58 protein-coding genes and 1 pseudogene (1 of these 59 running past the window's edge) are annotated in these 57,028 nt (G+C 53.7%); 31 read left to right on the plus strand and 28 right to left on the minus strand.

Going from position 1 to position 57,028, the window contains the following annotated elements:
- The 4 genes from TX82_RS10855 to TX82_RS10870 form a co-directional block, all read right to left on the minus strand.
- Positions 1-831, minus strand: an 831-nt coding sequence (locus TX82_RS10855) for a PhzF family phenazine biosynthesis protein (RefSeq protein WP_052338258.1), incomplete at its 3' end; no start/stop codon positions are given.
- Between the two features lie 188 nt (positions 832-1,019).
- Positions 1,020-1,961: a transketolase family protein gene (locus tag TX82_RS10860; protein ID WP_042251096.1), complete on the minus strand. Its 942-nt coding sequence runs from the start codon at positions 1,959-1,961 to the stop codon at positions 1,020-1,022.
- On the minus strand, positions 1,958-2,782 hold the full coding sequence (locus TX82_RS10865; RefSeq protein WP_237100736.1) for a transketolase: 825 nt from the start codon (positions 2,780-2,782) through the stop codon (positions 1,958-1,960). Before TX82_RS10865 ends, TX82_RS10860 begins: the two co-directional genes overlap by 4 nt.
- 148 nt (positions 2,783-2,930) lie before the next feature.
- A complete protein-coding gene (locus TX82_RS10870; RefSeq protein WP_005010373.1) occupies positions 2,931-3,578 on the minus strand; it encodes a response regulator transcription factor in 648 nt (215 codons plus the stop codon).
- Between the two features lie 398 nt (positions 3,579-3,976).
- On the opposite strand from TX82_RS10870, the gene TX82_RS10875 reads away from it, so the two are divergent.
- Genes TX82_RS10875 through TX82_RS10905 form a run of 7 tightly spaced genes read left to right on the plus strand, consistent with a single transcriptional unit; the run spans position 3,977 to position 11,806 of the window.
- Positions 3,977-5,677, plus strand: a complete 1,701-nt coding sequence (locus tag TX82_RS10875) for a TolC family protein (protein WP_187291956.1) — start codon at positions 3,977-3,979, stop codon at positions 5,675-5,677.
- Positions 5,674-7,002, plus strand: coding sequence for an HlyD family secretion protein (locus TX82_RS10880; protein WP_005010379.1), 1,329 nt, complete (start codon positions 5,674-5,676; stop codon positions 7,000-7,002). Before TX82_RS10875 ends, TX82_RS10880 begins: the two co-directional genes overlap by 4 nt.
- Entirely contained in the window at positions 6,999-7,721 is a 723-nt protein-coding gene (locus TX82_RS10885; RefSeq protein ID WP_005010381.1) for an ABC transporter ATP-binding protein, read from the plus strand. The genes TX82_RS10880 and TX82_RS10885 overlap by 4 nt, the downstream gene beginning before the upstream one ends.
- Positions 7,708-8,916: an ABC transporter permease gene (locus TX82_RS10890; RefSeq protein ID WP_005010383.1), complete on the plus strand. Its 1,209-nt coding sequence runs from the start codon at positions 7,708-7,710 to the stop codon at positions 8,914-8,916. The genes TX82_RS10885 and TX82_RS10890 overlap by 14 nt, the downstream gene beginning before the upstream one ends.
- Before the next feature lie 56 nt (positions 8,917-8,972).
- Positions 8,973-10,463, plus strand: coding sequence for an anthranilate synthase component I family protein (locus TX82_RS10895; RefSeq protein ID WP_005010384.1), 1,491 nt, complete (start codon positions 8,973-8,975; stop codon positions 10,461-10,463).
- On the plus strand, positions 10,397-11,317 hold the full coding sequence (locus TX82_RS10900; protein ID WP_084604065.1) for an aminotransferase class IV: 921 nt from the start codon (positions 10,397-10,399) through the stop codon (positions 11,315-11,317). The genes TX82_RS10895 and TX82_RS10900 overlap by 67 nt, the downstream gene beginning before the upstream one ends.
- Before the next feature lie 51 nt (positions 11,318-11,368).
- Positions 11,369-11,806 carry an Lcl C-terminal domain-containing protein gene (locus TX82_RS10905; protein ID WP_005010387.1) on the plus strand — a complete coding sequence of 146 codons (438 nt, stop codon included), beginning with the start codon at positions 11,369-11,371 and terminating at the stop codon, positions 11,804-11,806.
- Positions 11,807-11,809: 3 nt separating this feature from the next.
- Here TX82_RS10905 and TX82_RS10910 read toward each other — a convergent pair whose 3' ends face one another.
- Positions 11,810-12,199, minus strand: a complete 390-nt coding sequence (locus TX82_RS10910; protein ID WP_005010389.1) for a hypothetical protein — start codon at positions 12,197-12,199, stop codon at positions 11,810-11,812.
- A 91-nt stretch (positions 12,200-12,290) separates the two neighbouring features.
- Here TX82_RS10910 and TX82_RS17050 point away from each other — a divergent pair, with 91 nt between their 5' ends.
- The 5 genes from TX82_RS17050 to TX82_RS16040 all read left to right on the plus strand — a co-directional run bounded on the left by TX82_RS17050 (position 12,291) and on the right by TX82_RS16040 (position 15,450).
- Positions 12,291-12,830, plus strand: a complete 540-nt coding sequence (locus TX82_RS17050) for a PLP-dependent aminotransferase family protein (RefSeq protein ID WP_275450586.1) — start codon at positions 12,291-12,293, stop codon at positions 12,828-12,830.
- On the plus strand, positions 12,776-13,432 hold the full coding sequence (locus tag TX82_RS17055) for an aminotransferase class I/II-fold pyridoxal phosphate-dependent enzyme (RefSeq protein ID WP_275450587.1): 657 nt from the start codon (positions 12,776-12,778) through the stop codon (positions 13,430-13,432). Before TX82_RS17050 ends, TX82_RS17055 begins: the two co-directional genes overlap by 55 nt.
- On the plus strand, positions 13,417-14,097 hold the full coding sequence (locus TX82_RS10920) for an alpha/beta fold hydrolase (protein WP_005010390.1): 681 nt from the start codon (positions 13,417-13,419) through the stop codon (positions 14,095-14,097). The genes TX82_RS17055 and TX82_RS10920 overlap by 16 nt, the downstream gene beginning before the upstream one ends.
- A gap of 39 nt (positions 14,098-14,136) precedes the next feature.
- On the plus strand, positions 14,137-14,940 hold the full coding sequence (locus TX82_RS10925; protein ID WP_005010393.1) for a methyltransferase domain-containing protein: 804 nt from the start codon (positions 14,137-14,139) through the stop codon (positions 14,938-14,940).
- Between the two features lie 87 nt (positions 14,941-15,027).
- The gene (locus tag TX82_RS16040; protein WP_144079156.1) at positions 15,028-15,450 is read left to right on the plus strand and encodes a hypothetical protein; all 423 of its coding nucleotides are present in this window, start codon (positions 15,028-15,030) and stop codon (positions 15,448-15,450) included.
- Here TX82_RS16040 and TX82_RS10935 read toward each other — a convergent pair.
- The 3 genes from TX82_RS10935 to TX82_RS10945 are packed head-to-tail and all read right to left on the minus strand — an operon-like array spanning position 15,437 to position 17,796.
- Complete coding sequence (locus TX82_RS10935) at positions 15,437-16,423, minus strand: methyltransferase (protein WP_005010396.1); 987 nt, start codon at positions 16,421-16,423, stop codon at positions 15,437-15,439. The two genes, TX82_RS16040 and TX82_RS10935, sit on opposite strands and share 14 nt — an antisense overlap.
- Positions 16,424-16,436: 13 nt before the next feature.
- Positions 16,437-17,093 (minus strand): peroxiredoxin family protein, encoded by a 657-nt coding sequence (locus TX82_RS10940; protein WP_005010398.1) that lies wholly within the window; start codon positions 17,091-17,093, stop codon positions 16,437-16,439.
- Positions 17,080-17,796 (minus strand): tetratricopeptide repeat protein, encoded by a 717-nt coding sequence (locus TX82_RS10945; protein ID WP_005010400.1) that lies wholly within the window; start codon positions 17,794-17,796, stop codon positions 17,080-17,082. The genes TX82_RS10940 and TX82_RS10945 overlap by 14 nt, the downstream gene beginning before the upstream one ends.
- A gap of 203 nt (positions 17,797-17,999) precedes the next feature.
- Between TX82_RS10945 and TX82_RS17060 the strand changes: the two genes are divergently transcribed.
- The gene (locus TX82_RS17060) at positions 18,000-18,908 is read left to right on the plus strand and encodes a DnaJ C-terminal domain-containing protein (RefSeq protein WP_005010401.1); all 909 of its coding nucleotides are present in this window, start codon (positions 18,000-18,002) and stop codon (positions 18,906-18,908) included.
- A 102-nt stretch (positions 18,909-19,010) separates the two neighbouring features.
- Positions 19,011-19,307: a 2Fe-2S iron-sulfur cluster-binding protein gene (locus tag TX82_RS10955; RefSeq protein WP_005010411.1), complete on the plus strand. Its 297-nt coding sequence runs from the start codon at positions 19,011-19,013 to the stop codon at positions 19,305-19,307.
- Between the two features lie 6 nt (positions 19,308-19,313).
- Here the strand turns inward: TX82_RS10955 and TX82_RS10960 are convergent, their stop codons facing one another.
- Entirely contained in the window at positions 19,314-19,916 is a 603-nt protein-coding gene (locus TX82_RS10960; protein ID WP_005010413.1) for a cob(I)yrinic acid a,c-diamide adenosyltransferase, read from the minus strand.
- A gap of 219 nt (positions 19,917-20,135) precedes the next feature.
- Between TX82_RS10960 and pyrR the strand changes: the two genes are divergently transcribed.
- Genes pyrR through carB form a run of 7 tightly spaced genes read left to right on the plus strand, consistent with a single transcriptional unit; the run spans position 20,136 to position 28,159 of the window.
- Complete coding sequence (gene pyrR / locus TX82_RS10965) at positions 20,136-20,669, plus strand: bifunctional pyr operon transcriptional regulator/uracil phosphoribosyltransferase PyrR (protein ID WP_005010416.1); 534 nt, start codon at positions 20,136-20,138, stop codon at positions 20,667-20,669.
- Between the two features lie 4 nt (positions 20,670-20,673).
- A complete protein-coding gene (locus tag TX82_RS10970; RefSeq protein ID WP_005010418.1) occupies positions 20,674-21,612 on the plus strand; it encodes an aspartate carbamoyltransferase catalytic subunit in 939 nt (312 codons plus the stop codon).
- Positions 21,596-22,888, plus strand: a complete 1,293-nt coding sequence (locus TX82_RS10975; protein WP_005010420.1) for a dihydroorotase — start codon at positions 21,596-21,598, stop codon at positions 22,886-22,888. The genes TX82_RS10970 and TX82_RS10975 overlap by 17 nt, the downstream gene beginning before the upstream one ends.
- Positions 22,889-22,909: 21 nt before the next feature.
- Positions 22,910-24,037 (plus strand): glutamine-hydrolyzing carbamoyl-phosphate synthase small subunit, encoded by a 1,128-nt coding sequence (gene carA, locus TX82_RS10980; protein WP_005010422.1) that lies wholly within the window; start codon positions 22,910-22,912, stop codon positions 24,035-24,037.
- The gene (locus TX82_RS10985; RefSeq protein WP_005010425.1) at positions 24,034-24,696 is read left to right on the plus strand and encodes a DUF7986 domain-containing protein; all 663 of its coding nucleotides are present in this window, start codon (positions 24,034-24,036) and stop codon (positions 24,694-24,696) included. Before carA ends, TX82_RS10985 begins: the two co-directional genes overlap by 4 nt.
- Before the next feature lie 38 nt (positions 24,697-24,734).
- Positions 24,735-24,905, plus strand: coding sequence for a hypothetical protein (locus TX82_RS16330; RefSeq protein WP_005010426.1), 171 nt, complete (start codon positions 24,735-24,737; stop codon positions 24,903-24,905).
- The gene (gene carB / locus TX82_RS10990) at positions 24,905-28,159 is read left to right on the plus strand and encodes a carbamoyl-phosphate synthase large subunit (RefSeq protein WP_005010427.1); all 3,255 of its coding nucleotides are present in this window, start codon (positions 24,905-24,907) and stop codon (positions 28,157-28,159) included. Before TX82_RS16330 ends, carB begins: the two co-directional genes overlap by 1 nt.
- Here the strand turns inward: carB and TX82_RS10995 are convergent.
- Positions 28,153-29,244, minus strand: coding sequence for a FlgT C-terminal domain-containing protein (locus TX82_RS10995; protein ID WP_005010428.1), 1,092 nt, complete (start codon positions 29,242-29,244; stop codon positions 28,153-28,155). The genes carB and TX82_RS10995 overlap by 7 nt on opposite strands.
- 115 nt (positions 29,245-29,359) lie before the next feature.
- Between TX82_RS10995 and TX82_RS11000 the strand changes: the two genes are divergently transcribed.
- From TX82_RS11000 to TX82_RS11010, 3 genes are all read left to right on the plus strand, one after another.
- On the plus strand, positions 29,360-30,115 hold the full coding sequence (locus TX82_RS11000) for a formylglycine-generating enzyme family protein (protein ID WP_005010430.1): 756 nt from the start codon (positions 29,360-29,362) through the stop codon (positions 30,113-30,115).
- A 67-nt stretch (positions 30,116-30,182) separates the two neighbouring features.
- A complete protein-coding gene (gene nth, locus TX82_RS11005) occupies positions 30,183-30,845 on the plus strand; it encodes an endonuclease III (RefSeq protein ID WP_005010432.1) in 663 nt (220 codons plus the stop codon).
- The gene (locus TX82_RS11010; RefSeq protein WP_005010434.1) at positions 30,842-31,615 is read left to right on the plus strand and encodes a M14 family metallopeptidase; all 774 of its coding nucleotides are present in this window, start codon (positions 30,842-30,844) and stop codon (positions 31,613-31,615) included. The genes nth and TX82_RS11010 overlap by 4 nt, the downstream gene beginning before the upstream one ends.
- A gap of 13 nt (positions 31,616-31,628) precedes the next feature.
- Here TX82_RS11010 and TX82_RS11015 read toward each other — a convergent pair whose 3' ends face one another.
- From TX82_RS11015 to fliK, 3 genes are all read right to left on the minus strand, one after another.
- Positions 31,629-33,803: a LysM peptidoglycan-binding domain-containing protein gene (locus tag TX82_RS11015; protein ID WP_005010437.1), complete on the minus strand. Its 2,175-nt coding sequence runs from the start codon at positions 33,801-33,803 to the stop codon at positions 31,629-31,631.
- Between the two features lie 239 nt (positions 33,804-34,042).
- Positions 34,043-34,333, minus strand: coding sequence for an EscU/YscU/HrcU family type III secretion system export apparatus switch protein (locus TX82_RS11020; RefSeq protein ID WP_005010444.1), 291 nt, complete (start codon positions 34,331-34,333; stop codon positions 34,043-34,045).
- Entirely contained in the window at positions 34,330-35,163 is an 834-nt protein-coding gene (gene fliK, locus TX82_RS16335; protein ID WP_187291957.1) for a flagellar hook-length control protein FliK, read from the minus strand. The genes TX82_RS11020 and fliK overlap by 4 nt, the downstream gene beginning before the upstream one ends.
- 436 nt (positions 35,164-35,599) lie before the next feature.
- On the opposite strand from fliK, the gene TX82_RS16340 reads away from it, so the two are divergent.
- Positions 35,600-35,929, plus strand: a complete 330-nt coding sequence (locus TX82_RS16340; RefSeq protein ID WP_042251106.1) for a hypothetical protein — start codon at positions 35,600-35,602, stop codon at positions 35,927-35,929.
- Here TX82_RS16340 and TX82_RS17305 read toward each other — a convergent pair.
- From TX82_RS17305 to TX82_RS11095, 15 genes and pseudogenes are all read right to left on the minus strand, one after another.
- Positions 35,893-36,102, minus strand: a pseudogene (locus TX82_RS17305) (hypothetical protein); the annotation flags it as partial. The gene TX82_RS16340 and the pseudogene TX82_RS17305 sit on opposite strands and share 37 nt — an antisense overlap.
- Positions 36,103-36,122: 20 nt before the next feature.
- The gene (locus TX82_RS11035) at positions 36,123-36,467 is read right to left on the minus strand and encodes a hypothetical protein (RefSeq protein WP_005010448.1); all 345 of its coding nucleotides are present in this window, start codon (positions 36,465-36,467) and stop codon (positions 36,123-36,125) included.
- Between the two features lie 75 nt (positions 36,468-36,542).
- Positions 36,543-37,184: a flagellar basal body-associated FliL family protein gene (locus tag TX82_RS11040; RefSeq protein WP_005010450.1), complete on the minus strand. Its 642-nt coding sequence runs from the start codon at positions 37,182-37,184 to the stop codon at positions 36,543-36,545.
- Positions 37,185-37,187: 3 nt separating this feature from the next.
- On the minus strand, positions 37,188-37,796 hold the full coding sequence (gene coaE, locus TX82_RS11045) for a dephospho-CoA kinase (RefSeq protein WP_005010453.1): 609 nt from the start codon (positions 37,794-37,796) through the stop codon (positions 37,188-37,190).
- Positions 37,797-37,821: 25 nt separating this feature from the next.
- A complete protein-coding gene (locus TX82_RS11050; RefSeq protein WP_005010455.1) occupies positions 37,822-38,682 on the minus strand; it encodes an aminotransferase class IV in 861 nt (286 codons plus the stop codon).
- Positions 38,683-38,708: 26 nt separating this feature from the next.
- Entirely contained in the window at positions 38,709-39,404 is a 696-nt protein-coding gene (locus TX82_RS11055) for a CvpA family protein (protein WP_005010457.1), read from the minus strand.
- A gap of 3 nt (positions 39,405-39,407) precedes the next feature.
- Positions 39,408-41,855, minus strand: a complete 2,448-nt coding sequence (locus TX82_RS11060; RefSeq protein WP_005010459.1) for a lytic transglycosylase domain-containing protein — start codon at positions 41,853-41,855, stop codon at positions 39,408-39,410.
- A 193-nt stretch (positions 41,856-42,048) separates the two neighbouring features.
- On the minus strand, positions 42,049-42,558 hold the full coding sequence (locus tag TX82_RS11065) for an NUDIX hydrolase (RefSeq protein ID WP_005010461.1): 510 nt from the start codon (positions 42,556-42,558) through the stop codon (positions 42,049-42,051).
- Between the two features lie 45 nt (positions 42,559-42,603).
- Positions 42,604-43,815, minus strand: coding sequence for an HPr family phosphocarrier protein (locus tag TX82_RS11070; protein ID WP_005010463.1), 1,212 nt, complete (start codon positions 43,813-43,815; stop codon positions 42,604-42,606).
- A gap of 158 nt (positions 43,816-43,973) precedes the next feature.
- Positions 43,974-44,516: an HNH endonuclease gene (locus TX82_RS11075; protein ID WP_005010467.1), complete on the minus strand. Its 543-nt coding sequence runs from the start codon at positions 44,514-44,516 to the stop codon at positions 43,974-43,976.
- Positions 44,517-44,644: 128 nt separating this feature from the next.
- On the minus strand, positions 44,645-46,063 hold the full coding sequence (locus tag TX82_RS11080; protein ID WP_005010469.1) for an FAD-binding oxidoreductase: 1,419 nt from the start codon (positions 46,061-46,063) through the stop codon (positions 44,645-44,647).
- Positions 46,064-46,102: 39 nt separating this feature from the next.
- A complete protein-coding gene (locus tag TX82_RS11085; protein WP_005010472.1) occupies positions 46,103-46,696 on the minus strand; it encodes a VOC family protein in 594 nt (197 codons plus the stop codon).
- Positions 46,697-46,704: 8 nt separating this feature from the next.
- Positions 46,705-46,878 carry a hypothetical protein gene (locus TX82_RS16345; protein WP_005010474.1) on the minus strand — a complete coding sequence of 58 codons (174 nt, stop codon included), beginning with the start codon at positions 46,876-46,878 and terminating at the stop codon, positions 46,705-46,707.
- A gap of 68 nt (positions 46,879-46,946) precedes the next feature.
- Positions 46,947-47,615, minus strand: a complete 669-nt coding sequence (locus tag TX82_RS11090) for a precorrin-2 dehydrogenase/sirohydrochlorin ferrochelatase family protein (protein WP_005010477.1) — start codon at positions 47,613-47,615, stop codon at positions 46,947-46,949.
- Entirely contained in the window at positions 47,605-49,119 is a 1,515-nt protein-coding gene (locus tag TX82_RS11095; RefSeq protein WP_187291958.1) for an SGNH/GDSL hydrolase family protein, read from the minus strand. Before TX82_RS11095 ends, TX82_RS11090 begins: the two co-directional genes overlap by 11 nt.
- Before the next feature lie 207 nt (positions 49,120-49,326).
- Here TX82_RS11095 and TX82_RS11100 point away from each other — a divergent pair, with 207 nt between their 5' ends.
- The 6 genes from TX82_RS11100 to TX82_RS11125 form a co-directional block, all read left to right on the plus strand.
- Positions 49,327-49,596, plus strand: coding sequence for a hypothetical protein (locus TX82_RS11100; RefSeq protein WP_005010481.1), 270 nt, complete (start codon positions 49,327-49,329; stop codon positions 49,594-49,596).
- A 92-nt stretch (positions 49,597-49,688) separates the two neighbouring features.
- Positions 49,689-50,984, plus strand: coding sequence for a TolC family protein (locus tag TX82_RS11105; protein WP_005010483.1), 1,296 nt, complete (start codon positions 49,689-49,691; stop codon positions 50,982-50,984).
- 4 nt (positions 50,985-50,988) lie between these two features.
- Entirely contained in the window at positions 50,989-52,650 is a 1,662-nt protein-coding gene (locus tag TX82_RS11110; protein WP_005010493.1) for an efflux RND transporter periplasmic adaptor subunit, read from the plus strand.
- 45 nt (positions 52,651-52,695) lie between these two features.
- Positions 52,696-55,899 (plus strand): efflux RND transporter permease subunit, encoded by a 3,204-nt coding sequence (locus TX82_RS11115; RefSeq protein ID WP_005010495.1) that lies wholly within the window; start codon positions 52,696-52,698, stop codon positions 55,897-55,899.
- Positions 55,835-56,416 carry a hypothetical protein gene (locus TX82_RS11120; protein ID WP_144079158.1) on the plus strand — a complete coding sequence of 194 codons (582 nt, stop codon included), beginning with the start codon at positions 55,835-55,837 and terminating at the stop codon, positions 56,414-56,416. Before TX82_RS11115 ends, TX82_RS11120 begins: the two co-directional genes overlap by 65 nt.
- A 76-nt stretch (positions 56,417-56,492) precedes the next feature.
- On the plus strand, positions 56,493-57,028 hold the 5' portion of the coding sequence (locus TX82_RS11125; RefSeq protein ID WP_005010500.1) for an AAA family ATPase. It continues 430 nt past the right edge of the window; only the first 536 of its 966 coding nucleotides appear in the window; its start codon is at positions 56,493-56,495; the stop codon falls past the right edge of the window.

Here is a 57,028-nt window from a genome sequence, read left to right on the forward strand (position 1 = left end):
GCGGATAGAACCAATCTTCCCCCCCGCCATTTCCACAGAGACCTTGATTTCCGAGGGTCTATTTATTTCCAACCCCTGTTCGAGGGTCAGATCCGAAAGGCGGGTGGCGTCCAGAACGTGGTGATGCGCAAGGTAAGCTCCCATTGCCCCGGCCACGCTACCCGTCGCCGGGTCTTCCGGGATGCCGATGAACGGCGCGAAGCCGCGCGTGTGGACCTGCGCTTCGGGGTTCACCGCTTCCAGACAGAATGGGTAAATCATGTCGACTTTCCCCAGAATATCACGCAGGCGTGTGAGGTTGAGGGCGGTTCTGCCGGTTGCATCCAACGATTTTAGGGGAACGAACAGGGCCGGAAAGCCGGTGGAAACCACCTGTGCGGGAAGATTGGGATGAAGATCCTTTGCGTCCAGACCCAATGCCTGCGCGATGGCCTGGCGATCGGTTCGCGGACTCTGGAATTCCGGCTGAGGCTGAACCATCATGAAGGTGCTGCCTTCGCGCTCGACGTCAATCGGGCCGATACCCATCTCAAACCGGCATGCATCGCGGTCTGAGCCCAATAAACCCTGCTGGAATAGAACGTGAGCCGTTCCCAGTGTGGGGTGGCCGGCAAAAGGGATTTCTTTTCCGGGAGTGAATATTCGGACCTGAAAATCGCAGTCGGTCTGGCTGGGAGGAAACAGAAATGTTGTTTCAGACAGGTTCATTTCCCGCGCGACGGCCAGCATTTGGTCGGCATCCATGCCTTCCGCATCAACGAAAACCGCAAGAGGGTTTCCCGCCAGCGGTTGATCGGTAAACACATCGACCTGGTAAAAGATTAGCTCCATAAACCATTAAAATAAATAAGTTAAAAAAGAGGGGGGCTAAACCGCCAAACCCGACCCTAATTTCAGGTTCCCATAACATATATTATGTCAACTTGAAATCAGGATAAAATGGGGGTCCCCAGAGAGCCCTGTTCTCGTTATGATTGGGATGGAGTTGATGGCGGTTCGTGCCGCCTGTTGTGGAAACGTCAGGCCGGCTGCGCATCGCAAAGAGCCAGGGCGGCCTTCGCGATGTGGTTGTGTGAGAGACCGTATTTTTCATACAGCTCTTTCTTCGATCCAGTTTCCGCAAAATGGTCCCGCACGCCGATCCGTTTGACCGGCACCTGCACGGCATGGTCGGCCAGGACTTCCAGCACCGCGTCACCCAGACCGCCGATAAGGTTGTGATCTTCAGCGGTCATCACGCGGCCATGTTTTTTGGCCTGTTCCACGATCAATTCCTGGTCGATGGGTTTGATGGTCGAAATATTGACCAGCGTGGCTTTCAGTCCTTCCTTTTCCATCTGTTCCATGGCGAACAGGCTTTCCTCAACCATGCCGCCAGTGGCGAAAATCACGAGATCCTTTCCTTCCTGCACCACATGACCCTTGCCCAGCTGGAACTGGAAATTCTCGTCGTAAATCCCTTTTACCTTGGCGCGGCCGAGGCGCATGTAAACCGGGCCCTCATGGTCGATCAGAAACTTGGTCGCCGCAAAGGCTTCCTGGTAATCCGCCGGCTGGATGACAGTGAGGTTGGGCATGGCACGGGTGTAGGCAATGTCCACCACCATCTGAGCGGTCGGCCCGTCTTCACCTACGGCGAGTCCGGAATGAGTCCCTACGAGTTTCACATTGGTATTGGAGTAAGCGATGCTGACCAGCACCTGATCCATGGTCCGACCCAACAGAAAGCAGGCGAATCCGGTTGCAAAAGCCACCTTTCCTGTGGTGGCGAGCCCCGCCGCCGTACACACCATGTCTCCTTCGCTGATTCCCATATTGAAGAACCGTTCCGGGTATTTGTCACCGAACTTTTTACTGCGTGTGCTGTCACTCACGCCGGCATCCAGCACGACCACTTTGGGGTTGCTGCCGAATTCCACCAACGCGGCTCCGTAGCCGTCCCGTGTTGCTCCGTCGATCATTCCAGCTCCTTCATGGCTTTTTCGTAATCTTCATCCGAAGGCGCCACGCCGTGCCAGGCGGTTTTGCCTTCCATAAAACTGACCCCTTTGCCCTTCACCGTATCGGCAATGATCACCCGCGGTTTTTCCGCATGGAGCGGCAAATTGAGCGCCTTGTGCACCTGTGTCATGTCGTGCCCGTCGATGCGATGCACATCCCAGCCAAACGACTCCCATTTGTCCTCAATCGGTTCCAGGTCCTTCAGGTCCTTGGTGATGTTGTCCTGAGCCACTTTGTTGTAATCAACAATGGCGATGAGGTTGTTGGTCTTGAACTTGACGGCGGACATGGCCGCTTCCCAGACCTGCCCTTCCTGCAACTCGCCGTCACCCATCAGCACATAAACCCGGTAGTCGAGATTGTCGAGGCGAGCCGCCAGGGCCATCCCGTGTCCCGCACTCAGCCCCTGTCCGAGGCTGCCCGTGGCGATTTCCACGCCCGGTGTTTTCGGGTGCGGGTGACCGGAAAGGTTACGCTTGCTGTTGATCTTGCGGTAATCGACCAGCTCCTCCTGGGCAATGAACCCTGCCTGGGCCAAAGTGGCATAAAGAAGGCCCGTGGCATGCCCCTTGCTGAGGATAAAACGGTCGCGCTTCGGGTCGCGGGGGTTTTTCGGATCAAAACGCATAACGTCGAAAAACAGGGCCGCCGCGATGTCCGCCCCGGAAAGACTGCCTCCCGGGTGACCGGATCCGGCGCGATGGATGATCTCCAGACTTTTGCGCCGCAGTTCGCGAGCGATGCTTTCCAACTCCCCTATTTTCGGATCGGTTGACTGCATGGTGTCATTCATATGGACGAAATGGATTCAGGTCAGAAAATTGATTTGTGTCAGCATATTCCAAATTTTCCTAATTTTACAGAGGTAAATTGAGAAAAACCGAATTCAAATGGATTTTCAGGGAATCGGGGGTGGTTGCCGGGAAAAACTATTCAGCAACTACGTTATCAGATAGGATGGCATTGCATTTTTCGAGCAGATCCTCGAGGTCCACCGGTTTTTTAATAAACAGGTCGCCGCCCGCCTCCTGAACCTGTTTTTCCGTATATTGTGGACTTGCGGAGATCACAATGATGGTCATGAAACTGGTTTTCGGGTTATTCTTGAGATTGACGCACACTTCCAGTCCATTGAGGCCCGGAAGATTGATATCCAGAAGAATGATGGAAGGTAGAAAGTCGGCAGCCTTCAGACCTGCGTCCAGACCGTTGCCCGCAACTTCAACCAGGTACCCTTCCTTTTCCAGAAACTTTTTGACGAGGCTTGTGAATTTTTTCTCATCGTCCACAACGAGTATTTTTTTTGATGACTTGTCCTCGGTCTCTTTTTTAAGGATTTCCTTGATCATGGCAATGGTGTAACCGCTTTTCTGCAACTCGTACACCCGCTTGCACCGGTCTTTAACCCATGCCGGATAGTACCCGACAATGCCCTTGCCTCCCGGGTGGGCTTCTTTGGTGGGATCTGGAAAGAAGTTGTACTTTTTCTGCCATAGCCACAGGGTTTTACGAATTATTGGAATGACTTTCAATATATCTGCGGCGGTAACACGGGAAGCCGAGGCAGGATTATTCATGGGTTTGGTCACATTTTAGAATTGAATAAGACAGGCAATTCGGGCGGCCTGAAAGCATAGTGATTTATACTATACAGTTACTGTAAAAATTACAAGAAATTTTTCATTTTTACAGGAGGTCCTATAAAGGCCCTCGTCAGATCCGAATTATTTGGAATCGTGTTTTTCAGAAAGCAATGCCCTTCAACGGCCTGAAAAATGACCGGTTTGGGGGCGTCCCGCGGCCGGAACCGCGTGGCGGGAAATCAGGACGGCAGTTTCATGAAAGTGGGAACTCGGACCAATTTCCCTTTTAATGCGGTAAGTTATTATATTAAAATCGTTTTTCCCTTTAACCATTGGAGAATTCAGGGGCTATGCTTATGTTGATGAGGGGTGTGTACTCAGTTCGAGTAGTGATGATGGCCATCCAAATTCTTATTTTTCTTCCGGCGATTGTGCAGGCGGAATCCAGCCTGCTGGGCTCGGAGAACCGGTTTCGCCTGCAGGCAGGACTCCATCTTTCGGAAACGCAGGAAATTCAGGGGACGAATGCCGGAGACAGTGGGAACATCGAAGGTTCCCCCCAACCTGCGACCGAAGATTCGGCGACCAAGAAACCGGACATCGTGCTGAGCAATGTCCTGCAATTGTCACTGACCGATGTCATCCAAACCACCCTCACAAACAATGTTGCCATAGCGGTTCAAGAGTACAATTCCCGCATCCAGCGGCAGAACATCATCAATAATGAAGCCACTTTCGACCCCAGCGTCAATGCTGAAGTGCGGGCCCAGGACGACACGGTTCCCATCGCCTCTGCATTTGCCAATCCGCCTATCTCGAAAACCGATCAGCAACGGTGGAAAGTCGGCCTCAATCAGAAACTCACTTTCGGCACGGAGTACGAATTTTTTTATGAAGGTATCCGCGACGGTACGAACTCGCTGTTTGCCGGATTGAACCCCCAGTACACCACCCGGTTCGAGGTCAATTTGACCCAGCCCCTGCTCAAAAATTTTGGGCAGGATGTGAACAAAAGTAACATCTATATCGCGCGGAACAATCTCTCCATCTCCCAATATGATTTCAAAAACCAGGTCATCGACATCCTCACTTCGGCGGAAAATGTTTACTGGGACCTTGTATTCAGCCAGGAGGACTTGAAGGTCAAGCAGCAATCCGTCCAGCGTGCCCGTGACCTTGAACAGCGTGTCAAAGCCCAGGTGGAGGTGGGCACCATGGCGCCCCTGGAAATACTTCAGGCCCAGGCCGAGGTGGCGTCGCGTGAAGAGGCCGTCATCAACGCGGAGAAACTGATTAAGGATAATGAAGACAATCTGAAAAACATTCTGAATATCGCATTCGACTCGGAAAAAGGTACGAAAAATATCCAGCCCCTCGACGCGCCCCAGTACGACCCTCAAGCAAAGATCGACCTCAATCATGCGATCAGCCAGGCACTGAGACAACGCCCGGATTACCTGTCCAAGAAAAAAGAACTGGATACACGTAACATCCAGGTAGAGTTCAATGAAAACCAGACCTACCCTACTCTGGATCTGGTGGCCAGCTACGGTCTCAACGGCATCACCGGTGACGCCCGGCCTGTCGGTCTTGGGGGTGCTCCCCGTATCAGCCAGTTCGGGGGGACCTTTGGGCGCGGTATGGAACGGGCTTTGTCCACGGATTTCGACAGTTGGACGGCGGGAGTGGTGTTCAGTTATCCACTCGGCAACCGGGCGGCGGAGAGTCAGTTGACGGCCGCCAAACTGGAAGTCGCCAAGCTCCTTCTGGATATCAAGGACCTGGAAAAGACCATCATTATTGAAGTGCGGGAAGCGGTCCGCCAGCTTGAAACGGACATCAAACGGGTACAGGCGGCGCGAGTGGCCCGGCACCTTGCAGAAGAAACATTGAACGCCGAATTGAAAAAATTTGAAGTTGGCCTGTCCACCAGTTTTCAGGTGCTGGAGTTTCAAACCGATCTGGCCGAAGAGCAAAGCAAGGAACTCCTGGCCATCATCGATTTCAATAAATCGCGAATCAATTTCCGCAAGGTCATTGCCTCCACGCTGGATCATCACAGGATCGAGCTGGCGGAAGAACAGAAACCATGAAAAAACTCCTTATTGCATTAGGGGTGGTCGTTCTTGCGGCCGGCGCGTTCTTTCTGGTCCAGAGCGATGGGAAAGAAAATGAACGCCCCAAAAAACATCCCTTCCGCACGGCCAAGGTCGAGCGCGGCACCATGGTGGTAAAGATTTCCGCAACGGGTATCGTCGAACCCAACTTCCAGGTGGAGGTCAAGTCCAAAGCCAGCGGCGAAGTGCTCAGTTTTCCCTACGAAGAGGGTGATGCCATCCGGAAAGGCAAGTTTCTGCTGAGACTGGACAAGTCGGACGAGGTGCGCAACGTCAAGCGGGCCGAAGCGAACCTCGCCAGTGCGAAAGCACAACTCGACAAAGCCAAAACGTCTCTCAAACTCCAGATCACGCGTTACGAAACCGATCTGCAGGGGGCCAAATCCCAGGTGGAGGAAGCCCGGGCCAACCTGGTGGACGCGCGCGACAAGCTGAGGCGGCAGGAAGACCTGTTTCAGAAAAAATTCACTTCCCGCGAATCGCTAGATACCGCACAAACCGCTTACAAGGTGCGGGAAGAACTTCTGGAGCAGGCCAAGGCCAACCTGCGTGCGGCCGAGGACAGCGTGCATGACATCGAGGTAAAAAAGCAGGACATCGAACTGGCTAAAGCCGATGTCAAACGGGCCGAACTGGAACTGGCTGAGGCCAAGGAACGCCTGGCCGAAACGGAAATCTACGCTCCCATCACCGGCGTGTTGATTGAAAAACTGGTCGAACAGGGCCAGATCATCGCCTCCGGCATCACCAACGTCTCTGGCGGTACGGCGCTCGCTAAAATCGCCGATATGTCCAAACTGTTCATCGTGGCCGACGTGGACGAAACCGACATCGGCAAGGTGGAGGTTGGGCAGAAGGTGAAGATCACAACCGACGCCTACCCGAACGAGGAGTTTGAAGGTGTGGTGACCCGCATCGCCCCCAAGGGGCTGGTCGAGGACAGCATCACCATCTTCAAAGTCAAAATTGAAATCCAGGGCAAGGGCCGTGATATTCTGAAACCGATGATGACGGCGAACGTGGACATTATCAGCCGGGAGCTGGAGGATGTCACCTTTCTTCCCCGAGAAGCCATCCACCGCGAGGAAGGAACAACCTTCGTCGCCGTACTCGAGAACAATCAACCCCAGGCGCGGCCGGTGGAACTGGGTGTGAAGAACCCGATTGAAATCCAGGTGGATGGCGTGAATGAAAACATGGAAGTGCTGATCGGGGACTGGGAAGAAATCAAGGATCACTTCAAAACGGATGAAGACAGCATGTCCACCATCCGCAAGATGCTGTTCATTCTCCGGCGTTGACCGTGGCTCTCATCGAAATTCAAAAACTATCCAAAACCTACGACCTTGGCGCCGAAAAAGTGTTCGCCCTGCGTGACGTCAGTTTTTCCATGGAGGCGTCGGAGTTCGCCTCCATCATGGGGCCGTCGGGAAGCGGCAAATCGACCCTGATGAACCTGCTCGGATGCCTGGATCTCCCCTCTTCCGGCACCTACCGGCTGGACGGCATTGACGTGCAGAACCAGTCTGCGGACGAGTTGGCCGAAGTGCGAAACAAAAAAATCGGTTTTGTCTTCCAGAGTTTCAACCTGCTTCCCCGCGCCACGGCGCTGGAAAACGTGGAGTTGCCCCTGTTGTACGGACGGGTGAAGGAGCCCGCCAAAAAGGCAATGGACGCGTTACAGAGGGTGGGACTCGGCCACCGCGCCAAACACAAGCCGAATGAGCTGTCCGGCGGTGAAAAACAGCGCGCCGCCATCGCCCGGGCGCTGGTGATCAATCCGCGCATCATTCTGGCGGACGAACCGACCGGCAACCTGGATTCCAAAACGAGTGCGGATATCATGAAACTGTTCACCCGGCTGAATGAGGAAGGCGTCACCATCATCCTTGTCACGCACGAACAGGATATTGCCGCCTACTCCAGAAGAATCTTTCAGATGCAGGACGGAAAATTGGTTAAGGATAGCGGATCGGCGCCGCGTGTTTTGATGAAGGAAGAAGCCCATGCTGATATTTGACCTTATTCGGATGGCGCTTCGCAGCCTGGTGGCCAACAAACTGCGTACGTTTTTGACTGCGCTCGGCATCATCATCGGCGTCGGTTCGGTGATTTCCATGATCTCGCTGGGTGAAGGGGCGCGTAAACAGACGCTGGAAACCATCGCCAAGTTCGGGACCAACATCATTTCCGTAAAACCCGGCCAGAAAAGCCGCCGCCATGTACGGAGCGGCAAGGTGGAAACGCTTGTGCTCGAAGACGCCCGTGCCATCCGTGAGCATATCGACCGCATCACCGGCGTCTCGGCGGAGGTGTACCAGAGTGCGCAATTGAAATTCGGTAACAAGAACCGCAATGCCACCGTGCGCGGAACGGAAGAAGATTATTACTGGATGTCCAATTTCCAGTTGGATAAAGGGCGCTACTTTGCGGACACGGAGGTGCGCACCGCCCGCCGTGTCGCCGTATTGGGAGCCACGGTCACCAAAAATCTGTTCGACAATGTCGATCCTATCGGCAAGACGCTCAAAGTGGACGGGCAGAATTTTCTCATTATCGGGACGATGGTTGCCAAGGGGGCGCTGTCCTGGTTCGATCCGGACGACCAGATTTTCATTCCCGTCACCACCGCGCAGAAACGCCTTTTCGGCATCAACTACCTGCAATCGATCGACGTGCAGGCCAGGCGTATTCAGGACATTGATGTCATCAAGCAGGATATCGAATCCCTTCTCAAGCGGCGGCACAATATCCGGGAAGGACAGGACAATGATTTCCACGTGCAGAATTCGGCGGAATGGCTGAACAGCTGGGGCAATGCGGCCAAAACTTTTCAATATCTACTGGGCGGCATTGCATTCATTTCGCTCATGGTGGGCGGAATCGGCATCATGAACATCATGCTGGTGTCGGTCACCGAACGCACGCGGGAAATCGGCATCCGCATCGCCATCGGCGCAAAAAAGCGGGAGATCCGCCAGCAGTTTTTGATTGAATCCATATTCATCAGCTTCCTTGGCGGATTCATCGGCATCCTGATGGGAGCCGGTGTTTCCATGGGCGTGTCGAAGCTGGGGGGGTGGGATATGATCGTCTCCGTTCCCTCTATCCTTCTGGCGTTTGGGTTCTCCGTGATCGTAGGTGTGTTCTTCGGTTTGTACCCTGCCAACAAAGCCGCAAACCTGAACCCCATCGATGCCCTCCGCTACGAGTGAGCAAATCGGTCCCATCCTGATATAATCGACTCCAACAATCACCTGCATCTGAAGCCATGAAAGTCTGCCCCGATAGATCGCGTTTTATTGAACTCGCCGCCACTTGCCCGCGCGTGCCCGTGGTCGGAGAGCGGAGTGTTGATTCATTCAACCCTGCCGAGGCATATCACCGGTTGTACGGTGAAGCCGAGCGGTCCTTCCTTTTCGAAAGCGGCAAGGGACCCGACGAGACGGCGCGCTATTCGTTTTTTGGCCGAGCCAATGAAAAAGCCATCTCCCTGCGCAACAACCAGTTCCAGATTCACAACAACGGGGACCGGGAAACGGTTTCTCTCCCGGCCTCGGACGCGCTCAAACGGTTGAACTTCGAGCCGGGTCTGGATGCGATCGACCACGTCGATCATTTCTGGGGTGGATGGGTGGGTTGCCTCAGCTACGAGATGGCTCACTGGTTCGAAAATATTGAACCGCGGGTCAAGGACGGACTCGACCTGCCTCTTCTGTTTTTCTTCCAGGTGGAAAGCCTGTGGGTGTACGACCACCGGCAGGCGATCCTAAAATACATCGTCGCATTGAAAATAGAGAACGATCCCGAATCGATTCATTCGCAGGTCAAGGAAGAACTGGAATCCGGGTGGCGGGAGATGGATCGCTTCATTGAGGAAGTTTCAAATTCCGCACAAAACGAAATCATGCCTGCCCCTTCCCTGCACTCCGCATCTCTGGAATCCAACATCACGCAGGAAGAGTACGAACGCATGGTGGAACGGGCCAAAACGTACATCGAGGAAGGTGACATCTACCAGGCCAACCTGGCGCAACGGTTATCCGTAAAGTATGAGAGCGATCCGTTTCCATTGTACCAGCGCCTGCGCAAAGTGAACCCGTCCCCGTTTTCCGGCTATCTGAAGTTCGACGGACTGGTGCTGGCAAGTTCATCTCCCGAACGGCTGGTAAAGGTGGTGCGGGACCGGGTCGAGACGCGGCCCATCGCCGGCACGCGTCCCCGCGGCAAAAGCGAAGAGGAAGACGTGCGCCTGTCTGCCGAACTCCTGCTCAACGAAAAGGAAAAAGCCGAGCATTTGATGCTGGTCGACCTGGAACGCAATGACCTCGGTCGCATCTGCGAGCACGGCAGTGTCCATGTGACCGACCTCATGTTCCTCGAACAGTACTCGCACGTCTGCCACATCGTCTCCAACATCGAGGGACGTCTCAAACCCGGCGTGGATGTGGTCGACATCCTTGCCGCCGTGTTTCCCGGCGGCACCATCACCGGCTGTCCCAAGATCCGGTGCATGGAAATCATCGACGAGTTGGAGCCTTCCCTGCGCGGCCCCTACAGCGGTTCGTTCGGCTACATCGGGTTCGACCGCCACCTCGATCTCAACATCATCATCCGCACCATCCTGGTTCAAAGCGGACGGGCGCATTTTCATGTCGGGGCGGGAATCGTCGCCGACTCCATTCCGGAGAAAGAATGGCAGGAGACACTGGACAAGGCGGCGGCGATGATCCAGGCATTGAGCGGGGAGCCGGTGGGATGACGCCGGTGGTGTATATCAACGGCCGTTTCGTGCCCCAGGAAGAAGCGCGCGTGTCGGTGTTCGACCGGGGGTTCCTCTATGGCGACGTCGTGTTCGAAACCCTGCGCGCTTACCGGGGACGCATCTTCCGCCTCGCCGATCATCTGGACCGACTGCACCAGTCCGCCGGACAAATTCACCTCACCGTGCCGAAAGCGGCGGACAAGCTGGAAAGCCTGCTGTACGAGGTTCTTCAACGCAATGAACTCTACGACGCCATCCTGCGCCTCACCCTGAGCCGGGGCGAGAGTACCGGTTTCGACATCGTGCCGGACGCCCCGCCAACGCTCGTCATCACCGCCCGCCCGGTAGAGCCTCTGCCGGACTCCCGGTACCGCGAGGGTGTGTCGATACTTCTTGTTTCCGACAGCGCCCCACGCCTCCCGGGAGTAACCCGGCAGGCGAAGTCGGGAAACTTTCTGCCATACATACTTGCCAGGCATATGGCGCTCGAGGCGGGTCACTGGGACGCCATCCTGCTCAACCACCGAGGGGAAGTGTGCGACGCTTCGACCAGCAATGTGTTTATTGTCCGGGGCGGCGTGCTGAAAACCCCACCCGTCGGGGAATCGGTACTGGCGGGCATCACACGCAAGGTGGTGCTGGAACTGGCACAACAACCGGTTGTCGCCGCGTGTGAGGAAACGCTTCAGGCGGCCGACCTGCACCAGGCCGATGAAGTCTTCCTCACCAATACGGGAATCGAATTGCTGCCGGTCACTCGCGTAGATGATACGGTCATCGGGAATGGCCGGCGGGGTCCGATTACAGCACGTTTGCACGCGGCATTTTTAAAATCGATTGAGTCTTTGTGAAGGTGCATTATAATTGCACGCATTTGAATCGAACTGGAATGGATACAGATTATGGATGCAAAGGATTTGTACGAAGACACTCCGCGCGGGGTGATCGTTGATAAGAAAATGAACCTGGAATGGCTGCCCAAGGACGCCCGTGGTGACCTGGGCAAGTGGGTGACCTGGGACGAGGCCAACTACTACATTCAGACCATGCGCAACGTCTATGCCGGCGGTCACGCCGACTGGCGCCTGCCTACCAAAGAGGAGGCGCTCAGCCTGTACAATGAAGACCTGTCGCTCGTGGACTGGGAGGGAGAGACCATCCACATCCACCCGGCGTTCGTGCCCAAATGCGGCCGCGTCATCTGGACTTCTGAAGCCAATGAGGAAGGTCAGGCCTGTGCGGTGAATTTGCAGGACGGCACCGCCGAGTTCGTGGACAAGTTGAACCGCGACGAGTACACCACCCGCCTGGTGAGAAGTCCAAACTCTAAAGGCAAATAAACTTCACTTCGGTGCGGCGCTCTGCCAGAAGGCGTGCGCATCCAGCGAACCGGCGTTCGCCTCCCGGTACGCGTCTCCCTGCACCGTCGTTTCCAGCACGCCGTCGTCGGTGGGCATCACCACCTTGGTATCGCAGTGCTTGGTGCGGGTGAAGCCGTTGAACAGGGACGCCATCGTCTCCGGCTTGAGGTTCAATGGAAACCGCCGCGCGATGCGCGTCTCGTTTTTGGCATCGTGCAGATCGACGCACAGCGCGCCGTCTTCCAGCCAGTACTCGATGTCCTGCCCTTCTTCCTGCCCCGGCACGAACACCGTGTCGTCCACCTTGATGGCGAACGCCGTGCTGACGCGGCCCTTGATCCAGACTTTTCCCGTATCTTTTATCTCCGCCATGACTCGAAATATAAGTTGGAGTGGCTTTTGACTTGAAGAGGCTTTTATACCATAATTTTTGTTTTCAAAAGCCTTGGGAGTGGAAAAATCCTTGGACTCGCCCCTGGAACGTCGCCTGCAAAAAGAACTTGAACAACGCCGCAAAGACAACCTTCTGCGCACGCTGAAGGTGGCCGGGTCCTGCCGCCTGAACCTGTCGAGCAACGACTACCTGCAACTGCGCACCGACCCGGGCGTCGTAGCCGGGGCGCGCCAAGCGCTGGAACGATACGGAGCCGGAAGCGGTGCCTCTCCCCTGCTCTACGGCTACCTGCCCTGCCACGAGCAACTCCTCGACGCGTTACTGCAATGGAAACGCAAACCGGCGGGCCTGGTGTTCAACACAGGATTCATGGCCAACCAGGCGGTGCTCAAACACCTGCCGGGGCCAAAAGACCTCGTGCTGGTGGACAAACTCATCCACCACTCGGTCATTCAGGCCATCCTGCAAGGCAAGGCCGACTACAAACGTTACTCGCACCTTGACTTGGGTCACCTGGAAGAACTGCTGGAAAAAATAAAAGTGCGTACGAAACTGTGTTCGTCGTCACTGAAAGCGTGTTCAGCATGGACGGCGATTACCCGGACCTGAAAGCCCTCGTGGAATTGAAACAGCGTTTTGGCTTCGTGCTGGTGCTGGACGAGGCCCACGGCACCGGGGTGTTCGGTCCCACTGGCGGTGGGCTGGCCGAGGAGACGGGCGTGCTGGATCATGTGGACATCCTGGTCGGCACGCTGGGCAAGGCGCTGGCCAGCATGGGCGCGTACGTGCTGACCGCATCGCAGACGGTGATCGATCACCTCGTCAACCACGCGGGCGAGCTCATTTACTCCACTTACCTCGCCCCGGCCTGTGCCGGAGCCGCGTCCGCGGCCATCGGCAGGGTGCAGTCCCTGCACACCGAGCGGCAGCGTCTGCGCAAAAACGCCGCGTGGTTCCGCGACGAACTGGTCAAGGGCGGATGGACGACGAACGCGTTCGACTCGCAGATCGTGCCGGTGATCGTGGGCGACCCTGACCGCGCGCTGGCCCTGCGCGACCGTCTGCTGGAGAAAGGCCTGCTGGCGGGGGCGGTGCGTCCGCCGACGGTGCCGCCGAACTCATCGCGCCTGCGCCTGTCGTTTCACAGCGGCATCACGCAAGACCACCTGCACGAACTTTTGGAGTTGTTAAACGCATGCCGAACGGTTTGACCATCACCCTCATTTGCGGCTGGGCCATCCCGGAAGACTGGCTCAAAGAACTGGCGCAACCGTTCTGCCCGGAAGCCACGGTACACGGCGTGTACCCGCGGGACCCGTTCGATGCGGAGGAAGCGAAACGGATTTTGCAGACCCCCGCCCCGGACATCGTCATCGGGTATTCGCTCGGCAGTCTGTGGCTCCTGCATCACCGCGAGCACCTGCCGGAGGCGGCGGTCAAAATCCTCATGGCTCCGATCCTCGCGTTCAAGCAGGAGGCGGGGCTGAGCGGGAAAATCCCGTCGGCGCAACTGGAGTTCTTTTTACGGACGGTGGAGCGCACGCCGGACCTGCCGACGGTGCTGGGCGACTTCATGGCGCTGGGCGACATCGTTCTGCCGCCGGAAGCGAAAAATGACATCCCGGAGCGGGACACGCTGTTACGCGGTCTCCAGTTTCTACGCGACGTCACGGTTTCGCCCGATGCCACAGCGGGGTTCCATGCGGTGCTGGGTGACCGCGATCCGTTCACCGACGCCACCGCCCTGCAACCGCTCGTGCCGTCGCTGGAAGTGGTCCACGATTGCGGCCACCACCCCGAACCGCTCCTGCAAACCATATTCCAGCTTGCCGCAGTTCAGGAGCGTTTGGCCGCCTCATCCGGCAAACGCATTTAACCCTTCTTCCCTCTGCCGTTAGAAAGTACAATCCATTCTATGAACGCGAATCACAAAACCAGCCGCGGTCGCGGTGAAGACGAGTTCGAGTCGAGCCTGATCCAGAGCTTTTCCAAACACGTCCGCACCTACGACAAAAACGCGCAGTTGCAGAAGACCATGGCCGAGCGGCTGGCGGCGCTGTTGTCGCCCGCCCTGCCCGCGACGGTGCTGGAGCTGGGTTGCGGCACGGGACTGTTCACCCGGCACCTGCTGGCGCGCGGCGCGGAGAAACTGATCCTGAACGACATCGCCCCGGCGATGATCGAGTACCTGAAAGACCACCTCGACCTGCCCGAGGGAACGCGGTTCCTGGAGGGCAATGCGGAGCGGATCGAGTTTCCGCCAGCCGGGTTGATCGCCGCCAACGCGGTGTTTCAGTGGTTCCAAAATCCGGAGACCACCATGGAGACCCTGCACCGCAGTCTGCCCGAGGGCGGGCAGATTGTGTTCAGCACATTCGGTCCGGAAACGTTGCAGGAGTTCCGCGACTCCGGCGGGCTGGAGGGTCCGACGCACCTCCTGTCGCTGGACAAATGGAAAAGCCTGCTCACCCAATGCGGGTTTCAGTGGCTGGCGGCCGAGCGTGAAAGCCGCGAGATTTTCTTTCCCGGCACGCGCCACCTCATCCGCAACCTGCAACAGATCGGCGCCGCGCCGCTACGCATGATGAAGACGGGCGAACTGCGCCGCCTGATCGAGACCCACGACCGCAACTTCTCCACCCCGCAGGGTGTGTACACCCACTGGGAGCTCTATTACTTCTCGGCGGTGAAGATTGGTGCGGAGCCTCGCAGGATTTAAATTTTGGATATTTTAGGATTCTCACTAGAATTATTAGAGTGCCCTCAACTCAAAGTATTGCTTTGATTTTTTGACAAAATCATTCAAATGATCAAACACCTAAAACCACCAATCATATTTTTGGTTATTCTTCTCTGCGCTTGTGAAAATTCAAGTTCCATTCAAAGGCATGATGTCATAGGTGTCTATAAAGCCAATCACGGGAAGGCAATAGATACAATCGCCCTGAATAAAGATGGAACTTATACACACACCTACAAAAACTCAAATGAAGATTTCAGGGAAATGAATATTTGGGAGTTTGAATACTTTCAGGGCCAACCCCTGATCAGCTTTATGAATTTCAGTCATAAATGGGATGGAAAATATTTTGAGGGAAGTAAAGAGCGCTGGATTTGGCCCGCACATGTAGAAAAAACAATATTTGGAAAAATCAGGCTTCCCTTGGACGATGACCTTGGATTTTATTTTGAAAAATTAGAAGAAGAACGGAATGTTATTTCCGAGTAGCGACGATGACGTGCGAGCCTTCGTCCAGCTTGTGGGTCTGGAACTTGTGGAATCCGGCTTTGGTGAGCAGATGCTCGGTTTCCGAAAACGTGTAGGTCTTGCCCGTTTCGGTGAACAACAGCATGGTGAGGGAAAACATCGCCGCCTCGTACGGCGCGGTGCGGTCTTCGTTGAGAAAGAAGTCCACCACCGCCAGCCTGCCGCCGGGTTTGAGCGCCTTGTGGATTTTTTTGAGAAGCTTGCGGTTTTCGGCGGGGTTGTAGATGTGCAGGATGTTGGAGAACAGCACGGTGTCGAATCCGTTGCCGTAGTCCGTTTCGAACAGGTCGCCGGGCTTCATGGTGAACCGGCTGAAAAATTTTTCTTTGCCGAACAGCGCCCGCGCCACGTTGCAGGCGGCGTCGCGGTCGAGTAGCGTCGCTTCCGCCTTTTTGTCCTGACGCAGGACCGCCGCACAGTAGGAACCGGGTCCGCCGCCCAGGTCGAGAAACTTGCCGATGGATTTTTTCTTCGCCAAGAGTGCGGCGATTCTGGAAGCGTAGGGTTCGCTCCGCTCGTGCATGGCGTAGGAGAAGCAGTGGCGGAACTCCGGGTCGTCGCCGTCCTCGAACGCCGTCAGGTCGCGTCCTTTACGGATGGTTTGGATCAACTGGTTCCACTCATCGTTTTTCTCCATCTTCAGATGAGCGGTGCCCTTTTTGTAGTCGGGGCTGGAACGGCAGAAGTGCTTATACATCTCCGGCGTGTTGGCGAATTTGCCGTTTTTGGTTTTCTTAAGCGCGCCCAGCGCCACCAGCGCGTGCAGGAGTGCGGACATGCCTTCGTCCTGCGCCTCCGCCTTGCGGGCGATTTGTCGGACCGTCATCTCCTTTTTGTCGAGGATGGTGAACACATCGAATTCGAGCGCCGCCAGGAGCACGCGCGCGTCTTCGAGCGCATCGATGATGTTAACGAACTTTTCGTAGGTGAGCACCCGCGCCTCCCGGTTATTCGTTCAGCAACTGCTCGACGTAGCCATCCAGTTTCAGGCCCGACCCAAACAGTTTGTGCCTCAGAATGCCCTGTTTGTCAATCAGGATCGTGGACGGCGTGCCGCGGAGTCCGTACCGGTCGAAGGTACTGGCGTCGTATTTTTTGCTTTGCAGGTATTGTTTGATCTGGGTTTTGACCGCGTTCAGAGTGTGACCCGGCATGTTTTCGTAACCGGGGAAGTCGCGCGCGAGGAAGGCCTCGATTTCCTCCGGCGTCGCCCCGCCCTCCCGTTTCACCAATCGGTCCCAAGCCAGCGGAAAAGGAATGGAAAAAGTCAGCCGGCCGTTCTGCAGCATGCCGCTGTTCTGCAGGTACGCGAGAGTCTCGCCCACCACCTCGCCTGTGTGCGCGAGTTTTTTCAGGTTTTCGAGGCTATTGAATCGATAGTCCTCGAACGCCGTGGCCAGTCCCCAGATCTTCAACGGCTGTCCCTGAAACTTCTGGTGCACCGCGAGGACTTCTGGAAATCCACCGACGAAACAGCCGGGGCAGTTGACCTGGAACACCATGACGAGGATCACGTTGCCGCGTTCGCGGTCGATATTGGAGGCTTCGCCCTGCACCCACTCGGCAACGTCGAGTTGGGGCGCGGGTTGATTAACTTGCGACATCGGGTTTCTTTCCCTGGGTGATGAGCACGAGATTTTGCAGGATGGAAAGCAGTTCGCCTGTGGGTTTTTCATCCAGCGCTTTCTGCAATATCCACAGCGCGCGGCTTTTCTGTCCTTCCAGATTGTATATCATGCCGAGCATGGCGTGGGCCACCAGCCATTTGTCGGTGGAGGCATGATCTTCGATGATGGGATCGAAATAGGATTTGGCCTTTTCGTATTCACGCAGGCGGTAGTAGTTGGAACCCAGCCCGAACAGGATGTTGTCGTGCAGGTTGGGTGGAAACTCGGTGGCCAGCACCCGGTTGAACATGGCGATGCTTTCCGCGTAGCGCGCGTCGCGGAACAGCCGGATGGCCATCTGGTACTCATCCGGACGGAACCGGCGTGCCTCGCGGGCTTTGTGAATGGCTTCCAACTGCTCCTCCAGCAGGGACACCGCCTCCCCGGATTTCTGCAGTTCATCCACGTTGGCCTGGTGTATGGCGTCGATGCTATCCAAATCCTCGCTGTACCGTATGGTCCACTGGTGATACTGCGGGGTCTGGAAGGAAACCAGATTTTCCAGAATGATTTCCTCGCCCAGCGTGTGGGCGTATCCCATGAACAGCTTTTCCAGATCGGAACTCATGGCATCCAGCACCTGCTGACGTCGGTGACGGGCGGCCAGTTCTTCCTCGCTGGGCGGAGTCCAGATGTGCATTTCGGCCGGATCAATAGGAGGTGGAGGAGGCACCACAGCCTCTTCGGGCGGTGCGGTTGGAGCAAGATGCGTGCAAGCCCCGATAAAAAAACCGATACCAGCATTGCTATTTTAAAAAGGCGTTTCATTACATTAATGAGTATAATATTGGCAATAACAGCCAGTTTAGATTAGAACCACATATAAATCAAGCACTTAGCTACATGAAAAGCTACTACAACATATTGGGCGTGGAACGCGGCGCCTCCCAGGACGACATCAAAAAGGCGTATCGGAAGCTTGCCCTGAAATACCACCCCGACCGCAACAAGAATGATGCGGAGGCTGAAAACCGTTTCAAGGAAATCAGCGAGGCCTACGCCGTTCTGAGCGACAAGGACAAGCGCAAGAAGTACGACGCCTATGGCGCGGAAGGTTTCCGCCAGCGCTATTCGCAGGAGGACATATTCCGCGATTTCGACTTGGACGAGATCCTGCGCAATTTCGGCTTTGGCGGGGGACCGGGATATGGCGGCGGTTTCGGCCAGTTCTTCGGCGGTCAGGGCGGAGGTTACCCCGACCCGTTCGGTCCGGGCATGGGGCGTCACCCTCGACGCAACAAGGGCGCGGACATGCTGAGCGACATCACCATCAGCTTCGAGGAAGCCGCGCTGGGGGCGGAAAAGCGATTCTCCGTGGACCGGCCGACCGGCCGCGAGGACACCAACCTCAAGATTCCAGCGGGCATCTCCGAGGGCAAAAAGCTGCGCCTGAGCGGCAAGGGCCATCCCGGGATGAACGGTGGTCCCCCCGGCGATCTCTATTTCCGCGTTCATGTCCAGCCCCATCCCCTGTTCACGCGGGAGGGCGACAATATCCTCGTCGAGCAGACGATCGATCTGAGCGACGCCCTTCTGGGCACCACCATCGAAGTCCCCACACTGGAAGGCACCAAGCAGGTGAAAGTGCCCGCAGGCACCCAGCCCAATTCCAAATTGCGGCTGAAAGAACTTGGAGTCCGGGCCAATGGCAAGCGTGGCGACCAGCTGGTTAAAATCAAAGTAGCCCTGCCCAAGGAGCTCACCGAGGAACAAAAAAAGCTTGTCCAAAAAATGAAAGAAGTTGGCCTATAGTATTAATAATAAAAAATAATTTAGTTTAGCGGTGCCGCCTTCCGCGGTGTTCCCTATTTCTCTTTATCTCATTCGGATTCAATCTGGTCAGGGAGTGTTTGTATGGCAAAAGTGGTATTTCAACCGGACAACGTCACGCACGAATGCGAGGACGGCATGTCTTTGATCGATATATGTGAGGAAGTGGAGGTCTCCCTGTCCTTTGGCTGCACCGAAGGCACCTGCGGGGTGTGCGAGTTGACGGTGGTCGAAGGACGGGAAAACCTGTCGAAGATCACCGAGGAGGAAAAGGACTATTTGTATGAAGAGGATTTGGAGGGCGGCATGCGCCTGGGTTGCCAGGTGAAGGTGCGCAAAGGCGACGTGACCCTCACCTGGAAGGGCAACCGCGCCAAATAAACGGATTCATTTCCATTCGGGCGGCGTTCCCCCTCCCGGTTTCCACAGAATCTCATCGTCGCCGCTGACTTTCGCCAGCCAGCGGCCCAGCACATAAAACGCATCGGACAGACGATTGATGAAGGGTCCCACCTGCGAGCCGATTTCCTCCTTGCGGCCGAGGGCGATGATTTCCCGCTCGGATCTGCGGCACACGGTTCGGCATTGATGCAGAAACGCCAGGGGCAGGCGCCCTCCGGGCAGGGTGAAGCTTTTGAGCGGCTCGAGGTCGCGGTTCATCGTGTCCATCCAGGATTCCATCCACGCCACCTGCTCTGCCTTGACCCCGATTTTCATTTCCCGTCCTGTCTTCGGATCGGTGGCCAGTTCACTTCCCAGGTCGAACAGCCATTGCTGGATGGCGGCCAGCGTCTGGTCCACCCGCTCGCGTTCCTGTTCCGCGGGAATTTGATCCAGCGTGCTTCGTACCAGACCCACCAGGCTGTTGAGCTCGTCCACCGTCCCGTAGGCCTGTACGCGGGGATGGTCCTTCGGCACGCGCACCCCGCCGACGAGCGAGGTTTCTCCCTTGTCTCCCTGTTTCGTATAAACTTTAGTGATGCGTACCAAGGCGGCGCCCTTTCTTTTAAACTCTCAAAGCAAATCCGCTTGACTTGCTTCCGGTCAACGGATATAGTCAGACAACATATAGACCTCTTTAAGGCAGTCCTGTGAGATTGTCAAGGGATCCAGAATGAGAGCACAAGTATCTTCACATGCGATGACTCCTCCAAGGGTGTATGCACCCGCGGGGGATTTTTTTTGCCGGCAACCGGCAAAGGCGGATTGATGACATCCACGGTCCTCAACTCCGACGACATCCAGCGCGCCATTACCCGCATCGCCCACGAAATCCTGGAAAAGAACAAAGGCCTCGATAACCTCGCGCTGGTAGGTATCCGCACCCGGGGCGTGACCTTTGCCGAGCGCCTTCAGGCCAAAATCCAGGAAATCGAAAAGGCAAAACTGGACCTGGGCATTCTGGACATCACGCTTTACCGGGATGACATTGGCGCCGCCAAACAAAAACCGGAATTGAAAAAGACCGCCATCGACTTTTCGCTCGAGGGTCGCAAAATCGTATTGTGCGACGATGTTTTGTTTACGGGGCGCACCATCCGCGCCGCAATCGACGGCATCATGGATTTCGGGCGCCCGGCGATGGTGCAACTGGCGGTGCTGATCGACCGCGGTCACCGCGAACTGCCGTTCCGCCCCGATTTCGTCGGCAAGAACATTCCCACTTCGCGCGAAATGCGGGTGCAGGTGGAACTGAAGGAAATCGACGGCAAAGACCGCGTCGTGGTCCAGAACAAGGAATGATGCGATGACGGGATTGAGTTGCAGGGACATTCTGGGAACCGAATCGCTGACACAGGAGGACATACACCTGATCCTCGATACGGCGGAATCGTTCCGCGAAGTCTCGACGCGCCCGATCAAAAAGGTCCCCACCCTGCGCGGCCGCACCGTCATCAACCTGTTTTTCGAGCCCAGCACGCGCACCCGAACATCGTTTGAAATAGCAGGCAAGCGCATGAGCGCCGACGTCATCAACATCTCCGGCTCCACCAGCAGTACGGTGAAAGGCGAAAGTCTGCTCGACACAGCCTACAATCTGGAAGCGATGAGCCCGGACCTTCTGGTGGTGCGCCATTCGGAGTCGGGCGTGCCGCACATGATCGCGTCGCACATCAAGACACCCGTCATCAACGCCGGCGACGGTCAGCACGAGCATCCGTCACAGGCTCTTTTGGACCTGCTCACGATCCGCCAGCGGGTGAAGAAACTGGACGGGTTGAACGTGCTCATCGTCGGTGACATCGCGCACAGCCGCGTGGCGCGGTCGAACATCCACGCCATGAATAAATGCGGCATGAACGTGACGCTGGTAGGACCCCCCACCATGATGCCGGTGGGTATCGAGAAGCTGGGCGTGCGGGTGTCGTACAATCTCGCCGATGCTGTGGAGGACGCCGACGTCATCATGATGCTGCGTATCCAGATGGAGCGTCAGAAACAGCACCTGTTTTCCAGTATCCGTGAATACGCGAACCTGTTCTGCCTGACACAGGACAAACTGAAAAAAGCCAGAAAGGATGTATTGATCATGCACCCGGGTCCCGTCAACCGCGGCGTGGAAATCGCCCTCGACGTATTGGAAAGCCGCCATTCGGTCGTTCTCCACCAGGTCAACAACGGCGTCGCCGTGCGCATGGCCCTCATGTTTCTTCTTATGGGAGGCGGTGATGAAGCTGCTCATTAAAAACGGACGGGTGATCGATCCCGCCAACCATCGCGACGGCCAGTTTGACGTGCTGGTGGAAAAAGGCCGCATCCTGAAGGTCGCACCGCAGGGCAAGCTCTCAAAAGCCGAAACCGACGGGGCGAAGGAAATCGACGCCAAAGGCTGTGTGGTCACACCGGGTTTTCTCGATATGCACGTGCATTTCCGGGAGCCGGGCTTTGAATACAAGGAGACGATCCAGACGGGATGCGAGTCTGCCGCCGCCGGGGGATTCACCACCGTCGCCATGATGCCGAATACCAATCCCGTCAACGACACGCGGTCGGTCACCGAGTTCATGCTGGCGCAGGCGCGGACACACGGCATCATCAATGCTCTGCCCATCGGCGCCATCACCAAAGGACTCAAGGGCGAGGAATTGACGGACATGAAGGACCTGAAGGACGCGGGAGCGGTGGCTTTGTCTGACGACGGCCGGCCTGTGATGAGCAATCAGCTCATGCGACGGGCATTCGAATACAGCCGCATGTGTGACCTGCTCCTCATTCAGCACAGCGAAATCCTCGACCTGACCAAAGGCGGATGCATGCACGAGGGCGCGATTTCTACCGAACTGGGGCTGAGTGGCATGCCGCACGAAGCGGAAGACATCATGGTTTATCGCGACATCGCCCTGCTGGAGAAAACCGGAGGACGGCTCCACGTCGCGCACATCAGCAGCGGCAATTCGGTGGAACTGGTCCGACAGGCAAAGAAACAGGGCCTGCCTGTGACTACGGAAGTGGCGCCCCATCATTTCATGCTGACGGATACCGCCGTGCGCGGCTACGACACCAACACCAAAATGAGCCCGCCGTTGAGGTCTGATCGCGACATCGAGCGCATCAAGGAAGGATTGGCCGATGGCACCATTGACATGATCGCAACCGACCACGCGCCGCATGACGTGGTGGACAAGCAGGTTGAGTACTCGCACGCCTGTTTCGGTGTGGTGGGACTGGAAACCGCCCTGCCCCTGAGCCTCAAGCTGGTGGAGGAAAAAGTCCTCACCCTGCCGCAGGTGGTGGAGAAGCTGACATCGCGACCGGCGGAGGTGTTCCGTCTCGACAAGGGAACTTTGAGTGAAGGTAAGGACGCGGACATCACCATCTTTGATCCGGACGCAGAGTATACAGTGGATGCAATGAAGTTTAAATCCAAAAGCAAAAACTCCCCTTTTCACGACTGGCAGGTGAAGGGCCAGGTTCGGCACACCATCTATCGCGGCAAGGTGGTTTATTCCAATCCATCATGACCGCATAAGGGTTTCTCAATAATGGAAGCGATTCTCGCATTGGAAGACGGACGGATTTTCCGCGGCAGGATGTTCGGCGCGGAAAAAGAAGTCACCGCCGAGGTGGTGTTCAACACCAGCATGGCGGGTTACCAGGAAGTGTTGACCGATCCTTCCTATTGCGGCCAGATGGTGGTGATGACTTATCCGCTGATCGGCAACTACGGCATCAATCCGGAAGATTATGAATCGGATCGTCCGTACCTGTCCGCCTTCATCATAAAGGAACTGAGCGGCATTCCCAGTAACTGGCGGTCGACTGAAACGCTGGACGCATTTTTGAAACGGCACGGAGTGGTGGGACTCCAGGGACTCGACACCCGCGCCCTCACCCGGCATATCCGAGAAAAAGGTGCGCAGAGGGCTGTTATTTCCAGCAATGGATCGAATCCTGCGGCATTGGTTGAGAAGGCAAAGGAGGCACCGCAGATGGTCGGGCGCGACCTGGTCAAAGAGGTGACCTGCGAGCAACCCTACATCTGGGAGGAAGGCGACTGGGACCTGCGGAAAGGGTACACCCGCTTCGAACGCAGGGCCGGAGCGAAGCCTTATTTCGTGGTAGCCCTGGACCTGGGTATCAAATACAACATTCTGCGCCAGCTCACACAGAGCGGATGCCGTGTGACTGTCGTGCCCGCAACCACCACGGCCGAGGAGATTCTGAAATTCAAACCCGACGGTGTGTTTTTGAGCAATGGACCCGGTGACCCAGCGGCGGTGACCTATGCCATCGACACTGTACGGTCGCTCATCGGCAAAGTGCCAATCTTCGGCATCTGTCTTGGGCACCAGATTTTGAATCTCGCGCTCGGTGGTAGCACGTACAAACTGCGCTTCGGTCATCACGGCGGCAATCAGCCCATCATGGACTCGGAAACAAAAAAGGTAGAGATCACTTCACAGAACCACGGGTTTGCGGTGGACGCAGCGACCGCACAACCCGATGTCGAGATCATCTCCCTCAACCTCAATGACAGGACCGTCGAAGGCATCCGTCATAAATCCCTGCCCGTGTTTTCGGTGCAGTACCATCCGGAAGCCGCCCCGGGCCCGCAGGATTCATCCCATCTTTTTGAACGGTTTGTAAACATGATGAAACAGGCTTCATGATCCGGGAAACACTCAACAAATTGATTGAAAACATCACCCAGTCGCACCCGATGAACGATATCTACCAGGCCAAGAAAGAATATCAGGCCATGTCGGGTGAAATTTTCGAGGACGACAAATCGTATGAAGCGCGAATGGGTTTGTTCCTGGAATGGTTTGTATTTGACCGTCCGATCAATGGCAGTGAAACTCCATTGCACAGATTCATGGAGAACCGCCCGGACGAAATTTCCGGTGACGAACAGGAGTTGTGCGAGGGATTGAAAGCAAGCCGCCATAGTTTGTTCCTGATGAAAAAGTCCGGAAAGGGACATGTGGTGGTGCTCGATCTGTTTGAAGATGAAAAGCTGGTTGTGAAGGAGGATGAAGGAAAACTGTTTTTCAACAAGGAGGATGTGTTCGAAGCACGCATCCTTCCCTTCCGAAAACAGTATTTTTTTACAGAAAATTTCTGTCATCATCCACGGGCCACATACAAATACATCCTGTCCAAGGTGAAACCCGTCATTGCTGAAGAAAAACAGGACCATAAAACTCTTAAAAAAATGAATAAGGAATGGTTTTCCTTAAAAAAAGATATCGACGGATTCACCCGCAAAATCGGAATACTGGTAGTCAAGCGAGACGGCACCGATTCGGAAAAGAAAAAGAGAAACTAAGCCAAAAGATTGAAAGCCTCAATGCGGAAAAACTCCAGTTGGAAATTCGATTTTACGAACTTCAGAACAGGATGGATGAATTGGAAACAAATAAAATCCGCATTGGTCACCGTGCCCGGCGGCTTTCACTCATGAAACAACTTGCCTACATGAGCCTCAAGTGGGAGCGCTACCACAACGTGGACGTGAGGGATATTTACCGCGACTGATGCCAAAACGAACCGACCTGAAACGAATCATGATCATCGGGGCCGGGCCCATCATCATCGGGCAGGCCTGCGAATTCGACTATTCCGGCACTCAGGCCTGCAAGGCGCTCAAAGAAGAAGGCTACGAGGTCATCCTGCTCAACAGCAATCCGGCCACCATCATGACCGACCGCGAATTCGCACATCGGACTTATATCGAGCCGGTGACACCGGACGTGGTCGAGCGGATCATTGCCAGAGAACGCCCCGACGCCCTGCTTCCCACCATGGGAGGGCAGACGGGACTCAACACCGCACTCGCGGCGGCCGAACGTGGGGTCCTCGACCGGTACGAAGTGGAGATGATCGGCGCCAACGTGCAGACCATCAACAAGGCCGAGGACCGCAGTCTGTTCAAGCAGGCGATGGAAAAGATCGGTTTGCAATCCGCACCCAGTGGCTTTGCCACCTCCATACTAGAGGCGTGGGACATCGTGCAAGGCACCGGGTTTCCCGCCATCATCCGTCCCTCGTTCACACTGGGCGGCTCCGGCGGCGGCGTGGCAGAGACCGAGGCGGAGTTCGAAACTTTGGTGAAACGCGGATTGTATGCCAGCCCCACGCACACCGTGCTGATTGAAAAATCCCTCATCGGCTGGAAGGAATATGAACTCGAGGTCATGCGGGATATCCGCGACAACGTGGTGATCGTCTGTTCCATCGAAAACTTCGACCCGATGGGGATTCATACCGGGGACAGCATCACCGTCGCTCCGGCACAAACCTTGACAGACAAGGAATACCAGATCATGCGCAATGCCGCCATCGACATCATCCGTGAGATCGGAGTCGAAACCGGCGGTTCCAACATCCAGTTCTCCATCGACCCCAAGACCGGCGAAATGATCGTGATCGAGATGAATCCTCGCGTGTCGCGCAGTTCCGCGCTGGCCTCGAAAGCCACAGGCTTTCCCATAGCCAAAATCGCGGCGAAACTGGCGGTTGGTTACACCCTGGATGAAATTCAGAATGACATCACCCGGGAAACCCCGGCTTCCTTTGAACCGACTCTCGACTACTGCGTGGTGAAGGTCCCCCGCTTCACGTTTGAGAAATTTTTCAAAACCCCTCCCCTGCTCACCACACAGATGAAATCGGTAGGCGAAGCCATGTCGATCGGCCGCACCTTCAAAGAAGCCCTGCAGAAAGCTTTGCGTTCTCTGGAAATCGGGATTTGTGGACTTGAGGAAAACTTCGAATCAAAGCAGGAGGTCCAGCACCAGCCCATCGAGGACCACGAGGAATTGAAAAAAATGCTGGCCCTGCCGCACTGGGACCGGCTGTGGCATGTGGCGGCGGCGCTTCGCCGGGGTCTTTCCATCGATGAAATTTACGGGTTGACCGGAATCGATCCCTGGTTCCTCCACAACATGAACGAAATCATCGAATTCGAGAAATCCCTGCAACGCTTTAATGACTGTGATGCTCTGGACGAGTCGACCTTGCGACAGGCAAAGCAATACGGGTTCTCCGACCTGTATCTGGCAAGGCTGTTGAGATGCAAAGAAGCCGATATCTCAGCACGACGTGCTGAATTCAACCTCTTCCCCGTATACAAACGCGTCGATACCTGCGGTGCCGAATTCGAAGCACACACCCCCTACCTCTATTCTACCTATGAGGAGGAATGCGAGGCCGCTCCAACCGACCGGAAAAAAATCATGATTCTCGGGGGTGGACCCAATCGCATCGGTCAGGGCATCGAATTCGATTACTGTTGTGTGCATGCCGCTTTCGCGCTGAAAGAAGATGGATACGAGACGATCATGGTCAATTGCAATCCGGAGACCGTGAGCACTGATTACGACACTTCCGACCGCCTGTACTTTGAACCGCTGACACTTGAAGACGTCATGCATATCGTTCGGGTGGAGAAGCCCGACGGCGTCATCGTGCAGTTCGGCGGGCAGACCCCATTGAAACTGGCCGTGTCCTTGTGGGAGGCGGGGGTTCCCATCATCGGCACCAGTCCGGATAACATCGACCGTGCGGAAGACCGCGAGCGCTTCAAGGCCGTTCTCGACAAACTGGGCCTCAAGCAACCGAATAACGGCACCGCAACCTCGTTTGCTGAGGCAAAAAAGATTGCTGACGACATCGGCTACCCGGTGGTGGTGCGGCCGTCGTATGTGCTGGGAGGAAGGGCCATGGAAATAGTGTACACGCAGGAATCTCTGGACCGCTACATGAAGCACGCCGTCAAAGCTTCCCCTGAGCACCCCATCCTCATCGACGATTTTCTCGAAAATGCTACCGAGGTGGATGTCGATGCCATCTCCGACGGGACGGATGTGGTCATCGGTGGAGTCATGGAACACATCGAGGAAGCTGGGATCCATTCCGGCGACAGCGCCTGCTCCCTGCCGCCGTTCTCCATCCAGGCAGAGGTCATCGACGAGATCAAGACCCAGACCAGGGCGCTCGCACGTGAGTTGCAGGTGATCGGGCTTCTCAACATCCAGTTCGCCATCAAGGACAAGGATATTTTTGTTCTGGAAGTGAACCCGCGCGCGTCCCGCACTGTACCGTTTGTCAGCAAGGCCATCGGCATTCCCCTGGCCAAGCTCGCCGCCCGGGTGATGGCGGGAAAGTCGCTCAAGGATCTCAACTTTACTCAGGAAGCGGTGGTACCGCATATCGCGGTGAAGGAATCGGTATTTCCCTTCATTAAATTTCAGGAAGTGGATGTCCTGCTGGGACCCGAAATGAAATCGACGGGGGAAGTGATGGGTCTCGATACGAGTTTCGGCAAGGCGTTTGCCAAGTCCCAGATTGCTACAGGGACGCCCCTTCCTCTCAAAGGAACGGTTTTCGTCAGTGTCAAGGATGCCGACAAGCCTGCGACGGTGGAAGTGGTCAAACGACTGGCCGAACAGGGCTATCGCCTGCTGGCCACGAAGGGCACCGCGAAGTATTTGCAGGACCGTGGATTCGAGGTGACGGCCATTAGCAAAGTGAAAGAAGGGTCACCGCATATTGTGGATGCGATTCAGGACGGAGAGGTTGATTTTGTGATCAACACCACCTTTGGGGAACAGGAAGTGAAGGATTCCTTCTCCCTGCGCCGGGCCTCGCTGGCCAAAAACCTGCCTTACTTCACCACCCTTTCCGGAGCGTACGCCCTGGTCGGGGCGTTGAAAGCGATCCGCGAATCTTCTTTGGATGTGTGTTCGTTGCAGGAATACTGGCAGAACCAGAAACAGTGGAGTCAATAAGCCAGGGTCCAATGAACAATATCCAGCAGATTGAACTGCGTCACCTTATTGGGAAAATGTGGGACCTCCCGAACCGGGGACTCAAACGGCGCTTTTTCCCTATCAGCAGCCTTTTGTAATTCCCTTTCCTTTCGAGTCACGGCCTTCACTCTTTTTTTCTTTTTCCAGTAAGGGAAAGGATTCAATTTCGCAGCCCGCACAATGTGACCCTGGACGAAATTTTCTCCCGCCCGTACGACACCCACGGCAAAACCGGGTTGCACGTCCGCGATGCGGATGGCTCCGACCTTATGGTACCAATAACCCAAATCTTCCTCATTCAACGGGTCTCTGTATTCCGAGGAGACCCGAAATACCTGGAACGTGTCACCCACCTCCACACCGTTGTGTCTGCCTATGTTCATAAACACCCGTTGCTCGCTTTCCTTTTCACTCAGGGCAACGATTTGACCCTCCAGCATTTGGTTATTTGCGAAGGTGAGAACCCGCTCCAGAATCTGGTTTGTGGTGTGGTCCAAAACCTGTCCCATAGCCGTGCGGTAAAAATCCCCTTGTAATGGATCAAGGGATGCAGGGGTTTCTCCCATCGCGAGATCCCCATTCAAGGAACGGTATACGTAATCATGGCTCCAGAACGACTTTCCGGTGAATCCGTTTATCAATTCCACCTTCAGTTGGGCAAGAGCCCTCAGTTTCTTTCCGACAACCGGTTTCTCGGGCTTTTCAAATGAAAGACGGGGTCGGGGGGGCGGCCTCTTCCCCGGCTTGAACCGCAGTAAGCGTGCACGCAAAATAAGTTGAGACGTTCCTTTAAGAAACTTTTCATTGGCGTTGACGCCGGGATTGAGGCCATGACCTTTTCCAGATCCCGGAGAAACGACCATCAAACGGGATTTTTCGATCTTCTTGATCAGGATATCGGTAATCAGGGACCCCGGATCAAATTCCCCGGTCCACCCGGATTCATTTTTCACAGGCACAACGGTAATTTTCTTGAGATAATACGCCTCCGCCTCGGTCAGAAAGGCGAGGCTCATTGCCAGGAAGGCAAATACAGTTTGGAAAACTGGTTTGGGAAACTGCATCACAGCTCCTGTTTCCGGGGTTGCATCGGCTCCGGTTCTACAATCCCCTGGATGACAGTAAATTCAGAAATTTCCATGGCTTGACAACTTTCGAACCCAAAGTAAAATACACCGCATGAAAAAGCTCTTTATCCTTATCGTTCTGTTTTCCACTTTCTTTATATTCGCGACCCCCGTTCTTGCCGAAAACCCGCCGGAAGGCATGGTGAAAATCCCCACCGGGTGTTTCATGATGGGAACCAATAACGTGTATGAGTACGAAGTGGGACGCAAAAACGGTCGCGAGCGGCCTGTTCACCAGGTTTGCATTGATTCATTTTACCTCGACAGGCATGAGGCCGCGCAGAAGGAATATGTCGAAGTCATGGGTAAAAATCCATCTTATTTCCCCGGCGACAACCTGCCTGTCGAGCACGTCAAATTCAAAGAAGCGCAGGAATACTGTTCCCTGAGGGGGAAACGCCTGCCCACTGAGGCGGAATGGGAGTATGCCGCCCGAGCCGGTGGTGTGGACGATTACCCCTGGGGCCCGGAGATAGACGGCGATTATGTCTGGTACGACCTCAATTCGGTGCGCAAACCGCATCCCGTCGGCACCCGGAAGGCGAATGCCTTTGGTGTTCACGACATGCTGGGAAGTGTGTGGGAATGGGTGAGTGACTGGTATTCCGACCATTATTACGAGGTCAGCCCGCGGGACAATCCACAGGGTCCTCAGGAACGCCAGAGCTGGCACGTGATTCGTGGGGGCTCCTGGGTGGACGATCCTGAAAATATCCGTGTTACGGTCCGTTACCGGGGGGATTCGGACGGCACCTATCATTTTCTTGTGGGTGTTCGCTGTGCCCGGGACCTCACACCCTCGCCCTGACCTTCCGTAAAGCTGGGAGATTTTTTGGGGGGAAGGGACCCTAAACCTTTCTTATTTCTTTTGGACCTTGGACCGCAAAACCGCAGATACCTTGTTCCTCAAGTTGAGCCGTCGGTTTCCCAAAGCCAAGTCGGAACTGGAATATGAAACGCGCTTCCAATTGCTGGTGGCGGTTATCCTGAGCGCCCAGGCAACGGACGTCTCCGTCAACGCCGCAACCGCCACCCTGTTCCCTCAATATCCCACTCCCTCCGCCATGCTTAAAGCCGGTGAGAAGGGTCTGCTCAAACACATCCGCCGTATCGGCCTGGCTCCGACCAAGGCGAAAAATATCCTTAAGACCTGTAAGATTCTTCTGGAAAAATTCGACGGTGAAGTACCCGAAAACCGGGAAGCCCTGGAAAGCCTGCCAGGTGTGGGCCGCAAAACGGCAAACGTGGTGTTGAACGAAGGTTTCGGTCATCCCACCATTGCCGTCGACACGCATGTGTTCCGCCTTTCCAACCGGACCGGCCTTGCTCCCAGCAAAAATACGGTGGAAGCGGAAACCAGGCTTTTGGAAATTGTTCCAAAAAAGTGGAAACCGAATGCCCATCGTTACCTCATCATGCAGGGACGATACGTGTGCAAGGCAAAAAACTACAACTGTTCCCATTGCGTCATTGTCCAGGAATGCGAGTTTTCAGATAAACGTTTTTTGGCTGAAGAAACTGTTAAATTAAATAAATGAATTTCAATACGTCAAACTCTTATCAACAAGTGGTGGACCGGGTGCGGGCAGCAGCGCCCGCCCATTCGATCATCGACACACTTGGCAACCTGGAGGTCGGAAACGCCTCCTATCCCCTATTGAAAATCACTTTTGGTACCCGAGGCGGTAAAACGGTTTTAATCTCAGCCGGAATTCATGGGGACGAGCCCGCAGGCGTGGAAGCAGTCTGCACATTTCTTGAAAGCAGACTTTACGAACCCTATCTGGGCGAGTGGGAATTTCACGTCATACCGTGTATCAATCCAACCGGCTTTGAAGCAGGTACCCGGGAAAATCATGCGGGAGAAGACCTGAACCGGGCCTTTCAATGGGAGCATCCCCCCTTGGAGGTGGCGTGTGTGAAGTCCGTATTCGCCAACGGGCCGTTTGACCTTGATCTCGAGCTTCATGAAGACGTCGATAGCGTCGGATACTACCTGTACCAGAAAGATCAGGATAATTTTGTGTCCGACCTGGGACGGAAGATTCTGGACGCCGTGGAACTCGTGATGCCTCTGGACGAGAACGAGGAAATTGAGGAGTCGCCCGCTGACCGGGGTCTGCTTGCGCGGCTAAAGGGACCGGAGGAAATGGATTTTTGGCCTATGGCCATTTACGCTTACGTCCAGGGATGCCGCCATATGTTCACCATGGAGACATCGGGGCGGTTTCCCTTGAAACAGCGAATAGAAGCGCACCTCACGGGCATAGAGGTGGCTTTAAGGGAGTTTTCCCGCGTTTCCCGGTAAAAACGGTCACGAATCACGCCTTGATTTCGGCGATGAGAGGAATTTTGATGTTCTCGCCAATGTGGAGGGAATTGAGGTCTTTCCCCGGGTTGTAATAACCCAGAAGCCAAAGCGGAATCACATATTCATTGTTGCAAAGTTCCCACAAGGTGTCGCCCTTTTTCAATTTTCGCACCAAAACCTTTTCGACCTTGTAAGTGGTATAGAAATCTTCCTGGATTGCCTTGTGGTACTCCTGACGCTTGGTTTCAAATTCTTCCGGTGTCACCCGGCGGAAAGGAACCTTGATGGTCTGATTGATATGAATCCGACTTCTCCATCGAAGGTTGTTGAGCCGTCGAAGCTCTCGAATCGAGATGCGGGCCCAGTCTGCAAAATGGCTTAAAGTTTCATCGAAGTCCACCTTGGCGATACCAATGGGGTATTCCCCTTCCATCCGGGGGATGAAACGCATCGGGCGAAATGCCGGCCGGTCCGTATTGAATTCCTGAACCCCCGTGCTGGCCAGAACCGTATCGCCCTCTTCCTTTTGATTTTTCGTGGAAACCTCCGGCTTCACTGCGACCTGCTTAACCGTCACCTCCAGTTTTTCTTTCTTGGCCGCTTCCGTCTTTTTCGCCACCAGCTTGGCCTCGATCATGTTCGGATCTTTGGGCACTTTCACCCTCTGGCCCACGCGCAGGGCATGTGGGTTGGTGAGGTTGTTGATCTTGGCCAAAACGCCTACATGAACGCCGTGTTTTTTCGCAATACGAGTCAGAGTGTCGCGCCGTTTAACCCGGTACAGAAACGTATCGCCTACCTGAAAGTCATATTGGTTCCAGTCGGTTTTGATTTCGGTGACTTTTACCTTTTCATCGCTCCAGCCCGGAATTTCCAGAACCTGTCCCCGATAAATCCGGTTGCGGTGACCAATGACGTTCAGTTCCTTAAGTTTGGAAACCGTTGTGCCCAGACGGTTGGCAATACTGATGAGAGTGTCCCCCCATTGGACTTTATACCAGCGGGACCGCATCTGTTTATTGTGTTTCAACGCTTCCGGGATGTCTTCATACAGTCCGGCAAGGTTTGGGTACCGGTCTGCAGGAGCCTTCAATACATAATGCTTGGGGACATGCTTTTTACCCGTGATCACCGGACGGCGCAGGGCCGGGTTGTAAAACGCGATCTCCTCGCGGTCCATACCCAGGTATTTTTCCAGGGTGGAAATATTCACGTAGTCCCGGAGTTGGACCGTACTGTAGCGAATTGGTTTTTCTCTGACATGGTTGGGAAAATACAGGTTGGGATTGCTGCTCACTTCCAGGGCTGCCAGGAATTCAGCGAAGAAATTACGGGAAGCAAATCCAAAGGTACGGCTTTTGTAGCTCCGCACAATTTTTACAATGTCGTCGCCGTGTCTAGCCTTGGCACGGGTCATTCCGCGCAATCCGTGGTTGTAGGCGGTGATGGCTAAAGGCCAGCTTCCGATCGATTCGTAATTGTATTTGAGCAGTTTCGCTGCGGCATAAGCGGCAAGGATGGGATCTTTACGCTCGTCAACCTCGTAATTGATGCTCATGAACCGGCGCCCCGTACTTCGCGTGAACTGCCACACACCCGCAGCGCCGGCACTGGAGTATGCGTGAACCTGGAAAGAAGATTCCACATGCGGCAAAGCCGACAACTGAACCGGGACCCCCACTTCCTTGAAGATTCTTTTGATCTCCGGCATGTAACGTCCAGCCCGGCGGATGCCGTCTTCAAAACGGTCGGCCTGTCCCAGCTGGTCGCGAATGCGACGCGCAGCCTGGTAGAAGTCCTTTTTCACCAGGCGTGCCACACGATCTTCTTCGTAACTCAGGTTGTTGAAATTATTAAGCCGGGCCAGTTTGTGAAGGATGGTTTTGTACTTGTTGATGGCCTTTCGGACTTCCCTCCGGCGATAGCGGTTGGATTTATTGTCTCCCAATTCAACCACATGGTAGATGATGCTCAGGTCTTCATCGTCGTGAATGACAACTTGGCGGGTGGTGTACTTGCTGTAAATGGCCTTCCAGAAACTGACCTGTGTTTCCAACCCCACCGGAACAGTGAAGTTGAATTCCTTCTGCTCGTGGAACTCACCTGGAAATGTCGCCCAAACAGGTGAGGCAGCCAGACTGAACAGACACAGCACGCACGCAATCAGGAGTTGTTTCAATCGCACGGAACCGAACCTTTCCCCTCAAAAAAAGTCCGAAGAATCGAGTATGGAGTCGTTGCCGGAAAGAAAGTGAATCGCCCCTCCCGGATTTTTCACGAACGCGTAGGCCAGATCAGCCTAAATGATTGTTTTTTAAAGATAACAAAAAGGTGACGGGGGGTCAAGCGCGTTTACAAGGAAATACAAGGGTTTCTGGGTCCAGTTCCTTTCACCGAATCGATGAAATCAGGCGATGGCACGAATCATTTGGAGGGAGGCTGGTACTCCTGGTTCATTTTGTAAATAAATGCCAGCAACTCCGCAACGACCTGATAAATGGCCGGTGGGATTTCCTGGTTCAGGTTAACCTGGGAAAGGACCTGCACGAGGTCGGGGTCTTCTTTTATGGGGATGTTGTGTTCCCGAGCAAGGTCTATAATTCGTTCTGCTATAAGGCCTTGCCCTTTTGCGGTGACCACCGGGGCCGTGTTCCGGGCACCATCGTAGCGAAGCGAAACAGCGCTTTTGGGCTTTTTGGGGGATTCGTCGTTCATGTCTCAATATCCACCAGCCGGGTGGGTTCCTGAATCACCCACTGGGTCAAATGATCTGGCAGGTCCCGATCCACCTGTTCCTTCAAAATCGTGGAAACGCGGATAGCAAATCCCAGTTCCTGCATGCGGGTTTTCAGGTCCAGGAGATGGTTTTCCAGGAAGGTCTTCACAACCGGGTTTTCCGTTTCGATGGAAACCGACAGTCCTTCGGGCCGCATACTGGTATCCACCCTCAAAGGGCCAAGCGCGGTCATGTCTAAAAAGAACACCATGTTGAATGATTTGTTTTCCGGATCGGAGCTTTGCGAATCCCCTTCCCAGTCTCGCCGTACATAGATTTTTAGTTGTGACCCACCTTCAAACAACGATTGCGGCAACGGCAACAACTGGGGAATCTGCTCCTGCTTTGCAAACTGGTTCGACAGCTGGTGAAACTCAATGTTCTGCACAGAACGGTGAACCGCCTGGAGAACATCCTGCAACTGCCGCAAGGGAGTACCGGTTTTTTGCGTGGCCTCCTCCAGCCGGGTCGCCAGTTCCATCAATTGACCTTTCAAGTCCAACTGGAGGCGTTGAAAGCGGTCGTTTCCTCCTTCCTGCAAAAGCAGGTTCCGCACTTTGGTTTCATAATGGATCCCTGACCGATCCACCATCTCCTGCATGCGCGGGGCCTCCAGTTTATTTTCAGACGAGGGTGAAAGCAGGCGCAGGGTATCCCGTAGTTTGCCCAGAAGTTCCGGGTCGATTTTCGATTCCCTCAACAGGACTGGGTGATCGACAGCCTGCTTGAGAGTCGAGACCATCTCGTCGATCGGTTGCTGTGTCGTCATGAGAGGCTTTAACAGAGACGGGGTAACTGGGCGGATCACCTGGTCGGCGGGGCGGGCCTCCAGCACATATCCGCTTTGAACCTTCCGGGGCGCTACCACCACTGGGTCACCGGGCCGGAATAAATAAGGACTCGGAAGTTTGATTGCCATCTCCTCCCTACCCTGGGTTTGGACAACCAAGGTCCCCGCATCCTGAGGACGGACCGTGTGCAATACCGTCCGGCCCCGGGGATCTATTTGCAACCGGTTGAGGTCTTGCCGGGAAAAAACAGGTTCCACAGACGCCCTTTTTTCTCCGTGCGGTGACAAACGTGTAACTGAAGCTGAGGCGTTGCCCTGCTGCCCGGATCGATTTGCTTTGGCAGTTGACGTGGTTTCCACTTTAACGGGTTGGATAGAATCGGGATGAGGGCTGTTTGTCCCGGGAGTCCGGGAAATGGAAGCGCCGGAACCGGACTTACCTGATGTCCCCGCACCTTCCAGCCCGGTTCGGTTGAAAACACCGGTTTTGGTTTCTTTTGATTCAAGGGCAGTGGGACTCGAAGATCCCGACTGCCCCTCGCGCATTGCCCGTTTGGATAAAGTTGTTGTCACATCCGAAGTGGCCCCGGCCTTTTGGGTTGAGGGAGTCCTCGACCTTGAGGTGGTGGGTCCGAAATCGATTAATTTCAAAACCGGCTCAGGGCTGATTTGTTCCACCTTCGCAGTGAGCAACTGGCCCGGCTTCAGGTTTTGGGCCGATCCCAATAAAACCGGCTTTCCCTGAAACTGGACAATGGCGCGTCCACCCTGCAGAACCTGCATCACCTTTCCCTGAAGGGTGTCGCCGGGACTGAACATGCTTGCGAAGGCTTCCAGCTTGATTGTATTGAATTTTAATGAAACATTTTTAGGGGAAAGAATACGGACCAGATTGGGCTGGGAATTGCTGGAAACCATTTCAGGGAAGTATCCCTTTTTCAGGCCACCACGTCGAGATGGACTCCTTGCGTTTTTTCTGCCATACCTGCAGACGGGGCGGCGGTGGATGATGAGGCCGGCTCTTTCGTATCGGCGGGTTCCTTCCTTTTCTTGATACGCACGCGGCGGCGGCGATTCCCCCTCTCATCGGGGTTGGCCGGATCGGTGGGGTTGGAGTTTTCAGGGTCCTGCACTTCCAACCGCTTGGCTTCGTTCTGACGTGCCTGCTCTTCTTCCGCCAGTTGGTCCAGTGCCAGATGAAGGGCTTGTTGAACCTGAACCTTCTCCACCACGGAACTCATTTGCAGAACATGCTGGGTGTTTGCTGGAAACGTGATAGGCATATCCTAAACCTTTTAAACAAAGCCTTTTACTTATTCAATATACCCCGTGAGGGGAAATTGTCAAGTGGGGGCCCTTCAGGAAGCAGTGACAACAAACTCAGTGAAGAGCACGTCTGTGATCACCCCTGACCCACGAACCAGAAACGAGTTGGACATGGCCAGAATTTCCTGCTTTAACCGGGTTTTAATCGGCTTTTTGGGATTCTGGAAGTCTTTCAAGGTTTTGCGGGACAATTGCCGGTAAATTCCGGAGCGCAGGTTGGGAAGCGCCTTTTCGAGTTCCTGGTCGAGTTTGTTATTGCTGAGCAGAAGGCTGACCTGGACCTTTAGAAACTGACCGGTTTCTGTCCCATTCTTGGCCGTGATGGGAAGGAAAAATGGTTTTAATGCATACACATTTGGCTTTTCAAATGGCAGGGTCTCCTCTTCCCGAGCCTGCTGGGTGAAATCGGTTTCCACCACCGGGGTGGTGAACATCAAAAACAGGTAATAGGCGATGCCGGACACCAGCACTGCGCCCAGGGAAACGGCCGTATATTTAAGAGCCTGTTCACGGTAAATCTGCAGCCAAAGGATCGCCTTTCGGAAGGGAGTCGCCTTTCTTAACTCATCCTCCTGCCTTTTCTCTTCCTCCGCTAACAGGCGTTCGATATCATCGGTATCTTCCAACCCGATACTTGGATCCCGATCCTTTTGATCTTTGCCTTCTTGGGCCATGTCTTATTTGTTGAGAGCCTTCAAGTCCTCGAATACTCTGCGAACATTCTGTTTAAGGAGCTGAAGGTCTCCATCGTTCCGAATGATAAAATCCGCATACGCCAGTTTGTCTTCCACCTTCATCTGGTTTTCAATGCGGCGTTCGATTTCCTCCCGCCTCAAAAATCCTTTTTTAAGAGAATTCTCCAGTTGGGTTTGGCGGTCACCCGCGACCACAATAACCTTATCTACTTTACGGTAATTTCCAGATTCAATTAAGAGTGCGGCATCAATAAAAACCAGGGCCTCAGGATCGTTCCGGACGATTCCGGCAAACCGCCGTTCCTCCTCCTCGAACACCCGGGGGTGCAGAATGGATTCCAAAACCTGCTTTTCTGCGGGGTCGCGAAACACCACATCCCCCAATCTGGCGCGGTTCAGCGTGCGGTCGGAATTGAGGATGGAATCCCCAAAATGTCCTACAATCTCGCGCCACGCGGGCTCATCCGGACGTACCAGCTCACGGCACAACAGGTCGGCATCGATTACGTATCCGCCAAGTTCCTGCAACATCCCGGCGACGGTGGTTTTGCCGGAGCCGATCCCGCCTGTCAATCCGATTAGAAGTGCCACTCCACCCCCTTGATTTTCACACCCATCATTCCAGAACCCGCTTGAGAAAATCCTCGTACAAACGCATCAATTTTTTGGTTGTGGGCCCGGGTTTGCCATTACCGACAGGTCGGCTGTTAAGGAGGGTTACCGGCATGATTTTTTTCACCGTGCCCGTGATGAAAGCCTCTTCCGCCTGTTCCAGGGCCTCTGGAGGCCATTCGCCTTCTTCTACAAGGAACCCATTTTCACGAGCCAGCCTCAGGATTTTTTCACGGGTGATGCCTTCAAGTATGCCGCAATCCAGGGACGGAGTGAAAATACGACCATCTTTAACGAAAAAAATGTTACTGGTGGTGCATTCCGTCAAGTAACCGGAGGAGTTGAGCATCAACGCATCGGCCGCTCCGGTTCTGTTTGCTTCCATTTTGGCCAGCACGTTGTTCAGGTAGTTGCCGGTTTTCAATTCAGGGTTCAAAGATTCTTTCAGGTTGCGCTTCACGCTCACCAACGCGAGGTGAATTCCTTTGTCGTAATTTTCCTGAGGATAAATCACCGCCTCCTTGGCAAGGATGATTACGTTCGGCGACGTGCAGGAGGTAGGGTCGAGGTCAAGTTCTCCCACCCCACGAGTAACAATAATGCGAACATAGGACTCGGTATTTCCCGCCGATTTCAAGGTGCGGTGGATTTCCTCGCCAAACTTTGTGTCACTGTAAGGTATAACCAGATTCAGTGCCGCGGCCGACTGCCGGAGACGGCGTAAATGTTCAGCCAGAAAAACGACCTGTCCATCGATTGTAGAAACCACTTCGTAGACACTATCGCCAAACAAAAAACCATGGTCGAGTACTGAAATAAAAGCATCGTTGTCAATGGTTCCATTCAGATTAATTTTGATGGTCATGGGCAGGTCCGTAGGGAATTTGCAAATTACTTTTCGTCATCACTCATTTTATCAAGAATTTCATTTAACTTTTCCTTGTCTTCCTTCGTGAAGACTTCCTGAATCTTATCCTTCATCTCAGCGGCCTCATTGAATTTTTCCTTGCCATTCTCGAGAGTTTCCTCAATTCCGTCTTTCAGTTCCCGGACTTCGCCCACAGTCTCGCGCATGGTGCTTTTAAGATCCGTCTCGTTTAACTTTTCAATATACTCTTTGGGGACATCCACGTTTTCCTCGAACACCTCCACAAGCTCTTCCAGCTTGGGATGTAAAGAGGAATCGTCTGTAATGCTCCGGTAGGTATCAGGGAGGTATTGCAAGGGGAACAAGACCACAACGATGATAAAAACTCCCTTCACGGCACCTATAACGCCACCCCATACGCGGTCCATGCGCGAGATGGATTCTGATTTCTCAATGTACTTTTTAAGCAGTTTTCCCAAAAAATAAACTGCGAAATACACTCCCGTGAATAACAGGAAGAACGCAAGAACGTGCGCAAGAGTGGGACTGTCGAGAGTATTCAGTAAAGTTTCCGCCATCTCACCCTGAAAATTCAACGCCACTACATAGCCTAAAAACAGGCCGGCAAAAGTAAACAGCTCCCGCACCATTCCACGATAGGCGGAATAAGCTGCACTGATTAAAACAATTGTGAGAACGACGATATCAAAAAATGTCATTGTTCAATTATCCGATGTTGCCGGACTCATCCGGATGGCCAGAATCTGTTCCCAACTGGTGAAGTTTTTCTTTTCATACAGGTTTTTGTAAATCACAAAATTCCTGAGAACTTTTTTCACATAATTACGGGTTTCATTGAAGGGAATACTTTCGATGAATTCGATATCACCAAGGGATGAACGGATTTCCCTCCATTTCTTCACCCTGTTCGGACCGGCATTGTATGCTGCCAGCGCATAGACAGGGTTGTCACCAAACATTTCCAGAAGGTGGTTCAAGTATTTCACCCCGAGTTTGATATTCAAGGAAGGGTTTTTCAAATCTTCCGATTCCGGTGTAGGCTCACCCAATGAATGGGCCACCCGCTTGGCCGTTTGCGGAATCAACTGCATCAAACCCATGGCGTTGGCGGACGAGTGGGCGTTTGGATTGAAAGCGCTTTCCTGACGCATCAAAGCCAGTACCAGATAAGGGTCCAGACGGTAAGGCTCTGCTTCCAGCCTGGCCTTCTCCATGAACGCTTCAGGGAAAAGGGTTTCAATCAACCTTGAGGGAAGAGAATCGTGGTTGTTGCGTAGAGACAGGGCCCAGGATAATGCAATGGTTTTCTCGTACCCACCTGCCTTTAGAAACAATTCTATTAAATGGTGAAGAAACGCATTGGACTCGCTTCCATGCGTCACCTGCGCCAACTCATTCAGGCCTTTCTCCAGAAAACCAATGGAGATCAGCTTTTCAGCGCGTTTGAGCCGTTTACGCCCCATTTCGCCCAAGCCTGGCTGCCGCGCCTGGCTTTCCGGCGACGGGAGTTCCTCTTTAACAAAACTCAAGGCATCCATATTCAATTCCACCCTCGCCAGCATGGCGTAAAAATTCAGGGGGTGCAGTTCCACCAGTTTTCGTAAAGTGATTTTACTTTTATCTGTCTTATTGAGGGCTGACTGTGTTTGCGCGAGCCAGTAATAAGAGGCGGCCACAAAATTATATGCACTCAAGAGGTTCGATTCGTATTCGGGTGCTCGCGGATTGAACCTGTCAAGAAATGCCTGGAATTCCTGCTCCGCCTGCTCCAGCTTTCCCTGAAGACGATGAACCCATGGAATTTTGAATTCCGCGGATTGCACGTAATCGCCGTAATCGTATTTTTGCAGCAATTGCTGGTAAAATTTGAGCGCCTGATCGTTGTTGCCAAGGTCCTCATGAATACGACCCAGAAAGTATAAAGCCATATGACTGGACTCCACTTCCGTCGGGTGCTCTTCAAGAATAACCGAATACACGCGGGCGGCCTGGGTAGAATACTGATTTTTCCAGAGAAGGAACGCCAGCCGGCGCAACTCCATCGGTGGATAGAGGTGAAGAATCCGATCGATGGTTTCCTCCCATTCGTTTCCTTTCTGGATGAAGTCGAACACCATCTGATTGGTTTTTGATATCACCCCACGCGCTTCAAAAAGGCCTGGATACTCCGACAAGATGCGGAAAGCAGTATCGAATATGGCGGGAAAATCATTTTGCTTCACAGCCGCGTAAAAATCCTGGACGTGAGGGTGCTGGTAACCATTGTTTGGAGATTTGCGAGCAGTCTGTTTGGACTCCGAACCAGACCGGCTCTCCGTCCTGTTCAACCGGAGGTCCAATGCCTGGACAGGAAGTTTGCGGTTGATCATGTCTTGACGGCGGGTATCTAAAAACGCGCGAGCCGAGCTTTCCACTTGTGGGTCGTCGTATGAATCCAGTAGAAACGTATAGATATCCAAAGCCTCTTCAAGGTTGTGTTCCGAATCGTAAGTTTTCGCCAGTGCCAGATGCACCACCATCTGATGTGCTTCATTGCCAACAAACTCCCTCATGAGCGCTTTCCGGTAAAACTGCCATGCCATGTGGAATTGTTTCGTTTCAAAATAAAGATCACCCAGTTGTTTTTCAATTTCCGCCATCAGGCGTGGCAGGTCGACTTGATATGGGCTTGAGGGATAAGCTCTGTGGAGATCCAGGTAAATCCTCAGAGATTCTTCCAGGTTCTGGATCGCCGCTGGATAGTCTCCGGCTGTGCTTGCTTTTTTGGCCAGTTCGATTCGTGCCTGCGATTCAAACACCATTCTTAAATCCTGCAAAATGAAGTTGCCGCGAATTTTGTTTTCCAAATAATTCAGGGCTTCTTCCTCATCTCTTTTGATTAAATGCAAATAACCAAGAGCCAGGAAAAGCAGGTTTTTTTCCTCCAGAGTTTTGAGTCGTCCCTCTTCTTCTTTAAACTGTTTAATCAGTGGCTCGATTTCCTTGCTTTCCAGGCTCTCAATATTGGGAATGCGTCCTGAAAATAAGAAATGGATGGAGAACGGTTTTGCGCTTTTGAAAATATCCAACTGGCGAGCGGACGCAATCTCGGGCTCTTGCCATAAACCCAAAAGGAAGCAAATCAAAATGAGGAAAACTGAGGATTTCATAGGGTGTGGTTCATGAGATGCGCATTCATTTCATGGAGCCGGAAAGGCATTTTGGAAGGCCACCATGGGCCGACTGACTGAAGAAACTCAAAATGCTTCGAAGGACCATCCAACGAACCCAATTGGGTCCCGCAGTTTCCCATTATCCGCAGAATTCCATTTGAACTCAAGTAAATTCAATAGCTTAGGAAAACTAACGGATTCCCGTTTCCAGGTATTTGCGAAAAAGAAGCTTGAAACTGGAGGTGAAGGCAGGACGCCCCGTTTGAAGGGCTTGCTGGATTTCCCGGATGGACCAGTAACGCCCCTCCTCGATCTCATGTGGATTGATGCGGATGCGCTGGCGGGTGATGCAGGTGTAACATTCGACATGCTCCCAAAAGGTTTCGGCGCAGGCTTGAATGCGTAAAAACGGTTTGAGGTTTTCGCGGATTCCCAACTCTTCGTCCAATTCCCGGTGTGCGGTTACCCGGTAATCATCGCCGGCACTCACGTGTCCGGCGGCTGAGGTATCCCAGTACCCCGGATTTTCGTCCTTACTCATGGCGCGCTTTTGAAGAAAGAGTTCGCCTTTTTCATTGAAGACCAATATATGGACCGAGCGGTGCAACAGTCCCCTGGCATGCACTTCCCGCCGAGTGGCCTTTCCGATCACCCTGTCTTCGGAATCCACCACATCGAATATTTCAGAACCATCATCCATAACAAAATTCATTTCGCAGGAGTGAAGTTGAGAACGGAAAGTCCATCAGTGCATGGATTTTTGCAAATCCCGAAGGTAGCTCAAAGAATCGGGAATGCTTTCTTCTTCGCAATAATTGTGTTCGGAGAGAATTCGGATGTCGTCCAACGCACGCTGGTCGCCTTCAAATACCACAGAGCGATACCTCTTATCGGCGATGGCACCGCCCGCCTGCAACAGGCTCATCACGGATTTGGCGTTGAATTTTTGCCCGTCGACGATCAAAAACACATCGGAGTCGTGCTTTCGAACAATAAGGGAGATATAGGTGGATGGCCGGGCGTGGAAACCGAGGGGTTCCGGAATCGACAACTCATAACGTACCGTTTTCACAAAGCTCTTGAGAATTTCCCGGCTCAATTTATGGCCTTCATGAATGTAATACAGGCACCGTTCAAATACAAAGTTAACGATGTGTCCCAGGAGTTCCGTTTTGTCCACCAGACTGGAAATGGTCCGCTTGCACTCACTGTGACGGATTTCGTCTTCGTGACGCTCAAAAAAATGACACAGCCAAACGGTGACTTCCAGAAGGTGCAGGGGCATGGAAATGTAGCCACGGAAATCTTTCAAATTTTTATGCCGTTGTTCCATGGAGGTATTTTTGATGTACGTATCGAATTCCGATTGAATGCTGTGCACCAGATTCATCAGGTAGCGGGCTTTTTTTTCATCCAGAACGTCCGGGACGATCATCCGCAGTTTTTGAGGGTCGTGTGTCGGTTGAAAACCCATATCCGCAATGAGCTGATTCACGTTTCCCACTTTTTCGAACAGATCAATCACACGCTCCTCGTCCTCTTTCACCAGATCGTCCACGACATTCTTGGGCAACTGCTTGGTGACTTCAATTTCCTGAAATTCGTCGGGATCGATGGCCTGGTCCGCTATTTTGAGGCCGTTGGCGGTCGCGGCTCGAATGGCTTCTTCGTACAGGTTGAGAATGGAACGGTTGAGGAAATTCAGGAAGTTCCGCCCTCTGGAAAAAAGCAGTTCCTGTTCCTCATCGCAGTCGCGAAGCCGGTAATAAGGATACCGGTCAAGCAGGTGCTTGGTGTAAAACCCGGAGATGACAAGGTTCCGTATGCTCGCAATGTATTCGGTGAAGGCGGACCAGGTTCGGTTTTCCCGCGCACCGTATTCATCCAGAAAGCTTTCGAGAAAATCGGACTGCTGGATGAGGTTGGAATAACATTTGCGCGTGGGTTCCCGTTTCATTCACCAGCACGCGGTATGCATTGAAGTTACGGAAAAACGACGCACTGGCATCCTGTACCAGAGGCAGAAACTCTTCTTCAGTGATGATTTGGTTGAGGGATTTCGGTTCCAAATTTCAGGTCATCCAGAGCCGCACGGCATAATTAACATGAGCGCGCTCAATTGTAGGCGGGGCCCCGTGCCACATTCTTGGGAAGATATTTCTTCCAGCTTTCGATGTGAGAGGGGGGCCCTTCCGGAATGATAAAGGAATGGAAACTGAACTCGGGGCGTATGGGTTTCTTGATCAGTTTCATGTTGGCTTCGGAGGCCGTACGGTTGCCTTTCTTTAAATTACAGGGCTTGCATGCCACCACCACATTCGTCCATGAGGTTTTGCCCCCACGGGATTTGGGCAGAATGTGATCTACCGTCAGCAGATGCTCCCGTTCACCGCAATATTGACAGGTATAGTTGTCGCGGCGGAGGATGTTTTTCTTACTGAATGCGACCTGTTTGCGCCGGTTGCGTTTGACAACCTTCAGCACCCGAATCACCGTGGGTAGGGGCAACGAAAGCGATGGCGAGCGAATGACGTACCCATCGCTTTCAATTTCCTCGGCGCGACCGCTCAACACCATCAGGAGTCCCCGCTTCGCACAGCAGAACTGCAGAGGCTCATAAGTGTAGTTGAGCACAAGGATTTTCAGAGAGTCGAGCATAGCAAACCTTTACCAGTTAAAAGGATACAGGTCTCCACTCAAGCAAACATTTGAAAAATTGTACTCTTATAGCTCGTTCCCCGTCAACCCGATTCAGGGAAACCTGGTAGCTCCCGGCAGTTTCGCCTTTATAAAAGGTTACCCCGACCGAGAAGGTTCCTGATGTCGAGCCGATTCTTGAGGGTGCGCAACTGATCCAGGGTTTCTTTGCCAACCATTTGATGGTAGTAGGCTTTTTTCAACTTGCCCACACCGTGCTCGGCGGAAACGGTACCTCCCCATTCCAGGATTTGGTCCACAATTCTTCCATACAACGCCCTGGCCTGGTCGATTTGATATTTATCAGGAAGCAGGTTGATATGCAGATGGTTGTCGCCGATGTGTCCAAACATGGCGTAATCGATTTCACTTTCTTCCAACTCAACCCGGTAAAAACGCATCATTTCAAGAAAGTGGTCGTCGTCCACAGCCATGTCCGTCCCCATTTTCACCCGGCCCATCCGGCTGTTTTCTTCGTTCAGGATAAGCGGGACCTGATGGCGGAAATCATGAAACCGGGCAATGTCCTTGGGCCCCTGAGCAAACCATGAATCTTCCAAAAGGACGTCTTGCGATTCCAGGAATTCGTACCAGGCCTCCAGCGAACTTTCAAATTCTTCCTCGTTCGTCACATCCTGTTCAAAAAAAAGGGCGGCTTCGGCCTTGTCCGGAACATTTTGAAATTTTTTCTTGAGCCGGATCAGCGAGGGGCGGTCGAAGTATTCCAGCGAACAGGGATCGATGACCTCGGAAGATTCTTTCCGGATAGCCTCGACCAGGTTCCAGCACTTTTCTTCGCTGTCCATGAAAAGGATTCCGCTCAAAAATTCGAAGGGTGCTTTTCGGAGCTTCAACCGAACGCCTGTTATCAGGCAAAGGGTGCCATCCGAACCGACAAACAAATCGATCCAGTCCATGCCGGGCCTATAGAAATATCCGGCGGCGTTTTTGATTTGCGGGCTTCGGTATTCCACCGCGGGAAGTTCAAGCTGTGTGCCGTCATCCAGTTCCAGTGGCCGGTCGATGGTTTGCCCGCGTCTCAGGTGGGCGGAACGTCCGTCTGCAAGGAGGATATCCAGTTCCTGGACGTAATCGCGCGTAACGCCGAATTTGTAACTGCGGGATCCGGATGCATTGGTGGCGAGGGTCCCGCCAATGGAAGCGAGGGTTTCTGTCGGGTTTGGAGGGTAAAACCAGCCGGAACCTTTCAAATGCACGTTCAGATCTTCCAGCGTCACAGCCGGTTCAACAAAAATAGTTCCCTCATCCACGTCTCCGATTTTTTTAAACCGTTCCATGGAAACAATAATTCCCTCAACCGGTACCCGGGAAGCAGTGAGGCCCGTTCCCGCACCGGAAACGGTTACAGGCTGGGTGTTTTCCTTGAGAAAAGCCTTCAATTCCTCAACCGTTTCGGGGATCACCACTTCAGAGGCAGCCCCCGGAGGACAGTTGGAGGCGTCTTTCAAATAAGGCGCAATGGCCTCGGGGTTCGTTTTTCGTCGCATGATTTCAAAAAGGTATTTGTAGAAACCGTGAAGATGTGGTCAGCGGCGGGTGGATTCCATCAGGCTGTCAGCCTGTGGCGGTAAAAACCCTGCGTAACCGTTATGCCGTTCAATCAGTTCGAGCACGGAGTAAACTTTGCCATTGCGGGTTTCCGGTTCCGTAAACACCTGGCGCAGATCCGATGAGGGGCCACCCACGATGTCCCCCGCCATTCGAAATCCGTCGCGCTCCAGAGAGGAAATGGCCGACTCGATGTTCTCCACAAGAACTGCGATGTGATGAAAGCATTCATCCCCGTGGTCGTTGACCCAATGAGGAATCAGGCTCTCCTTTCCACGGTCATCATCATAGGCCTGATCTATGAAAAAGGCCGGATAACCGGGTTTCCGGTATACCTTGGCCCACCAGCTGTCAAATTCCAGGAGCCCGATTCCCTTGTCTTCCCGGTAACCGAGTTCCAGGAACTGGCGGGAACGCCTCTCAACATTGTGGGTGCGTATGGTCACATGATCCAGAACCGGCATCAGGCCAATACCACAGTCATTGAGTTTTCCAGCGAGATACCTTCCCGCACGATTGCCTTCTAAAAACCGCTTGAGGTAATCATCTAGAATTTGATCCAAAACAGACATAGAAATTCTTATTTTGTGTCTTCAGGCGTTTCCGGCGGTTTGGTTTTTACCTGTGGTTGATCCACCGATTCGTCTTCCGTCTGAGAAGGGTAATTATGAATGAACCGGGCGTAGCGAACCATCAGGACCAGCATGGCCAGCACGATACCGACCACAATGACTAGAAATACTGAATTGCTCAAAATGAATCTCCCTGACAAGCTGAATATTCTCTTTACATTTTACCAAAAGAAAGGCGGCCCCCTCACCTTCAATCCTGCTTCCGCTTTATTTTCTCCAGCCTCTGTCGGGCAAAATATTCAGCCTCATCCAGACTTCCCCGTTCCAGAAAGCTCTGAATTTCCGGATCGACTATGAGGCTTTGTAGGAATTCCTTTCGTTGCCCGGGGTCGGACAATACCTCCATTGCTAATTTTCGCATCCGCTCCTGCAATTTCACCTGCAACAGGTCCACCCGGGTGATGGTTTGCCTCAGAATCGGTTCCAGCCGGGCTCGGAAGGTTCCCGACATCAGCGGACTTTTCCCGCTGGTCGAAATCGCGACCTTTACATTGTCGTCAAGGGAGATCACTGCCGGGTGGTTGAAATCGCTCACTTCCGGATCGTCCACCGCGTAAACATAAGACCCCGCCTCCAAACCGGATTTCACCAGGTTCCGGTTCAATTCCCGCGAGTCGGTGGCAGCCATGACCAGTATCAAATGGTCGTAATTTTTAAGAAACTCCCCGTTTTCAACAATCATGACGGTGCACTGCACATAGCCTTCTGCCTCCCATTTACGAATGGGCTCGGAGATGCGGTCGGCAACGACGATGATTTCACAATCCTGTCCCAGCAAAGCTTCCACTTTTCGCGTGGCTTCCCGCCCCGCGCCGATCACCACCACCTGCTTGCCCTTCAAATTGAGATCAATCAACATGGTTCGAATTTTCCTTTCGGGAAATCTGGAAACAGTTGTCGATACTGGAACGCTCCGCCTTCGCTTTGCCAATTTCCTCCAAAACAGCCACCCCTTTTTCACACTTATAGAAAGGAAACTCCAGGTACAACCTTCCTATGGTGTACTGTGCATTCAGATATTGGGATTGATCGAATCCCGCCTGCAACACATATTCCCGGGCTGGACGCAACCGATCCCATTTCCACTGGTCTCCGGACGCAATCAGGTTCTGTTTTGCTAGAAAACGCGCAATGCTGTCGGCGATCACCATGTGGCCATTGATATTGGGATGCACATGTTCTAGAAACAGGCCTTCACCCGGCAGGCCTTTTGCCGAAACCCTTTCGAATCTGGGTGCCAGGTCCAGAACCATCCCCCCCTCCTCGGCCCCGACATCTTTTACAATTTGATGGAAACGCAGACAGGCCCGCAGATGAAGCCGGTCGTGCTCGCGGGCCTGCAAATAATGGAACCGGGCCTTGTCCATTTGGTTCAATTGGTCGTAGGCCCGTGCAATCCCATAATGCGCCTCCGCGTATTGCTCATCCTGCTGGTGGGCGGCTTGAAAATGTTTCAACGCCTTTTCATATTGTTCCTCTTTCAATGCATCACGACCTCGCTTTGCGGATTCCAGGATAAGCGTACGCGAACCGGCGGAAATGGTTTCGGAAAATCCGGACCGAATGGGAGAAAAGTCGCGCAGGTTGGAAACCAGGGTGAGGAGCAGGACCTGGATTCCGCGTTTGTTTGCTTTCTGCACCAGGTCCTTCAGGTTGGCTTTGTAATTGCGTTCTGCCTCGGCGTGAAGGGGTTCGTCCCAAACCATGTTTTCCCGGGACAGCATGGCGCGAAACAGGTTTACTTGGCTTTCACGGGTTGCCTTCTCCCTGTCACGGGATTTCAGCCACAAGCTGGCACGTTCCAGCGCCAGATACACACGCGAGTGAAACAAAAAGGTGGCGAGGCGGATCACTTCCCGGTTCTGACCATAATTGACCGCGGAGTTGACGCCGAAGTGTCCGATGAATTCGTTGTGCCCGCTATACACAATGAGGAGATCCGGTTCGTAATCCATCAACTGGGATGTCAGGTCCAGCACACCAAAACTGCTGAGCGCATCGTAACCGGCATTGATCACCTCAACCCGCCTGCCGGGAAGCACATCATTGAGGATGCCCTGCAACAATCCGGAATAACTGATGCGTCGGTCCGTGTAAGGAAATCCGCGCGTGGTGGATGCCCCGACCATGAAGATGCGGTACACCCCGGGTTGCTTTTTGCGCGAAAACTCCGTGTCCTCGTACCACGGTTGATCGGTGAACAGATCGCGAATATTGACAGGCAGGTGTTGGAAATAATGCAGGGCCACGTACTGGGTGTTGAGGGAGACCTTGCCTTCATCCTGCGGACGGGTGCCCGTAATGACAAATTCGAATTGATCACCGAATCCGCCCAGCCGCAACCCCCCTTCAAGCAGAAGCAAACACCCCACCCCCACCCCGAACGAGACAAGGGCTTTAAATAATATGGAGTTACGGAATCGAGTCCACATATGGATCAGCGATGATTTGTCTTGGGAAACGGAGCTTTAATATGAACATTGGGTTTTGAATAATTAAAGGATTGTAGTGCACCGTATTGACAAATTCACCCAATAAGAATTAGATTTGAGAAGAAAGGATTTTCATTTATGGTCCTCAAATTCAAACATCTCGGCTCGGTTATGGTTCTGGTCGCAGTTCTGTTTCTGTGGTGCCAGTCGGCTCAGGCCATGATGATGCCGGAAGAAGCCAGCATGATGAATTGCAGTCAAACCATGATGTGTGGCGTGTGTGCAGTGGCTCTCCACTCTGTATCTCCCGTATTGAATTCGCCGCCGCCGGAAATCCGCATGTATGTTGAAGTCGTTCCCAAAGCACCGGCCCCCCATCCGGTGCCGCTGTACCATCCCCCTCGATAACGCACATACTTTCTCCCTACACAAACGCAACAATTATCGCCCATTTGGGCTAATTATTCCCGTGATGACCTGTGCCCGGGAAGGAGGAATTCATGTGCCGCTATTGGTTTTTTGTGGCCGCACTGTGCCTGGTCCCTTCATTGGGGCTGGCAAAGGATGGCCAACACCGTATTTTTAAAACCACATTAAACAGTTTCATTCAGGAAGCATTGCAAAACAACCCTGAATTGGCGGAAGTACGCCAGAAAATCAAGGTTCTGAAAGAAATCCCGCCGCAACGCAAATCCTTGGAAGACCCGATGATGATGGTCGGATTGATGAACCTTCCCGTTGATACGTTTTCTTTCCGCCAGGAGGCGATGACGCAGAAGCAGATCGAAGTGACGCAGGCGCTCCCCTACCCAGGCAAATTGAATCTTCGCTCCAAAGAAGCTCTTCAGGATGTCCGCATTGCGGAACAGACCCTGCACGACCTGGAACTCGAAATCATCAGGCAGGTAAAAACATCCTTCTATGAAATCTGCTTCTTCCGTGCGGCCCTCGACACCACCCGGCAGAACAAAATTTTGCTTGAACAGTTCGTCACCATTGCCGAGTCCAAATACGCAGTGGGAAAAGGAATCCAGCAGGATGTCCTTCAGGCACAGGTGGAGTTGTCAAAAATACTGGACCGGCTGATTGAACTCGAACAGCTGAAAGATCAGGAAACCGCCCGCCTGAACACTTTGATGGACCGGCTCCCGCAGGCGCCGTTGCACATCCCGCATGGAATCACACAAACACCATTTCATTATACGGTAGAGAACCTGCAAGCGCTGGCCGAGAAAAACCGGCCGGCGCTGAAAGAAATCCAGGAAGCCATCGAAAAAATGAAGGTTCGGAAACAGTTGGCGGAGAAAGAATATTACCCGGATTTCCAGGTGGGTTTCCGCTACGGCCAGCGGCAGGATTCTCCTTTCACGGATCACCCGGATTTTGTTTCAGGGTTTGTCGGAGTCAACATCCCCATCTGGCAAAAAACGAAACAGGACCGCAAAGTGGCGGAGGAGAATTACCGGATTTCCGTTCTTCGGGAATCGTTCCGGAAAGTCCGCAATAAAATTTTCATGGAAATCAAAATGTTGATGGACAAGGAAAAGAAAAACCGGGAACTCATCCAACTGGTGAAAACGGGCATCATCCCGCAGGCCAAACAATCGCTGGAATCGGCACTGGCGGCCTACAGCGTGGACAAAGTTGACTTCCTCACGTTGATCGACAACCAGGTGACCCTTCTCAACTGGGAAATCAAGTACCACCGGGAATTGACTCACTACGAGCAAAACCTGGCGGCCCTGGAAAGCCTGGTGGGTAAAAGCCTCGTTGAGCCGAACAAAACGGAACGGTGAAACCATGACCGATGAAGAAGAATATAACAAACCGCCTAAAGACAATAACAAAGAGGCCGACGGTTCAACTGATGGTAAGGGTACGGATTCCACATCGAAGCAGGATGAGGAAGAAGTTCTGTTTCCTCTAGTGAAACGCATCGAAGGGAAAACCAAACCAGCCCCCGATCGAAAGAGTTTTCGCTGGTTGAATCTGGTTCTGCTGTTCGTGCTGGTGACGGGTTTCTATTTCATCGGTTTTTTGACCGGCCCGGCGCAATGGGAGAACACGAAACGTGCTTTTTCTGAATTCATTTCATTCTCAAAGGAACGCATCGTCCCAGTAAAAGAAAACGTCAAGGAATACATCGAGGCAAAAATGCAACGGCAGGAGACGCCTCAAGGCACCATGCGGGAAGGGTCCGGGTCCGAAAATCAAAAAATGCCCATGCCTGAGATGAAACATAAAAAGGAAAGGCGGAAAGTCAAATACTGGCAGGCGCCGATGGACCCCAGTTACAAACGGGACACTCCCGGAAAAAGTCCGATGGGTATGAACCTCATTCCTGTTTATGAGGATGAGAAGGAAGATTCGGCAATAAAGATCAACCCCACGGTCGTGCAAAACATCGGCGTCAAAACGGAGAAAGTGAAAGTGAGGAAACTGATCCATAACATTCGCACGACCGGCACTCTGACTTATGACGAGAGGAAGGTGCATCACATCCATACCAAATTTGGCGGCTGGATTGAGAAGCTGTATGTGGATTTTACCGGGCAGGAAGTGGACCATGATGACATGCTGATGGAGATTTACAGCCCGGAACTGGTTTCCACTCAGGAGGAATTCCTTTTAGCGCTCCAGTATAAAGAATCCCTGGAAGACAGCCCCTTTAAGGAAATCCGCCGTGGTGCGGAAACACTTCTCTCCTCCACCCGCAGGCGGTTAGAGTTGTTTGATGTGGCACAACACCAGATCCAAGAGTTGATCAAAACCCGAAAAGTGAAAAAGACCATGCACATCCATTCTCCGACCCGGGGATTTGTGGTCCATAAAAAAGCCGAACACGGCCAGTATGTCGAACCCGGAACCCCGCTTTACACCATTGCGGACCTGTCCCGCATCTGGGTGCTGGCCGACATCTATGAGTACGAAATGCCCTGGATTGAGATCGGTCAGGAAGCTACGATGAATCTCCCCTATTTCCCGGGAAATCAGTTTAAAGGCAGGGTTACATACATCGATCCTTTCCTCGATCCCAAAACCCGAACGATCAAGGTCCGCATGGAATTTGAAAATCCTGAATGGGCCTTGAAGCCGGCCATGTATGCCAACGTTACCTTAAAATCTCCTCTTGCCAAAAAGGGAGTGGCGGTACCGGAACAGGCGGTGATCCGGTCCGGCGACATGGACATGGTGGTGGTCCAGAATGAAAAAGGGAAATTTGAAACCAGACAAGTGGCACTGGGAGTTGAGGCCGAAGGGTATTACCAGGTGCTCAGGGGATTGAAGTCGGGTGAAACGGTCGTCACATCCTCCAGTTTTCTGATCGACTCAGAAAGCCGGTTGAAGGAGGCGATGGACAAGCTGGACAGTTCTTCCGGGAATCCCGAACCGAAAGAAACTCAAAAGCCGGGAAAGCTGGAACTGAAACTGGATAACAAGAGAACCGCCCATAACCATTGATGTCATGAAACCGTTTATCACCGAAGGGATGGTCCGGGAAAAATCATGCTGAAACGAATCATAGGGGCTTCGCTCAAAAACCGGTTTCTGGTTTTGCTGGGCGCGCTTGGGGTTTTCATCTGGGGCGTGCATTCCATGAAGACCATCAACCTGGATGCCATCCCGGATTTGAGCGACGTGCAGGTCATCGTTTTCACCGAGTATCCGGGCCAAGCCCCGCAGATTGTTGAGGACCAGATCACCTACCCTCTCACGACCACCATGCTGTCCGTTCCCTTTGCAAAAGTGGTTCGCGGTTATTCTTATTTCGGCCTGTCGTTCGTGTACATCATTTTCGAAGATGGAACCGATCTGTACTGGGCGCGGAGCCGGGTTCTGGAGCAGTTGAACTTCGTCTCTAAAAGACTGCCGCAGGGCGTCACCCCGTCTCTCGGCCCCGATGCCACCGGAGTGGGCTGGGTTTATCAGTATGCTTTGGTGGACCGCACGGGCCAGCACGATCTTTCGGAATTGCGGTCCATCCAGGACTGGTATTTGCGCTACGAACTGCAAACGGTGACCGGCGTGTCCGAGGTGGCGAGCATCGGCGGCTATGTGAAGCAGTATCAGGTGGAGGTCGATCCCAATAAGCTGAAGGCCTACGATATACCGCTCACAAAGGTGAAACATGCGATCCAGCGGAGCAACAACGATGTCGGCGGGCGATTGCTTGAAATGTCCGAAACTGAATACATGGTTCGGGGACTGGGCTACATTGAAAAACTGGAGGACATCGAAAACATCCCGTTGGGTGTCGATCCGCAGGGGACGCCGATTCTCGTCAGAGATGTCGGCCGCGTGAACCTGGGGCCGGACCTGCGCCGGGGCCTGGCAGAATTGAACGGCGAGGGAGAAACGGTTGGTGGCATCATCGTCCAGCGTTTCGGCGAAAACGCCATGGATGTCATCCACAAGGTCAAACACAAACTCGACCAACTGAAAAAAGGACTGCCGGACGGAGTGGAAATCATCGAGGTGTACGACCGCTCCAAACTCATTCAACGCGCCATCGACAATCTGAAAGAAAAACTGATCGAAGAAAGCATCGCCGTCGCCCTGATCAGTGTCTTTTTCCTTCTGCATCTTCGGTCCTCACTGGTGGCCATCATCACCATTCCCATGGGCATCCTCATGGCGTTCATCGTCATGAAATACCAGGGACTGAATGCGAACATCATGTCTCTTGGAGGCATCGCCATCGCCATCGGTGCCATGATCGACGGCGCCATTGTGATGATCGAAAACGCGCACAAACACTTGGAGCGCGACCGCGGCAAAAAGGATCACTGGCAGATCATTTACGAAGCGGCGTCGGAAGTCGGACCGGCGTTGTTTTACAGCCTGCTCATCATCACGGTTTCCTTCTTGCCCGTGTTCACGCTGGAAGCGCAGGAAGGCCGCCTGTTCTCTCCGCTCGCGTTCACCAAAACGTATTCCATGGCGGCCTCGGCCATCCTGGCCATCACGCTGGTCCCCGTCATCATGGGGTTTTTCATACGGGGCCGCATTTTGCCGGAGAAGAAAAACCCCATCACCTGGTTGCTGGAGAACCTGTTCCGCCCCCTCCTCTGGCTCGCCCTGCGGATGAAGACGCTGATCATTCTGGCGGCAGTATTGATCGTGCTCGCGACTTTGGTCCCCCTGGAAAAGCTTGGATCGGAGTTCATGCCGCCTCTGGATGAAGGCGATCTGCTGTACATGCCCACCACCCTGCCGGGTATTTCCATCACCAAAGCCCGCCAGCTTTTACAGCAGACGGACAAGATCATCCGCCAGTTTCCGGAAGTCAAAAACGTGTTCGGCAAGATAGGCCGCGCGGAAACCGCCACCGATCCGGCTCCTCTGAGCATGATCGAAACCACCATCACGCTAAAACCGAAATCCGCCTGGCGGCCGGGGGTGACGATGGATACGTTGATCGAAGAAATGGATCAGGCGTTGCAGTTTCCCGGATTGACCAACACCTGGACCATGCCCATCAAAACCCGCATCGACATGCTTTCTACCGGGATCAAGACGCCCGTGGGCATCAAAATCTCTGGAGACAATCTAAAACAGCTTCAGCAACTGGGGCAACGCATTGAGGCCATCGTCCGCAATGTTCCCGGCACCGCGAGCGTCTATTCCGAGCGCGTGGTCGGAGGCAATTACTTCGATTTTGTCATCGACCGCAAACAGGCCGCGCGTTATGGATTGACCGTGGGCGACGTTCAGGATGTCATCCAGACCGCAATCGGCGGCATGAACATCACCACCACGATCGAAGGACTGGAACGCTACCCCGTCAACCTGCGCTACAGCCGGGGACTGCGCGACAGCATCAACAGTCTGGAGCGGGTGCTGATCCCCACGCCTCGCGGCGAGCACATTCCCATGGCGCAGGTGGCGAAAATCGAAATCAAAAAAGGCCCTCCGGTCATCAAAACCGAAAACGCCCGGCTGAACGCATGGATTTACATCGACATCAAAAACATCGACGTCGGCACCTATGTGCAAAGAGCGCAGGGCATATTGAATCAGCAGATTTCCCTGCCCGCCGGTTACAACCTGATCTGGAGCGGCCAATACGAATACATGCAACGCGCCAAAAAACGGTTGCAACTCATCGTCCCGGTCACTCTGTTCGTCATATTCATACTGCTCTATCTCAACTTCCGGAATATAACCGAAAGCATCATCGTCATGCTGTCCCTGCCCTTCGCGCTGGTGGGCGGCATCTGGTATCTGTATTTTCTCAATTACGAACTCAGCGTGGCTGTGGCGGTGGGGTTCATCGCGCTGGCGGGGGTGGCGGCGGAGATCGGCGTCCTCGTTCTGGTGTATATCGACCAGGCCTACAAGCAGAAACGGCAGGCGGGGGACATCCGTTCGAAAACGGATATCCGCGTTGCGGTTCTGCAAGGCACGTCGGAACGCGTGCGGCCCATTCTGATGACCGTCGTGTCCACAGTCGGCGGCCTTCTGCCTATCATGCTGGGGGCCGGAACGGGTTCGGACGTGATGAAGCGCATCGCCGCACCGATGGTCGGCGGCATGATCTCCGCCACGATCCTGACCCTCATCGTTTTGCCGACTCTGTATAACCTGATTCTCGAAATTCGTTTCAACCGGGATTCCAACTTGGATGAAAAGGAGGAGGAGTTAAATGAAACAAAAATGCTTCCTGATGGTTCTCATCGCAGGGATACTGCCGCTCATCCCACTCATTGAGACAGGTCACACTCATGTCATTCCGGAGGATGAACTCCGCAACAAGATTTATCTCAGTAAACGCGATGCCTTGAAAGCGGTGTTCAAAGGCATGAACAAGATCAAACACAGAAAAGACCATCTGACCGAACCCAAGGTGGAAAAAATCAAGGCGCTGACGGGGCAACCTCCCGGCGGCACGCGCCTGGATTATTATTATGGCATCCGCGACGACGGTAAAAAGCTGTACGCGTTCATCTCCACCGCCGATTCCAATTCCCATCCTCCATCCAAAGCGGTGTTCATCACGCTGGTAGATGGCCGGGGCTCGGTTCAGGATGTCAAGATCATGGAGTACAAAGGCCCCCAGCGCGCCGAAATCATTTCTCCTTCATTTTTGAATCAGTTTGTCGGGAAAACGGCGGAATCGGATTTTACTTCCATCTCCTCCAACCAGGGAAGATCCCTCCCCGTACGCTCGCTGGCCAAGGCAGTCCATCGCATTGCCGCCAAAGTGCTGGTCCTGACAGGGAAGTAGTGCACGCCTTCCACCTCCTTGACACCCACCGGTTCCAACCGTATTCTTGAGTCGGAATACAACTCGATCGAGGCTTATGAAGGACGACGTCAAAAGCACCAATACCAAACATGAGACCGCCACCATCGGCGGCATCAACCTGACCCTCAGCCCCGCCGACGACAGCGAGGTGACGTGGATCGGGCAGGAAGAGATCCTGCGCCAGATTCTCGCCTGCTGGATGGTGGTGGCGGAAAAGGACCTGCCGCTGTCGCCGCGCATCATTGGCATGCCTGGCATCGGCAAAACCACACTGTGCATGGTGGCCGCGCACAAGCGCAACCAGCCGCTTTATATCTTTCAATGCACCAGCGACACGCGTCCCGAAGACCTGCTGGTCACCCCCGTGCTGGCGGAGAACGGCAGGATCTCCTACCACGCCTCACCGCTGGTCACGGCCATGATCCAGGGCGGCATCTGCATCCTCGACGAAGGCAACCGCATGAACGAGAAAAGCTGGGCGTCGCTCGCCCCGCTTCTCGACCACAGGCGCTACGTCGAGTCCATCATCGCCGGAATTCAGATCAAGGCGCACGCGGAGTTCCGCGCCTGCGTCACCATGAACAACGATGA

The sequence above is a fragment of the Nitrospina gracilis 3/211 genome (genome assembly GCF_000341545.2).
In the GTDB taxonomy this organism is placed as follows: domain Bacteria; phylum Nitrospinota; class Nitrospinia; order Nitrospinales; family Nitrospinaceae; genus Nitrospina; species Nitrospina gracilis.

What these genes read in the sequence shown, in the direction of transcription:
- TX82_RS10860 (WP_042251096.1), bottom strand. Translation starts at nt 1,961, where the DNA reads ATGATCGACGGAGCAACACGGGACGGCTACGGAGCCGCGTTGGTGGAA.
- TX82_RS10865 (WP_237100736.1), bottom strand. Translation starts at nt 2,782, where the DNA reads ATGCAGTCAACCGATCCGAAAATAGGGGAGTTGGAAAGCATCGCTCGC.
- TX82_RS10870 (WP_005010373.1), bottom strand. Translation starts at nt 3,578, where the DNA reads ATGAATAATCCTGCCTCGGCTTCCCGTGTTACCGCCGCAGATATATTG.
- TX82_RS10875 (WP_187291956.1), top strand. Translation starts at nt 3,977, where the DNA reads ATGATGGCCATCCAAATTCTTATTTTTCTTCCGGCGATTGTGCAGGCG.
- TX82_RS10880 (WP_005010379.1), top strand. Translation starts at nt 5,674, where the DNA reads ATGAAAAAACTCCTTATTGCATTAGGGGTGGTCGTTCTTGCGGCCGGC.
- TX82_RS10890 (WP_005010383.1), top strand. Translation starts at nt 7,708, where the DNA reads ATGCTGATATTTGACCTTATTCGGATGGCGCTTCGCAGCCTGGTGGCC.
- TX82_RS10895 (WP_005010384.1), top strand. Translation starts at nt 8,973, where the DNA reads ATGAAAGTCTGCCCCGATAGATCGCGTTTTATTGAACTCGCCGCCACT.
- TX82_RS10900 (WP_084604065.1), top strand. Translation starts at nt 10,397, where the DNA reads ATGGCAGGAGACACTGGACAAGGCGGCGGCGATGATCCAGGCATTGAG.
- TX82_RS10905 (WP_005010387.1), top strand. Translation starts at nt 11,369, where the DNA reads ATGGATGCAAAGGATTTGTACGAAGACACTCCGCGCGGGGTGATCGTT.
- TX82_RS10910 (WP_005010389.1), bottom strand. Translation starts at nt 12,199, where the DNA reads ATGGCGGAGATAAAAGATACGGGAAAAGTCTGGATCAAGGGCCGCGTC.
- TX82_RS10920 (WP_005010390.1), top strand. Translation starts at nt 13,417, where the DNA reads ATGCCGAACGGTTTGACCATCACCCTCATTTGCGGCTGGGCCATCCCG.
- TX82_RS10925 (WP_005010393.1), top strand. Translation starts at nt 14,137, where the DNA reads ATGAACGCGAATCACAAAACCAGCCGCGGTCGCGGTGAAGACGAGTTC.
- TX82_RS16040 (WP_144079156.1), top strand. Translation starts at nt 15,028, where the DNA reads ATGATCAAACACCTAAAACCACCAATCATATTTTTGGTTATTCTTCTC.
- TX82_RS10940 (WP_005010398.1), bottom strand. Translation starts at nt 17,093, where the DNA reads ATGTCGCAAGTTAATCAACCCGCGCCCCAACTCGACGTTGCCGAGTGG.
- TX82_RS10945 (WP_005010400.1), bottom strand. Translation starts at nt 17,796, where the DNA reads ATGCACATCTGGACTCCGCCCAGCGAGGAAGAACTGGCCGCCCGTCAC.
- TX82_RS17060 (WP_005010401.1), top strand. Translation starts at nt 18,000, where the DNA reads ATGAAAAGCTACTACAACATATTGGGCGTGGAACGCGGCGCCTCCCAG.
- TX82_RS10955 (WP_005010411.1), top strand. Translation starts at nt 19,011, where the DNA reads ATGGCAAAAGTGGTATTTCAACCGGACAACGTCACGCACGAATGCGAG.
- pyrR (WP_005010416.1), top strand. Translation starts at nt 20,136, where the DNA reads ATGACATCCACGGTCCTCAACTCCGACGACATCCAGCGCGCCATTACC.
- TX82_RS10970 (WP_005010418.1), top strand. Translation starts at nt 20,674, where the DNA reads ATGACGGGATTGAGTTGCAGGGACATTCTGGGAACCGAATCGCTGACA.
- TX82_RS10975 (WP_005010420.1), top strand. Translation starts at nt 21,596, where the DNA reads ATGAAGCTGCTCATTAAAAACGGACGGGTGATCGATCCCGCCAACCAT.
- carA (WP_005010422.1), top strand. Translation starts at nt 22,910, where the DNA reads ATGGAAGCGATTCTCGCATTGGAAGACGGACGGATTTTCCGCGGCAGG.
- TX82_RS10985 (WP_005010425.1), top strand. Translation starts at nt 24,034, where the DNA reads ATGATCCGGGAAACACTCAACAAATTGATTGAAAACATCACCCAGTCG.
- carB (WP_005010427.1), top strand. Translation starts at nt 24,905, where the DNA reads ATGCCAAAACGAACCGACCTGAAACGAATCATGATCATCGGGGCCGGG.
- TX82_RS10995 (WP_005010428.1), bottom strand. Translation starts at nt 29,244, where the DNA reads ATGCAGTTTCCCAAACCAGTTTTCCAAACTGTATTTGCCTTCCTGGCA.
- TX82_RS11000 (WP_005010430.1), top strand. Translation starts at nt 29,360, where the DNA reads ATGAAAAAGCTCTTTATCCTTATCGTTCTGTTTTCCACTTTCTTTATA.
- TX82_RS11010 (WP_005010434.1), top strand. Translation starts at nt 30,842, where the DNA reads ATGAATTTCAATACGTCAAACTCTTATCAACAAGTGGTGGACCGGGTG.
- TX82_RS11020 (WP_005010444.1), bottom strand. Translation starts at nt 34,333, where the DNA reads ATGAACGACGAATCCCCCAAAAAGCCCAAAAGCGCTGTTTCGCTTCGC.
- fliK (WP_187291957.1), bottom strand. Translation starts at nt 35,163, where the DNA reads ATGACGACACAGCAACCGATCGACGAGATGGTCTCGACTCTCAAGCAG.
- TX82_RS16340 (WP_042251106.1), top strand. Translation starts at nt 35,600, where the DNA reads ATGGAAGCGCCGGAACCGGACTTACCTGATGTCCCCGCACCTTCCAGC.
- TX82_RS11035 (WP_005010448.1), bottom strand. Translation starts at nt 36,467, where the DNA reads ATGCCTATCACGTTTCCAGCAAACACCCAGCATGTTCTGCAAATGAGT.
- TX82_RS11040 (WP_005010450.1), bottom strand. Translation starts at nt 37,184, where the DNA reads ATGGCCCAAGAAGGCAAAGATCAAAAGGATCGGGATCCAAGTATCGGG.
- TX82_RS11050 (WP_005010455.1), bottom strand. Translation starts at nt 38,682, where the DNA reads ATGACCATCAAAATTAATCTGAATGGAACCATTGACAACGATGCTTTT.
- TX82_RS11055 (WP_005010457.1), bottom strand. Translation starts at nt 39,404, where the DNA reads ATGACATTTTTTGATATCGTCGTTCTCACAATTGTTTTAATCAGTGCA.
- TX82_RS11060 (WP_005010459.1), bottom strand. Translation starts at nt 41,855, where the DNA reads ATGAAATCCTCAGTTTTCCTCATTTTGATTTGCTTCCTTTTGGGTTTA.
- TX82_RS11065 (WP_005010461.1), bottom strand. Translation starts at nt 42,558, where the DNA reads ATGGATGATGGTTCTGAAATATTCGATGTGGTGGATTCCGAAGACAGG.
- TX82_RS11070 (WP_005010463.1), bottom strand. Translation starts at nt 43,815, where the DNA reads ATGAAACGGGAACCCACGCGCAAATGTTATTCCAACCTCATCCAGCAG.
- TX82_RS11075 (WP_005010467.1), bottom strand. Translation starts at nt 44,516, where the DNA reads ATGCTCGACTCTCTGAAAATCCTTGTGCTCAACTACACTTATGAGCCT.
- TX82_RS11080 (WP_005010469.1), bottom strand. Translation starts at nt 46,063, where the DNA reads ATGCGACGAAAAACGAACCCCGAGGCCATTGCGCCTTATTTGAAAGAC.
- TX82_RS11085 (WP_005010472.1), bottom strand. Translation starts at nt 46,696, where the DNA reads ATGTCTGTTTTGGATCAAATTCTAGATGATTACCTCAAGCGGTTTTTA.
- TX82_RS11090 (WP_005010477.1), bottom strand. Translation starts at nt 47,615, where the DNA reads ATGTTGATTGATCTCAATTTGAAGGGCAAGCAGGTGGTGGTGATCGGC.
- TX82_RS11100 (WP_005010481.1), top strand. Translation starts at nt 49,327, where the DNA reads ATGGTCCTCAAATTCAAACATCTCGGCTCGGTTATGGTTCTGGTCGCA.
- TX82_RS11105 (WP_005010483.1), top strand. Translation starts at nt 49,689, where the DNA reads ATGTGCCGCTATTGGTTTTTTGTGGCCGCACTGTGCCTGGTCCCTTCA.
- TX82_RS11110 (WP_005010493.1), top strand. Translation starts at nt 50,989, where the DNA reads ATGACCGATGAAGAAGAATATAACAAACCGCCTAAAGACAATAACAAA.
- TX82_RS11115 (WP_005010495.1), top strand. Translation starts at nt 52,696, where the DNA reads ATGCTGAAACGAATCATAGGGGCTTCGCTCAAAAACCGGTTTCTGGTT.
- TX82_RS11120 (WP_144079158.1), top strand. Translation starts at nt 55,835, where the DNA reads ATGAAACAAAAATGCTTCCTGATGGTTCTCATCGCAGGGATACTGCCG.